Below are 57,671 nucleotides of genomic sequence, written 5' to 3'. Positions count from 1 at the left end.
TTATGGTACCAATCCACAACTGATTTCTATTATCCATTGCCAAGGAGTTTACATTGTCAGCTGGCATATTGCTTTCTTCATCAGCAATAAATTTAACCGTATTTCCTGAGCCTTTGATATTATATCCAATTAATCCTTTCTTAAAGCTTCCAACAAAAACATTGCCCTGTGAATCAAAAACGGGAGCAGTAAAACCGATATTACTTGTAGGTGGATCTATAATTGAAGTAAAATCATAGGATGTCCACTTTCCATTTTCAAATTTGTTGAGCGGCTTGGCAACTCTTCCATTCATAACCCACAGCGCCCCTGTCCGGTCATAATTTCCGCCCAGCGTCAAGTGGAGATCCTGAACAAAGGGTACAATGGTACTGTTTGTTTGATCATAAATAATTGAAGGTTGGCCTTGATTGAACTCAATTAAACCCGACCAATAAGAACTTATATAAACCTGCTCTAAATTAAATGGATTTACTGTAATATGCGATAAATAATCAGGTTTTGGGATGATAGCCGCAATAGTGTCATAAGGTGTATTCACCCAAGTTTCATCTATAAAATGACTTAATCCTGTTTTTGCAATTCCTCCACTAAAATTGTATTCAGATGAATAGCCACCAAAAACAGCCCATATTTCATTTGGAGGCGTTTGAATACTGAACACACGATTCATTAATGGCCCGGGAGGATGAATGGCTTCATAGACAGAACCATCATTCGATCCCGATTTTAAAATTCCGAAACCAGGCTTTCCAGTTGTGATGATAGAATTTGTCCCTATGAATAGTTCTTTTTGTAAATTGATGGTGGCGCAGGAAAAAACAGTTTCAAACTCCCGATTGGCATTTTTTAAATTCAATAGGTTAAAACCACCGTCATACACAAAAACTTGGTCTTTTGTGGTCACCATCAAATTATCATTGGTACTCTTTACACTTTTTGGCATCTCAGGGTATGTAAATAGCGCCGAAAGATTGTCGTTGTCAATCTTATAAATCGTTCGATTGGACTTCATGGCATACAAATTCTCATTTACATTTGAAACGGCCGTGAAATCTCCAGAATTTATGGTTTGCCATTGCGTATAATCAATCAGATTGGGGTTTGATTTAACCGCTTTTTTAAGGGCACCACCATTGCTACAGGCTGCGTAAATGAAATTCCCAAAAACAGTGGATTGATTAACTTTAATTTGACTTCCTCCAAAACCTATAAAATAAGTATCCCCAAACTCCAATCGCTCTAAACTGTACACAGAAACGCCATAATCTGTTGAGATATATATCTTGCCATCATCTTCATGAAAATGATTGATTTTCTTTTTAGTAGGTGGAATGGCCTCTTTGTTCAGAATATCAATAACAGAAAGCACATCTGGAGAACTGTCCGACACTATTTCTATCAATCCATTTGCAAAACCAATCAAAAGCAAGCCATAATTTTGACTGTAATAAATTGTAGAAATCGTCTCTCCAGACAAACCGTTAATTGTAGTTATAGTTTCAATTTCATTAGTTTCTGAATCAAATCTAAAGATCGAATTTTCACTGGCAGCGTAAATTTTATTGCCATCATTGGAAACATCCTTAATATCTAAATATGAAAAATGTCCTTCCCATAAATCTGAATAATCCTGAGCACCTAAAATAAATGAAAATAACAAAAAAAATAAATTGAAAAACTTCTTAATAGCACCCATTAAACGGAAATCTGGTATGAAATATATAAACCAAAAATAAGATAATTTATTGTAAATTAGCTTTTCATAATTGATTATCCTGAATGCTATTTAGTAGTCCCGTCTTTCTATTTTTATTTTTACCATTCACATTATTCATCTACTATTTATTACCTTCAAGATTTAAGAACTTATTTTTACTTCTTGTCAGTTTATTCTTTTACACTTGGGGAGAAAAAGAACTTGTTGCCTTAATTATTATTTCAACACTTGTCGATTATTCATGTGGTCTTATTATTAAAAACGGAAGACGAAAAACGGGCTTGGCCCTATCCATAATTTTTAACGTTGGACTCCTTGCCTATTTTAAATATTCAGATTTCGTCTTTACCAATATTGTTGATCTTTTAGGTCTTTTTAGCGTTAGTGTGGATAATGCTTATGCTTTTTCTAATATTGCCTTACCGCTGGGTATAAGCTTTTACACCTTCCAAACCATGTCCTATACTATTGACGTGTACCGAGGGGAAGTGGAGGCCAATAGTAATATTATTGATTTTGCCACCTACGTTACATTGTTCCCTCAGCTTATTGCAGGACCAATAGTGCGGTATAAATCTATTAAAGATCAACTTTCCAGTAGAAAAGTGACGACCTCCTTAATGTCTGAAGGTATCGAGCGTTTCGTAATTGGACTTACAAAAAAGATGCTCATTGCAAACAACTGTGCACTCTTGGCCGATAATATATTTAATCTGCATGGTGATGACCTATCGGCTGGATTGGCTTGGCTCGGCGTTATTGCTTATAGTTTCCAAATCTATTTTGACTTTTCCGGATATTCAGATATGGCTATTGGGCTCGGGAAGCTGTTTGGTTTCAATTTTCCAGAAAACTTCAATTACCCCTACACAGCAAGATCGATAAGAGAGTTTTGGAAACGATGGCACATGACCTTATCTAGTTGGTTTAGAGATTATCTCTATATTCCGTTAGGTGGAAATCAACACGGCCCCACCCGAACATATATCAACCTTTTTATCGTTTTTTTAATCACCGGACTATGGCATGGTGCTAATTGGACCTTTATTATCTGGGGACTCTTTCATGGCATTCTAATTAGTGTTGAGCGTCTTGGGTGGGGAAGAATTTTAAATAAATTACCTAAATTCATCGCCCATTTGTATTTACTATTCAGTATTTGTGTATCGTGGGTATTTTTCAGAAGTGATTCTTTACCAAAAGCTTTTCAGTACATTGAGGCTATGTTCAGTTTCCAAAACAAAACCAATGTCGCATTTTTTAATTTTTACTTTTCTACTGAGCTCCTTGTTGTTTTACTCCTTGCAACTGTTTTATCCGTTCCAATATATCACAAAATAAAATTGCTTATTAAACCTTTAAATACCTTCCATTGGTTTTTTGGTTCTTGCAGAGCGGTTGGTTTACTAAGCCTATTTGTCTTGTGTCTCTTTTATATTGCTACAGATTCATATAACCCTTTTATATATTTTAGATTTTGAAACCTCGAGATCAGTTTTCTAATAGATATCTTCTGATAGGCGGATTTTTACTCCTACTAATCCTGCCCAACCTTGTTATGCTATTGGGTTTAGAAAACACAAAGAATAACGAAAACAGAGAATTTACAGAACTGCCCGAATTTAACCTCTCCGATCCTAAGCGCTTATTCAACGACTACAAAAATTATTATGAGAAAAATTTTGGACTCAAAACAACCCTAGTCAATTCATACATTCATATTAAATCTGATGTTTTGAAAGATAACCCGCTGCCCAACCAAGTAATTAATGGAAAAGATGGCTGGTATTTTTTAGGAAATGCGCACAGTGATATTTTGAATGATACGTTTGGAAACGTCCCATTTACTTTAGCTGAACTCAATGAAATTACAACAAACTTAGTTAACATTGAAAGAGACCTCGGACTAAAAAATATCGCATTCTATTTAGTGGTAGCCCCCAATAAACAAACTATCTATCAAGAAAATTTACCCTTTAAACTCAAACAGAACATTACCCGTTTAGAACAGTTACAGAGCCATTTAAAATCTTATACTAACCTAAAAATAATTTCACTTAAAAAGCGCTTAATGTCTGAAAAGAAAAATAGGCCCTTATATCATAAAACGGATACACATTGGACTGATTACGGTGCTTTTTTAGGATATTCAGAAACCATTGGGGTTATTAGCCAGGATTTTGAAATAAAACCAATTCCATTATCTGATTATCATGATGTTCCAACTGCGATAAAAGGTGACATTACGCCAATGATTAATATAAATACTAAAGAGAACGTTGTGTCACTCAAAAAAAATAAGGTATCCAAAATAGATACCTTATCCGCCAAATATACGTTTCAACATTATAAAAATCAGTTTCAGGATTTGAAATTGATAATGCATTGTGATTCTTTTTCTAATGCTTGGATTTCCTATTTCAACGAGACATTTATGGAAACCTTATACGTAAGAACTTACGTGCTGGATCATGCTTTAATTGAAGAGATTCAGCCTGACATTGTAATGTTTGAAATTGTGGAAAGACATCTCTCAAACCTAACCAATCAGAAGTAAATTTGATACCTTAGACCACACCTTGTGCCAACATTGCATCTGCTACTTTAACAAAACCAGCAATGTTTGCGCCCTTAACATAATCAACAAAGCCATCCTCCTGTTTGCCGTATTTTACGCAAGATTTATGGATATCTTCCATAATATCAACCAATTTACCTTCTACCTTATTCCTAGACCATGACAGTTTTAATGAATTCTGGCTCATTTCCAATCCTGAAGTTGCTACACCACCAGCATTAGCTGCCTTTCCTGGTCCAAATAATACTTTTGCTTTTTGAAATGCCTCAATGGCTTCTGGTGTACATGGCATATTAGCACCTTCAGCTATAACCAGTACCTTATTTTTGATAAGCATTAATGCTTCTTCTTCATTCAATTCATTTTGAGTGGCACATGGCAAAGCAATATCTGCTTTAATTGCCCAAGGTCTTCCTTCATGAAAGGTTGCGGATTTATAACGATCAGCATATTCGCTTATCCGTCCTCTTTGTTCATTTTTTAGATCCATTATATACGCCAGCTTTTCAGCATCAATACCTTCAGAATCATAAATATAACCTGATGAATCAGACATACCCAACACTTTTGCACCGTATTCTGTAGCTTTTTCGCAGGCATATTGTGCGACATTTCCTGATCCTGAAATCACTACGGTTTTGCCTTCCAAAGTATCGTTTTTAAGTGCCAACATACTTTGTACAAAATATACAGTTCCGTAACCAGTTGATTCTGGCCTGATTAAAGATCCTCCATAAGACCGTCCTTTTCCGGTTAAAATTCCAGTAAACTCATTACGTATTTTCTTATACTGACCAAACATATATCCAATTTCTCGTGGACCAATACCAACATCCCCTGCAGGAATATCTGTACTTTCACCAATATGTCGGTATAACTCATTCATGAAGGATTGGCAAAAGCGCATCACTTCATTGTCACTCTTACCTTTTGGATCAAAATCAGAACCGCCCTTTCCACCTCCCAATGGAAGTGTAGTAAGCGAGTTTTTAAAGGTTTGTTCAAATCCTAAAAACTTCAGAATACTCAAATTTACTGTAGGATGAAAACGTAAGCCTCCCTTATACGGACCGAGGGCCGAATTAAATTCAACCCGAATCCCTCTATTGACTTGTATTTCTCCTTTATCATCAACCCATGGCACTCTAAAAATAATGGTTCTTTCAGGTTCAACCATCCTTTCTAGCAACATTTTTCCTTTATATTTTGGGTTTTCTTCTATAAAAGGCAAAATAGTTTCTGCTACTTCATGCACAGCTTGCAAAAATTCTGGTTCATGCTCATTCGTTTTTTTTACAAGTTTTAAAAAAGAGTCAATTTTATCTTTCATTTATTATTTTATTATCAGTCAATATTAAGTTTGGCGTTGCAAATATAGCTTATATTAAGCTTTTAATGAATTATTCACAATAAAATATTAATTTCTTTACAGAAAATTACATTATCAATAATAAATCTACCTTCTTTAACCTTTTTATTGTTTATCTGTTTAAAAAATCCGTCAAAAAAATCAATATCACAATATGCCGCGTTTAATTATATCATAACCTTCTCGCAGTAAATGTTTTGTTTGGTAGTTAATTGAGTTTTCATATATTTGTTTATACCAACTCCCTTAATTAAATAAACTTTATGATATCTAGTTTGAAATGGCTACCCCTCATCTCTATTTTTATCGTAGGTATTTCGACTGGATTTGCTCAAGGTGGATTCTCAAATGAAATAGGTATTATTGCAGGACCGGTTGCTTTTCAGTCTGATTTTGGTGAACGTCGCGATTTTGACACCAATAAGGGCAACACAGGGTTTGGGATTGGTTTGGTACATTTTATGAACTTTGAGTATCGATCTGGCTACACCCCTTATACCTACTTCAATGATCACTTTAAAGTACGAAGCGAACTCTCTTGGAACAAAACTAAATTAGAGCATTTCGGCAGATGGGTAGACCCTTCAAAAACCGGTGTAAACGCCAATAAATTAAGAGCACATTCCGGTGAAACCAACAACTATAATATCGGGATGCAATTAGAGTATTTTCCCTTCAGCATCAAGGAGTTTTCCTTACCAAGTCCCTCTTTCACGCCTTTTTTTAGTTTTGGCGTTCAATTTACAGCATATAACCCAAAAGTATACACCACCTATAATGATGGAAACCCAAATAATTTAGATAATTTTTATGGCCCCTGGTATCGCTATTCCGATGGAACGATTAGAGATACTGACTTCATAACCGCTAAAAATGGCACAACATTATCGCTTGTGGGCGGTATTGGTGGCCGTTACAAGTTGTCTTATTTATCAGATTTGCTGATTGACTTGAGATGGCAGCACTATTTTAGTGATAAGGTGGATGGCTTAAACCATTCATTGCCCTCTAACAAATCAAACGACTATTTACTTTGGTTGAACTTTGGATATGTATACTACCTCGATTAAGGCTTGACAATTCAATAAACAAAAAAGACCGAAACTAAATTTCGGTCTTTTTTATAGTATATTCTCGCAGTCTGCTTATCCTATTGCTTGTTTCAAATCGGCAATCAGATCTTCTTCATCCTCAATCCCAACACTCAATCGTATTAAGGAGTCTACGACCCCGGTTTTTTCGCGCTCGTCTTTTGGGATACTTGCATGCGTCATACTTGCCGGATGCCCTGCAAGAGATTCCACACCGCCCAGGGATTCTGCCAAGGTAAAGATTTTCAATTTTTCAATAATGCTAATGGCCTCTTCATAATTATTGCCTTTAGTAGTAAACGATACCATTCCTCCAAAATCCTTCATTTGCGATTTTGCAATATCATGGTTAGGATGATTTTCAAAGCCTGGCCAATAGACTTTTTCAATTTTTGGATGCTGATTCAAGTATTCGGCAACTGCTTTTCCATTTTCACAATGCCGTTGCATCCTAATGTGTAAGGTTTTGATGCCCCGCAGCACCAAAAAGCTATCTTGAGGACCACAAACAGCACCACTTGCATTCTGGATAAAATATAATTTATCTGCCAGGTCCTTAGCCTTAACGACCAACCCTCCCATCACGACATCACTATGGCCGCCCAGATATTTTGTGGCAGAATGCATCACTATATCAGCACCTAAATCTAAAGGTTGTTGCAAATACGGCGTAGCAAAGGTGTTATCAACAGCAAATAAAATGTTGTGTTTTTTAGCAATAACTGAAACGGCTTTAATATCAATAATATTCATCATTGGATTAGACGGTGTCTCTACCCAAATCAATTTCGTGCTTTTATTAAGATAAGATTCAATGTGGGCAGGATTCTCCATGCCAACAAAATGAAATTTAACTCCGAAGTCTTGAAAAATTTTGGTGAACAATCTATAAGAACCGCCATAAAGATCATTGGTTGAAATCACTTCGTCACCCGGCTTCAAAAGTTTCATTACCGCATCAATTGCAGCCATCCCCGATCCAAAAGCCAATCCGTAAGTTCCATTTTCAATACTGGCGAATGAATTCTCCAGAGCCGTCCGTGTTGGATTACCACTTCTTGAGTATTCATAACCTTTATGACCGCCAGGAGTAGTTTGCGCATAGGTTGTAGTCTGATATATGGGCGGCATTACAGATCCATAAGCTTTATCATGTTCTTGATTGCCATGAATGGTTTTGGTATTGAATTTCATAGACTCTAATTTTGTTCACAACAAATTTAACCTTTAATTGGTTGGTTACAAAAGGATGTAATACCTTTAATGATTGTTTAATAAATCTCAGAAAACTTGAAGAAAATAAGCTTGGCTTTAATAACCGCATTGGTCTTGTTAGCCTGTAACGAAGACGTCAAATTACAATTTGAAACACAACATATCGAAAAATCATCAGATGCAGTAATCGTTATAAACTATCCTAAAGCCATCGGTACGAAGGCAGTGGCAGAAAAAATAAACCAACAACTTGAGCACGTCATTGCCAATGAAATGAACATGGCCGAAACACCAGAAAACGAGGTCTCACTTTCTCAGGCTGTTTCACAATTTGATAAGGAGTACAAAACCTTCAAAAAGGATTTTCAAGATTCCGCTCAAAAATGGGAAGCAAAAGTAGATGGCAAGATTCTATTTGAATCTCCTGAAGTAATCACAATAAGTCTACAGTCCTATATTGATACTGGAGGAGCACATGGCAATAGCCGCGTTACCTATTTAAACTTCAATCCGAAAAACGGCGTACTTTTAGCCCAAAATGACATCATCAGCGACCTAGCGGAATTTAAAAAAGTAGCCGAAAAGGCTTTTAAGGAGCAAACAAAACCAAAAGATAATGATGAGAGTATGGAGGATTTTTTCTTTGGGGAAGATTTTCAATTACCATCTAATATCGGATTCACACAAAATGGCTTAGTAATGCTTTATAATAATTACGAAATTGCATCATACGCCCAAGGCAACACCAAGATTGTTTTACCTTATGATCAGATTAATAGTCAGTTGAAAGTGAAACCTTAGATTGGACTTTTATTAGAGAAAACATTCGTACTATTTATAATTATCAAGGAGGCGTTATTAACTGATACTTCTTGGTCTAAATAACATAACTCAATTATTTTGAAAAAAATTTATCATTTAAAAACGTGTAGCACCTGTGCAAAAATCATAAAGACCCTTGAGCTACCCTCTGACTTCATCTATCAAGACATTAAGAGTGAGGCAATCACCGAAGCGCAATTAGAACACCTTCGCCAATTGGCAGGCACTTATGAAGCCTTGTTCAGCAAACGTGCACAGCGTTACAAGCAATTGGGACTTAAGGACAAACAGCTCACAGAAAAGGATTATAAAAATTATATCCTTGAACATTATACATTTTTAAGCCGACCAGTTATAGTTTACAACGATCAAATTTTTATCGGCAACAGTCCCAAAACCGTAGAAGCCGCTAAAAAGGCAATTCATGAGAGCTAGAAATCTCGCATTCCTCGCCGCATTTGTTGTGTAATTAATGTATGGATTTAATTATACGTTAGCAAAAGATGTTATGGCGGGCGGTTTTGTTAAACCATTTGCATTTATCATTCTGAGAGTTGGCGGTGCGACCTTGCTATTTTGGCTATTTAGCTTTATGGGTCCAAAAGAAAAAATTGACAAGCGTGATTATATTCATTTTTTTATAGCCGCACTTTTTGGCATTGCCATTAATATGCTAATGTTTTTTAAAGGATTGGAGCATACCACACCCATTCATGCCTCAGTAATTTCTACCATCTCACCCATATTGGTGTTAATCATGTCTGCCATTTTTCTAAATGAAAAACTCACATCGATGAAGATTCTGGGTGTGCTTTTTGGCTTTGCGGGAGCAATTATTCTGACAATTTATGGTAAATCCTTACGCACTGAAGACAACGTTCTTTTAGGGAATACTCTAATATTTATTAACGCCACTTCTTTTGCGATTTACATTATTTTGGTGAAAAAATTGACCGCCAAATACCATCCGTTTACGTTTCTTAAATGGATGTTTCTATTCGCTTTCATTATGGTCATCCCCTTCGGTTATTCTGAACTTATGGAAATTGAATTATCAAGTTTTAACCCTTACGTATATTTTGCCATAGCCTTTATTGTTATTGGTGCCACGTATATAGCAAATTTGTTGAATCCAATAGCATTAGTGCACCTAAAAGCTTCTACGGTAAGCATCTTTATTTATATCCAGCCAGTAATTGCGGGGATATTTGCAATAATCATGGGAAGTGACAATTTAACTTCGGTAAAAGTCATTGCCGCCTCGTTGATATTTTTAGGTATTTATTTGGTCACCAAAAAACCGAAAATTCTAACTTAAGTTCACTGGTTTCTTTCCAAATTTACGGGTGTCCTCTTTGGTCAAAATTTTAAAATCCTTTGATTTTGGAAATGAATCCATTTCCTCTAAAAACTCTGATGGCAATCCCGTTAATTCCCGAGATTTTAAATTGATCCAAGCGCCCAACAGTTCACAATTTGCTAAATTTTCGCCCTTATGATTGTAGATATTATGTTCTATCCTAAAAAACATCCCATCTTCACTCAAACCAGTCACTTCAAGACCAACACGTAACGGCGTCCCCAGAAAGGCTTCTTTGAAATAAAAGATATGCTCATAAAAAACCACTGGACTGATTTGATATTTTACAAGATTGGACAAAGAAAACCCATGTTCTTCAAAAAATGCCACACGTGTATGGCTCATAAAATTAACATAGGCAGAATTTGCCAAATGCCTGTTGGCATCGACATCACTCCATCGTATTTCAAAATTTTTTAGATACATAATTTTAAGATTAGAGATATTAAACCGTAAACACTAGACCTTTCACTATAAATTTAAAATGTCAATAATTCAAAAAGCCGTAAATCTTTTGACTGGTAATATAAAGAATGCAAATTTAGAAATTTTTATATGCCTTAGGCACAATTACACGAACTTAATTAGCCGGTTAAAACTGATGATTTTCATTACCTTTGTGCAACTTTTAAATTAAGTACATGATACAATCCATGACTGGGTACGGAAAATCTGTCATACAGCTTCCTACCAAAAAAATATCCATAGAGATCAAGTCTCTTAACAGTAAAAACCTCGATCTAAATACAAGAATGCCTTCATTATACAGAGAAAAGGAGCTTGACATTCGTAAATTGATCGCTTCAAAGTTAGAACGTGGCAAAGTGGATTTTTCGTTATACATGGAAATTACTGGTGAGGAAACCTCAACACAAATCAATAAAACGGTCGTTAAACAATATATCAAGCAATTGAAGGATGTTGTGGACGGTGACGAAACAGAACTGCTCAAAATGGCCATTCGTTTACCGGATGCAGTAACTACTGAACGTGACGAAATGGATGAGGATGAATGGAGTGAAATTGCTGCAGAGATCAACACGGCCATAACTAAAATCCAAGAATATCGTTTGGACGAAGGTAAAGTCCTGGAAACGGAGTTTTTTGATCGGGTTAAAAATATTTCAGAGCTTTTAGATGCCGTTATTGCAATGGATCCTGAGCGTATTGATGGCGTCAGAGAACGTTTGAATAAGGGTGTGGCTGAGTTGAAAGAGAAAGTAGATGAGAACCGTTTTGAACAGGAACTGGTTTTTTATATCGAAAAATTTGACATCACTGAAGAAAAGGTTCGCCTAAGAAACCATTTGGACTATTTTATAAAAGCGCTTGAAAGCGATGATTCCAACGGAAAAAAATTAGGTTTTATTTCTCAGGAAATGGGCCGGGAGATCAATACCATAGGCTCAAAAAGCAATTACGCCCCGATGCAAAAATTGGTCGTTCAAATGAAGGATGAATTGGAAAAAATTAAAGAGCAGTTATTGAACGTTCTGTAGTGGGTATTAAGTAAAAAAACAGTAGACATCTCTGTCAACAGACAGGTTTGTAATAAAACATATAATTTGTGACAAAAATTGACGACATCACCAACAAGGGTAAACTTATCGTTTTCTCAGCGCCATCTGGCTCAGGAAAAACAACGCTTGTGAGACATTTATTGAAACAAGAAGAACTTAATTTAGAGTTTTCAATTTCAGCGACTTCAAGAGAGAAGAGAAGCAATGAAACCGATGGTAAAGATTATTATTTTCTAGATGCACAAGCTTTTAAAAACCGCATTAAAAATGACGAATTTTTAGAATGGGAAGAAGTTTACCGAGACAACTTTTACGGCACACTGAAAACCGAGGTGAAGCGTATCTGGGCCAAAGGAAAAAACGTCATCTTTGATATTGATGTTTCTGGAGGCTTACGTATCAAACGAAAATTCCCTGACCAAACCATCGCCATTTTTGTTAAACCGCCAAGTATTGACGAGCTTAAGATTCGTTTAAAAAAGCGTCAGACAGAAAGCAATGACAAAATTAATATGCGGATTGCAAAAGCTTCTGCTGAATTGGCAACTGCACCTTTATTTGATGTGATTGTCGTTAATGATGATCTCGAGAATGCGCTTGCGGAGTCCTACAAACTGGTCTCTGATTTTATAAAAATACCGGAAGAATTATGAGAAGTTATTTCTCAAACACCCATCCCAATTAATACGATAATTTAGGCATTGCATCTGAGCAATACAACACCTATATACAGATGAAAATCGGACTCTACTTTGGCACCTTCAATCCCATTCATGTGGGTCATTTAATCATTGCCAACCATATGGCAGAACATAGCGCTCTTGATCAAATATGGTTTGTCGTCACCCCCCAAAGTCCTTTTAAAGTAAAAGCATCCATGCTTGATAATCATGATCGTTTTGAGATGGTGTACCGGGCTACTGCCGATTATCCAAAATTGCGACCTAACGATATTGAATTTGGGATGTCACAACCCAATTACACCATCAACACACTTACCTATTTAAAAGAGAAATATCCCATGCATGAGTTTGCCTTGATTATGGGAGAGGACAATCTGAAAAGCCTCCACAAATGGAAGAACTACGAATTGATCTTGGCCAACCATCATATTTATGTGTATCCAAGGCTTTCAGAAGGTCAAGTTGAAACCCAATTTGAGCAGCATCCAAAAATTCATCAGGTCTCCGCTCCTATAATGGAATTGTCCTCTACATTTATTAGAAAATCAATCAAAGAAGGTAAAAACGTGAGACCCATGCTGCCTGAGCACGTTTGGGAATATGTGGACGAAATGAACTTTTATCGTTAACCAAGAAAAACTGTCATGTTTTTTTAAAATCTGAGAGGTTCTTCAATCTCAAAAACCACTTCGTCTTCTGCTTTTCTCCGAGAGCAGAATCCACTCCTCCTTAAAAAATAGGAGAAGTTAGTTTGACATCTATATTCGTTTCATCAAAAAAATAAAATTAATTCTCCTTTTTTGATTTATAAAACAGGAATTTCTATAGTATCTATTTCGTTTTTATACCGAATTATATCAGATTGAATCTGAGTATTGTTGAGATTAAACGTTTCTTCAAACAGATTTTGATAATAAGCGATACCTTCCAGTAAATTACTTTTAAAAGCGGTCCATTTTTTAATGTTTTTAGCAGATAATGCATCGGTAAAATTCGCAATGTCATTTTTTAGATAATCCACATACATCTTCAATTCCTTTACAAACATATTTGGTCGATTCGCTTCTGTAAGCACTGAGGTACCTCCATAAATATGTTGTATCATTTGAGACAATGAGACTTCTTTATTAAAGTACGCTAAATTTGGTCCTGGACAAATCACAACGCCCTGCTGTTGCCCTTTTAATGGCATATCGTTTTCTAGATAGGAGGCATTGGCCAGACCAACACATAAACAGGCTTTTTCAGTAATCTTGCTTTTAGCAAGTTCATAGTGTGAAGACCCCATAGCCTCCTTATTCACCTCAAGTTCTGACAATTTCACATCTTGATATTTTTTTGATGCCGTACAAATTCCTTCCGGGCCAAACTCCTTACTTAATGCCAAAAACTTTTTCGGACAAGAACTTCCCGCCTTATTATTAGCAATACGGCTTTGTTTATAAAACTCATTAGAGGTCCCTCTAAGCGTATTAAAAGGTACGCCTAAGGGCGAAATATCACTTAAATACAAATCACTTTCCTTAGCTGCTGCAAGAAGTTTTCTAGTTGCATTATCTACCGATGTCGCTTCCGGAACCAATAAAAAAGGACTGCCCCAACCTACAGAATCTACCTTATATCTATCAATTAAAAAATCATGTTCCGCGGCAGTTCCAACACCACCTTGAACGGTGATTTTAATGTCCAAGGAGTTTTTAGGAACAACCTGTTGCTTATCCGCTAAGGCTTTCATAAAAATGGCCTGTGTATCACGCAGCAACTCTCCTTTTTTGGTTTTGAACTCCTCTAAAATTGGACCTAACAAAAATCCTTCGGTTGCAAAGGCGTGGCCACCACAATTTAATCCAGATTCAACCCGGTATTCTGAAACCCAAAGTCCTTTCTTGGCCAAAAATTTTCCTTGAATAATAGCAGAACGAAAATCGCTCACTTTTAAAATTACTTTCTTTTTCAGATTTCCATGGGCATCTGGAAAAAAATCTTTGAAACTTTCAAAATAGCTATATAATCTTGGATTCATTCCTGCGGAAAGCACAACTGAAGATTCCAAATTGCTATTGGCAAATCCACGAAGCGACGCATGGGCATCGTTAAATTCTATTGGAAGCTGCTCCGATCCTTTAAAATTGTCTTTGTCAATCTTGGTCATGATATTGACATCAATTTCTCCAGCAGACATATGGGTATCCATATAATCTTTTATGGTTTCCTTAATGAGCATGCCCTCTTCCAACATTTTTGAAAGCCCTTCCTTGATGCTAGATTTATTGGGAAGCATACCGATAAAATTCTCTAATGCTGATTTACTTTCTGATAATTCCTCTTTAAATTTTCCAAACTTATCTTTAACAATAGTATCAACTAAATTCAAATATGAAGTTATACGTTTGGCGCGATAATCTTCGGCCTTTTTTGAAATTTCCTGGTAAGGCAGACTAAATTTTTGACTATAGAATGCATTCATTTTCTCCAAAAGGTCATCATCTATTATAGATATGACAGACGAAATACCATATTGGGCCACTCGAATGGGACTATCTACAGTGAAGGCTAAACCCATAACAGGAATATGAAAACTATGCGCTTGTTTAATGGCTATCATAATGGCTTATTCTTAAATAATTAAGCGCCAAATGTAAATAACGAGAAGTGTAAAAAAGATGACAATTGTCATATCCCAATCTGTTTTATTATAATAACTTACAAAATTAAAAGGCGTTCCATAACATTTCAGTTCATAAGCTTTATGCACTTTTCAGCTCATTAAAAATGATAAAACGCGTTTTCATAATGTGTAAGTTCCTCCTTGGTTTTGTTCTTTAACACTGCAACAATATCAAACCTAGACTCTAATTCAATATCATTTTCAATAATAAATGCATCCATTGCCTTGACCAATAATTTGATTTTACTAGGCGTCACAAAATCTTGTGGATCTCCAAAAAAGTCAGAATTTCGAGTTTTGACTTCTACGCAAATCATCATATTATTATGCTTCGCAATAATGTCGATTTCTGCTTTCTGATAAAAATAATTCTTGTACACAATCTCATACCCTTTTGAGAGTAGGTATTCAGCGGCTAATTTCTCGCCTAACTTACCAAGTTCATTATGGTGTGCCATTATTCCTGCGAAGACAGGAATCTCATCCTGCCATTTAAAATTATTTAATTAAGCCACAAATTCACCAATATATCTAAAAACGTTTTAAAATCATCTTCACCCTCTCTCAATAACAAGGCACTTCTAATGTCATAAAGGAAAGCGCAGTGAATAAAAAAATCTGATTATATGGCGTCTTCCTTTTATTATTTTATCGAAATTTGCAGGACCATTCAAAGTTGGAATATGCTTGTTTTCATCAAATTATCGATCTAATCAACCCTTTTAGTTTTCAATGTCTTTAAATAGATTCACCACTTCCAATGTACAAAATAAAGAAACTATATGTCGCTTTTTTGCATTTCAAAAGAGCATTTATAAATTACCCATATAAGAAATTCAATTTTGTGGAAATTCTTCTTTTATGGATCAACGAGCGCCTAACGCGTTCACAATTTCTCATTTTATCAGGAATTTTAGTAGGGCTAACCGCTGGTCTGGCTGGGGTTCTTCTTAAAGTCATTGTGCACCATATTCAATTGTTCATCAATACTGAAGTGCCCTTTGAAGAGCGCTTATATGTTTATGCCATCTTTCCATTGCTCGGTATCACTCTAACTGCTATGGTGGTAAAGTACTTTTTTAAAGGCGATGAAGACAAGGAACTTTCCTTCATTTTAAAGGATATTTCACAAAACCAGAGTAAAATCAAATCCAACAAGATGTATTCTCAAATTGTACAAAGCGGACTAACGGTTGGTTTTGGAGGTTCTGTAGGACTGGAAACGCCTATAGCCGTAACAGGTTCGGCCATTGGATCAAACTATGCACAACGCTACCGATTAGATTTTAAAGAACGTACGTTGTTGCTTGCCTCAGGTGCTGCTGCTGGGATTGCTGCTGCATTTAACGCACCAATCGCGGGGACCATGTTCGCTTTTGAAATATTGCTCACAGGATTGGTTTTCACCGATTTTATCCCCTTGGTCATTGCTGCTATTTGTGGAAGCCTACTCTCTACGGTGATTTTAAACGAAGATGTGTTATTCAATCTTCGTGCACGAGAAGCTTTCAATTATGTCAACATTTTCTATTATATCATTTTAGGGATTTTTACTGGTTTCTATGCGCGTTATTTTTTATTGGTCGGACAAAAAGTTCATCAGTTTTTTGAACGTTTTAAGAAACGAGTCATTTTAAAAGCGCTTGTTGGAGGCGCCTTATTATCGTTGTTATGTGTTGCATTTCCACCACTTTTTGGGGAAGGTTATCTCAATATTAAAACTTTACATCAAGGCAACGCTGAACAATTAATTAATGAAAGTTTATTTCGCTATTTCGGAAACTCACAACTCATTATTCTCGTTTTTCTTGCTTTAGCTACGCTTTTAAAAGCCTTTGCGACAAGTATTACTTTAGGTTCTGGTGGAAATGGCGGTAATTTTGCGCCATCATTGGTTGCAGGTGGATTTTTGGGATATGTCTTTGGTCTTTCTTTGGAAATGTTAGGCGTTCAAGACGTACCAACCACAAATTTAATGTTAGTTGGTATGGCAGGAGTCATGTCTGGAGCCTTATACGCGCCATTAACCGCCATTTTTCTGATTGCCGAAACCAGTGGGGGTTATGATCTCTTCATTCCATTGATGACGGTTTCCGTCATTGCTTATGTGATCAATCGATTTTTTTCGCCAGTCAACCCAGCGTTCACTAAACTGGCCGATGAAGGAAAGATTTTTACGACCCGCCAAGATCAAAATATTCTTTCGCAAATATCCCTACAAGATTGCATCAACCCTGCTTCTCTGGTGCTGAGTACAAAAGAAAGTATGGATGAGGTGATGCAGAAGTTTAGAAATAGTGACCAAAATAGTATGGCGGTTATTGATAGTAACAATCAATTTTTGGGAATTTTAAATAGAGAACATTTACGTCCTTATCTTTTAGGAAAAAAATCAACTTCTGAAACTAGCGTGGGCAAACTCGCCATTAAACCTTCATTTATTGTCACACCATCAGATTCTGTCATGCAGGTCACCAAAATGTTTGATGAAGCCGATGTCTGGCAACTCCCATTATTGGACGAAAATAAAGGATTTCGAGGATTTATTAGTCGCTCAAAAATATTGACTAATTACCGCGCTTTGTTGAGAGATTATTCGGAGTGATGTTAGTCAGTTATCAAAAACAACAGTGGATTCGTTTTTAGTCACCTTCAACTCTATGTTCCTACCAAAAATCATCGCTCTGTTGTCATCTTCATGTCCTGCTGGCATTTTAAAAGCAATTGGAAAATCATAATCGGACAATACATCCAAAACCAATTGCTCAACAGAGCTTCCCCAAGGGGTCGTATTCACCCTAACTTTCGAAAAATCGCCTACAATCACACCTTTGCAATTGTCAAAATAGCCTGCACGTTTTAAACTTTGCAACATCCGATCAATATGATAAGCATACTCGCCCGTTTCTTCAATAAAAAGGATTTTCCCTGAAAGGTCAATACTGGTATTAGAGCCCAACATGGTATGTAGTAAAGTCAAATTTCCGCCAACCAATTCACCAGACGCTGTGCCTACTTTATTATATTTTGATCCTTCTAAGGTATAGCCCAATGGTTTTCCAAATATTGCCGCTTTAAAGCTTGCTACCGTTTCTTTGATATCGCCTAAATCTTCGGTTACTCCTGCAGCCATCATGGCATGCATAGACTCAAATCCTTTAGTGTGCAATTGGTTGTGTAATGCTGTAATGTCAGAATAGCCAATAACCCATTTCGGTTTTTTTCTAAATTTGGTATAGTCCAATTTATCCAAAATCCTGACTGTTCCATATCCGCCACGTCCTGCCCAAATAGCACTAATTGTAGGATCGTCCATTGCTCTTTGAAAATCGGCACAACGTTCTTCATCGGTTCCTGCAAAATGATTGGACACCGAAAACAAGTGTTCTCCCAAAACAGTGTGCAAGCCCCAACTTTTCATTAATTCCTGAGCCCGCTGAATATCAGCATTTCTATTTTTAAGAATTCCGGCTGGAGCAACAATTGCAACGGTGTCTCCCGCTTTTAAATACGCAGGACGCACAAGTGTTTGCTGTTTCATAAGTGACGATTTTTCTTGTGCCAATAAGCCTTGCGGAACTAGCCACAAAACGAAGCAACTTAAGACGAGGGTAAGAGTGATTTTTGACATAATGTAAAAATACATTTTTTTTCTAAATCGAGGTCAAAATGCGTACTTTTGTGGCTTCTAAAAACATCGCGATATTGCGAGTGAAGTGAAGCAAACTGTCAGTTCAAAGCTGAAGTTTATGATGTCACCTTACTCTTTTCAATGAAGCACCATTAAATTATTAATTGATGAATCAACCTAAAAGATATACTATTACAGCAGCATTACCTTATACCAACGGCGCGATCCATATTGGCCATTTGGCTGGGGTTTATGTGCCTGCTGATATTTACGCACGTTATTTACGATTAATTGGCAAGGATGTGGCCTTTATCTGCGGAAGCGATGAACATGGCGTTCCAATTACTATTAAAGCAAAAAAAGAAGGGGTGACGCCTCAAGATATCGTGGACAAATACCACGCGATTATCAAAACCTCGTTTGCCGATTTTGGGATCAGTTTTGACAACTATTCGCGCACGTCTGCAGAAATCCATCATGAAACAGCTCAGGAATTCTTTAAGACCTTGTATGATAAAGGTGAGTTTATTGAAGAAATCACAGAGCAACTTTACGATGAAGAAGCGGATCAGTTTTTAGCGGACCGTTTTGTGACGGGCACTTGCCCTAAATGTGGTAATGAAGAAGCCTATGGCGACCAATGTGAAAAATGTGGTACTAGTTTAAATGCAACCGATTTAATCAATCCAAAATCGGCCATCACTGGAAATGTACCTACCTTAAAACAAACCAAGCATTGGTTTTTACCGTTGCACAAACACGAGGCATTTTTAAAAGAATGGATCTTGGAAGGGCATAAAAAAGATTGGAAGCCTAATGTTTACGGACAAGTCAAATCTTGGATTGACGACGGTCTACGCCCAAGAGCAGTTACCAGAGATTTGGACTGGGGCATTCCGGTGCCGTTAGAAGGAGCTGAGGGAAAAGTATTATATGTATGGTTTGATGCACCTATTGGTTACATCTCGTCTACCAAAGAATGGGCAGAGCGCGTTGGGAAAGATTGGGAACCTTATTGGAAGGACAAAGAAACCAAATTGGTACATTTTATCGGGAAGGACAATATTGTATTCCACTGTATTATTTTCCCATCCATGTTGAAGGCCGAAGGTTCCTACATTTTACCTGATAATGTACCTGCAAATGAGTTTTTAAATTTAGAAGGGAATAAATTATCCACTTCAAAAAACTGGGCCGTTTGGTTACCGGAATACTTGGAAGATTTTCCAAACCAACAAGATGTCCTGCGTTATGCATTGACCGCAAATGCACCCGAAACGAAGGACAATGATTTTACCTGGAAAGATTTTCAGGCAAGAAATAATAATGAATTGGTAGCCATCTTCGGGAATTTCATTAATCGCGTGGTGGTATTGACCGATAAATATTACAAAGGGATCGTACCAGAAGCATCAGAATTTAGCGCCGTGGACCAAGACGTCTTGGCAGCCATAAAAGCATATCCTGATGTGATTGCGAGTTCTATTGAACGTTACAGGTTTAGGGAAGCGAGCCAAGAACTCCTCAATTTAGCACGGTTGGGCAATAAATACTTGGCAGATGAAGAACCCTGGAAACTCGTCAGAACAGATGAAGCACGTACTAAAACCATTATGTTTGTAGCACTTCAAATGGCATCGGCTTTAGCCTCGTTGAGTGAACCTTTTTTACCTTTTACTTCTGAAAAATTGAAAACCATTCTTAATATCAACTCTAACGATACCACCAATTCATGGAACGCTGTTTCATCTAAAAAAGTGTTGCTCCCTGCAGGACATCACATTGGGAAAGCTGAATTGCTATTTTCGAAGATCGAAGATGAGACTATACAACATCAATTGGACAAACTTATTGCGAGCAAAAAATCAAATGAGGCCGCTAATAAAAAATTAGAGCCTCAAAAAGAAACCATCACTTTTGAAGATTTTTCAAAGTTGGATATGCGTGTGGGTACCATTTTGGAAGCTGAAAAAATGCCAAAAGCCAATAAATTATTGATTTTAAAAGTGGATACCGGCATCGATGTTCGCACTATAGTTTCAGGGATTGCGGAGAGTTTTACTGCAGAAGAAGTTGTTGGGAAACGTGTTACCGTTTTGGTCAATTTAGCACCACGCACGCTGAGAGGGGTTGAAAGTCAGGGTATGATATTGATGACAGAATCTGAAGACGGGACATTGGTTTTTGTAAATCCGGATGCTTCTACTGACGCAAAAGTTCCTAACGGATTGCACATTAGCTAGGTAAAACGCTTAAAAAAACGTACTTTATATTTGAATATTACAAAAAACCATTCGCTATCTTTGAAAAACAGAATTACTAATTATAGATATTATGAAATATTTTTTAAGTTTAACTTTCTTGGTTTGTTTGTTCCTTTTCAATTGCAAATCTCAAGATCCCGTACAAAAATCCACCAGTAAAACGGAAACACAACTTGTTGGTACAAAATGGGTTTTAAGCAAACTTAACGGTGATCCTTTAAATCTTTCTAAAAGTGAGTTGGAGCAACCTTATATTAAACTCACAAAAAAAGACAACGGTGTAGGTGGAAATGGCGGTTGTAATGGATTTGGAGGTACGTTTTCATTAAAAGAGAATCAGCACATAGCCTTTTCTCAAATGATGGCCACCATGAAATATTGTGATGAAAACGAGCTGGAAAGCGTATTTATGGCAAATTTACAAAAAGCCTATAGTTACACGCTTATCAACGACGAATTGACTTTCAATGACCAAAACGGTTATGTTTTGCTGACTTTTAAAGTTGCCGAAGATAAAAAATAACAGGTCTAATCTTTTGAGATTTTACCAATTTACTAAATTCAAATTTTTAAATAAGAAATGAAAACCAAAATAATAAATGTATTAGCTATTACTGTTGTGTTCATCATGACGAGTTGTAATTCTGAGAAGAAAAAAGAGACCCAAATATCAGAAGAACCTCAACTAGAAGCTGTAGAAATGGAGGCTACTGGGGACAACAGTAGGACCTCCTTAGATTGGGACGGCACCTATGAAGGAGAGGTACCTTGCGCCGATTGTGAAGGCATTAAAACCATAGTTATAATTAACAGTGATAAAACCTATACCATCCAAGAAACCTATTTAGGCAAAGAAACTACACCAATCGAGACCAAAGGCACCTTTGAATGGGATGACCAAGGCCAAAGAATTCTATTGTCCAATGATAGGAACCCTTATTTTGTTGGTGAAAACACACTGACCTTATTGGACAGTGAAGGCAACAAGAACAATGGAGACTTACAAGAGTTCTACGTTTTGAAGAAAGTGATGGATTAAGACAAAACCTCATTTATAAAATTAAGAACTGTTTGAAATCTCAAGCAGTTTTTTTTATCTTCTTATCTTTACAACTCATTCTTTTAAAGTCTACACATGTCCTTGATTCCATATATTATTGCCCACACAAAACTCTCAGAACATTCTGTAAAAAACACGGTCGAATTATTAAATGAGGATGCTACCATCCCGTTTATTTCCCGATATAGAAAAGAGCGTACCGGAAACCTTGATGAAGTTCAAATTGGGTACATTGTAAAATTCAAAGAGCAATTTGAAGCTTTGGAAAAGCGAAAAATCGCCATCTCAAAAGCCATTGAAGAACAAAATGCCTTAACATCAGAATTAAAACAAAAGATTGCAGGGATTCAAGATTTGACGGCACTTGAAGATTTATATCTGCCTTTCAAAAAAGGCAGAAAGACAAAGGCAGAAACGGCACGACAAAACGGACTGGAGCCCTTGGCTAAAATTATTATGAGCCAAAACGCTTCAGATTTAGAAGCGATTGCTTATAAATATGTAAAAGGAGAAATCGCTTCCGCAGAAGACGCCTTGGAAGGTGCACGGCATATTATTGCCGAATGGATCAACGAACGCACTGATATCAGAAACAACATTCGTCATCAGTTGGAACGTTTTGCGATGATTTCAACAAAAGAAGTAAAGATGAAAGCAGGGGATGCTGCGACTGCGCTCAGCACGAATGAAAATGCCCAAAAATTTAGAGACTATTTTGATTGGGAAGAATCGTTGTCCCGCATTCCATCGCATCGGTTATTGGCTATTTTAAGAGCCGAAGCTGAAGGCTTTATAAAATTCAAAATTACTATTGATGATGACAAAGCATTGGCTAAAATTGAAGATAAAATTATTCGTTCTCATAATGATTGCGCTGCGCACATCCAAATAGCAATTCGAGATGCATATAAACGGTTATTACTACCGTCACTTTCAAATGAAGCACTTCAAAACGCTAAATCAAAAGCCGATGAAGCGGCCATTTCAGTATTTGCGAAAAATTTAAAACAATTGCTCTTAGGCTCACCCTTAGGAGAAAAGCGCATCCTTGCCATCGATCCTGGGTTTAGATCAGGCTGTAAAGTGGTGTGTCTAGACGCTCAAGGTGGATTGTTATACAATGAAACCATCTATCCGCATCCCCCAAAAAATGATACCATTGGTGCCATGAAAAAAATCAGCTCTCTAACTGAAGCGTATCAAATTGATGCCATTGCCATCGGAAACGGAACAGCCTCTCGAGAAACCGAGGCGTTCATTCGAAAAATCCGATTTAAAAATGACATTCAGGTATTTGTGGTCAGTGAAGCGGGTGCCAGTATTTATTCAGCATCAAAGATTGCGCGTGATGAATTTCCTAATTACGATGTGACCGTTCGTGGTTCAGTTTCTATTGGCAGACGCCTGCAGGATCCGTTGGCTGAATTGGTTAAAATTGACGCCAAATCTATTGGTGTTGGACAATATCAGCATGATGTGGATCAAAGCAAACTTAAAAAAGAGTTGGATGTTGTTGTTGAAAGTTGTGTAAACGCTGTGGGAGTGAACCTCAATACCGCAAGTACGAGCCTATTAAGCTATGTCTCTGGAATTGGACCTAAACTGGCTGAAAACATCGTCAACTATCGTGATGAAATGGGTCCGTTTACATCTATAAACGCGATTAAAAAAGTTCCTCGCTTAGGCGCAAAAGCTTTTGAACAAGGTGCAGGATTTTTAAGGGTCAAATCAGCTATGAATCCATTGGATGATTCAGCAGTACATCCTGAAAGTTATGCCATTGTTGAAAAAATGGCAAAAGATTTGGGAAAGAACGTTTCTGATTTAATTGGCAACAAAACCGAACTTCAAAAATTGGATTTAAAGAAATACTGTACTGATTCTGTGGGATTGCCAACGCTTCAGGACATTATCAAAGAATTGGAAAAACCAGGATTGGACATTCGCGAGCAAGCGAAAGTCTTCACTTTTAACCAAAACATCAAAACCATCAATGATGTGGAGGAAGGCCAATTGCTACCCGGAATTGTTAATAACGTTACCAATTTTGGTGCTTTTGTAGATATTGGAATCAAAGAAAGTGGATTGATCCATGTGTCTAATTTATCGGATTCCTTTGTGAGCGATGTGAATGCCCATGTGGCGCTGCACCAGCAAGTGATTGTCAAAGTTCTGGATGTTGATATTCCGCGGAAACGTATCCAACTTAAACTACACAAATAGTAATTTACTGAATCTCTTGGCTCACCAAGTAAGTAGTATACCCTATAAAAACCACCAATAATAAGGCGGACTCCCAACGATCTAAGGTTTTTTTCTTACCTGTAAACATGGCGACGAACAAAAACAGGGTGCCACCAAGTAAAAGGTAGATATCGGTATTAAAAACGGAACTGAATGAAATTGGGCGTACCAAAGAACTCACAGATAGAATGAGGAAAATGTTAAAAATGTTGGAGCCAATAATGTTCCCGATGGCAATATCACTGTTCTTTTTCATGGCTGCCACCACAGAGGTCATTAACTCTGGAAGAGATGTTCCTGCCGCAATAATGGTAAGTCCGATAATTTTTTCACTCACCCCCAATTCGCTCGCAATGGTCACCGCATTATCAACAATTAATTTTCCACCAATTATCAAACCGATCAAACCCAGAACAATAAATCCCCATATTTTATAATTTGAAGTGGTGATGCTTACCTGCTCAGCGGTCGAGACATCTGTCTTCATTTGCTTATAGATATAATACAAGAAAAGAAAAAATAGTAAGAGCAAGATTATCCCATCAAATCGAGACAATCCCATGTCAGTAAAAAAGTAGCCGTTGGCAAGAATCAAAAACACTAGTGCCGCCACAAATGAAATAGGAATTTCCTTCCATACGGTTGAGGATTGCACTGCAATAGGAAAAATAAGACCCACAATTCCCAAAATCATGAAGAGATTGAAATTATTACTGCCTATCACATTGCCCAAAACAATATCAGAATGATTTTCATAGGATGCGACTGTATTGACCACTAACTCTGGGGCTGACGTTCCAAACGCCACAATGGTCAATCCAATTGCCAAATCTGGAATTTTGTTCTTTTTAGCCAATAGTGTAGAGCCATTTACCATCCAGTCCGCGCCCTTTATTAAGAGAACAAAACCTAAAACAACAAGAAAACCAGAGAGTAACATAAAGCTATTTTTTTCAGCAAATGTAGATGAATATTTGACACAAAAACAGGGTATTAATATAATCATATAAAAAAACCATCTCTATTTTTCTTCTATTTTGAATGTCTTCAAAAAAAGGATAAGAGATGGTTTTTTATCAATTAAAAAGGTTTAAGCCGCATTAACTCTATTCTTGTTGTATTTATGTTTATCGATAAATGCCAACCATTTTTCAGCACGTTCCAATTCTCGGTTTTGAGAAAAATTGTCATCAACGGCGTATAAAGTAATGACCACTGGTTGAGTATTGGAAATAAAAGTAAATTCCAAATCAAGCTGAGACATTTCAGAATAGTGCTTATCACCATTTTTATAGTCTTTACTAATTTTATTGATGGCACATTTTCTCACATCATCCAGCTCAATTCTTTGAATTTTTTTATCCGATTTGCTTGAATTGATATAGATCAATGTATTCTCATGGTCATCATAGCCTAAACAGGAATTGTTCCAATATTCGACAACTGATAAGTTTACATTGTGCTCTTTTGAAATTTTTTGAAATACTTTCTTCTGTTTGGCTTCAGCACTTTTTTGTGCAAAAATGAACCACGCAAACGGGACTACAACGATTAATATGACGACTAGCATCACGATATTTAATGATAGATTCATTGTTTTTTATTTTAATTTATAAATAGACTGAAAGAGGCATAGTTTGATGCCTTCTAAATGTTAACTGAAAAGTGATTCAGTCTACGTAAAACAATGAAATGGAAAAATAATTTCTTTCGTAGAAAGATTGACCACAATTTGTTGGCCAATAATATAATAAGAAAGTTGATAATAGATTGGTGCCACTAGATTTTTGGCTTCCTTATATGGCTGAGGAAAGGTTTTTACTGCTGGAGACTCATACGTTGAGGCATGATTAACATCAAAAACAGCATCAAAAAATAAAGGATTAGTATCGTGATCATCTGCAGCAATCACACTATCTACAGGCACATAATCAGGTATTGGTGTTGTGGCAAGATCTGTAGATCCTAGCAATACCAACCATCCGAAAAAACTAAATATGACCCCTTTTAATGCGAACATCACAATCCTTTAAACCACAAAGATAATCGAATACCATGTTAAAAAAATCGCAAGGCCTTAAATTTGTTTAGACAAAAAAATAGACAATAATTTTAAAAATCATATTTTGCATCAGTATAGTTTTTAATTCAATTTCCAAAATAGATTTTATACTTTGCGGTAATTACTAAATCCGAATTTAAGAATTCTCTCCCAAGTTATTACTTATGCTAAAAATAGCGTTCCACCCTATTTACAAACATCCTTTGCCAGAAGGCCATAGATTTCCGATGCTGAAATATGAATTGCTACCGGAACAATTACTCTACGAAGGCACCTGTACAAAAGCTAACTTTTTTGAACCCACTCTTACTGAGGAGAAGGATATATTAAAAGTACACACTTCTAAGTATTATAATCATTTAAAAAACCTCACCTTAGACCCAAAAGCTGTTCGAAAAATCGGATTTCCATTAAGTGACACCCTCGTTAAACGTGAAATCATCATTGCTGATGGCACCATTAAAGCGAGTGAGTTTGCTTTAAAATACGGCATCGCGATGAACATTGCAGGTGGCACACACCACGCCTATTCCAATAGAGGCGGAGGGTTTTGTATGCTCAATGATCAAGCCATTGGCGCACGGTATCTTCAAGGTAAAAAATTAGCAGACAAAATTTTAATTGTAGATCTTGATGTCCACCAAGGCAATGGTACTGCCGAAATATTCCAGAATGATCCTTCTGTATTTACCTTTTCCATGCACGGAAAAAGCAACTATCCGTTTAAAAAAGAGCAAAGTGATTTGGATATTGCGCTTGAAGATCATTGTGATGATGCCACGTATCTGTCTATTTTGAAAGATATTTTACCAAAACTGATTCAATCCGAAAAACCCGATTTTATGTATTATTTGTGTGGCGTGGATGTGATTGCTTCTGATAAATTAGGCAAATTGGGATTGACTGTTGAAGGCTGCAAGGAACGTGACAGATTTGTCCTGCAAACCTGCAAAGACCAAAACATTCCTGTTATGTGCAGTATGGGTGGTGGCTATTCACCTGATATTAAAATCATAATTGAAGCCCATGCCAATACGTTTAGATTGGCTCAAGACTTGTTTTTCTAAAATTCCAATAAAAAAATTCCAAATTCCAATAGTCTTGGAATTTGGAATTTCAGAATTGGAATTTGATCGCTTACTTACCCCCCAACATCAGTAATTCATTACAGAATATTTCTGTCATATAATGTTTCTTACCATCCTTATCGTCCCAAGAACGGTTAGTCAATTTACCTTCTATGGCGATTTCCTTTCCTTTGGCAACGTATTTCTCAACAATGTCTACCAAACCACCTCTTACCACAATATTATGCCAATAGGTGCGCTCCACCTTAGTGCCGTTTTTATCTTTATAGCTATCGTCTGTAGCCATAGAGAATTTAGCCATTTTGTTTCCGTCAGGAAAACTTACGATTTCTGGATCTTGTCCTAATCTTCCAATCAACTGTACTGTGTTTCTTAATGCGTTCATGATTTCTAAATTTTAAAGGTTAAACAGTTAATACTATTGAATCTCGTTCGGTCAATTCAACGGTACAAAGATGCAAGGGCTTCTTAGTGTTATTCGGTTGTTAACTATTTAAACTCGTTTGTAAACGTTTGTAGTCGTTTATGAACGAATAATCGTCGCTTTAAAAAACCAGTATCTTGAAGGAAACCCATGGTTGATAACCAAATACTTATCTCTAACTTTACAAATAATCTAAAACTCAAATATTATGGCAGTAATCATGCAGGTAGATTTTCCACATAAAGATGTTTGGGGAAAAGAAATGGCAAATCAAATGAAAGAACTTGCGCACAGCATTACCAAGGAACCTGGATTTATTTGGAAATTCTGGACCGAAAGTAAAACTGATGAGATGGCAGGAGGTATCTATATGTTCGATTCTCGGGAAAACGCAGAGAACTACTTAAAAATGCATTCCGAAAGATTAAAAGAATTTGGGTATTCGGATATTAGAGGCAAGGTTTTTGAAATAAATGAAGAACTTTCCAAAATCTGTAAGGCTCCGTTTTAATTATTTGTTTTTATCTCAAAAAAGAAAATTGGACGTCTATGATAGTATCTATTCCACACGCTTAATGGCCTCAAAAAGTGCCCTTGCTTTTTTACCTTCAATAGTACCGCGTTCTGAAAACACGATGGTGCCTTTACTATCAATGACAAAATAAGAAGGGAAGGAACGCAAATCGTAATTTTGGTCAAATATGGCATCACCTTGAAGCACCGTATAATTGATGTCTTCAGTTACAACGGTTTTCTTGGTTTCTTCTAAATCATAGTCAAAATTAACAGTAATGACCTTGATTTTGTCCTTAAATTCCGTTTCTATTTCCTTTACTTTTGGTAGAGACGCCATACAATGACTGCACCCGGAAGTCCAAGCTTCCAAAAATAGTGGCGTGCCTCGAAAATCATTTAAAGAAACTTTTTTGCCATTTAAATCCAACAAGCTCCACTCCGGTACTTTTATATTGAGCATCGGCTCCTTTTTAATGCCAAAGACGGTGGTTACATAACCTTCCTTCTCTTCATGACTAAAAGTAGCGTCATCCATTGGCTCATTAAATACAAGCGCTTCATAAACTATTTCCTTCTTTCCAGATGCGCCATTGGCAATCTCAAGTTTTAAAGGCGTCGCCAGTTCGGTATCTAACCAAATTTTGTATTTATCAAATGCATAAACGTAAGCTTGAGTATCATTAAAATTCTCCTGATCGCAGTAGACGATGTTATCTTTAAATTGATTCAATAGTGTCGTGGTCACCAATAAATTATCATCATCACTCATAGAAGCATTTAAATATTTTGGGATGGAGCGATCTTTGCCATAATCAAAGGTGGTAATTTTTTTCTTATGGTCTTCAACTACTGCCAAAGAAGCCAATTGGTAATAAATGGTCGTTTCTTTGTTCATTTCCTTGAAAAAGAACAGTTTTAAATGCGGTTCATAGTTGACTCTCTTTTGCTTATAAACGGTTGAGGCAGACGGTTTGGAGCTGCCCACATGAGTTGTTACTGCAGTAAAACTTAAGGTTTCCCAATTATCAAGTTGCGCAGTTGCTTTATTTAGAACTGTTTCTGGAGATTGTAGTTTATCTTTATTCCCACACGAAAAAAAGATTAAAAGAACACATAAAAGACTTATATACAATTTCATGAATTTCAAATTTTTACCAAATTGAAATTTACAGCCTTATTTACAATTAAAAAAACCTCCCGCCATTCCTTTTTGCCTAAAGCTAAATTACTACTGAAAGTACCGTAGAACATTTGAAATAGGTAGCAGAACTCATTTATTGGAACACCAGAGAAATTCCAAATTCCAAAGAGAACCCATTGATGCTTGGAATTTAAAACATCGGAATATGACTGCCTGATGGCGGATAATACCGACAACTAAAAAGCTTATATTTGAACTATGTCAAAACTTCTAAGCTACCTCTATCCCATTACCAAGAAAATTCAATCTGAATTTAGCGGTATCTTGGAAATTACGTGGTACAATGGAAAAAAGCATCTCAACACCAAAAACGCCAACTATTCTTATGGTTCCTTGCAACGGATCTTGAAGTTTGGTCTGGAAAAAATCGATTTGAAAAAAGTCAATTCTATTTTGCTCCTAGGTCTTGGTGGCGGCAGTGTTATTGAAACACTTCGTCACGACTTTTCATATGCTAACCACATCACTGCCGTAGATATTGATCCCACGGTCATCGAAATTGCCAAGAATGAATTCAACCTTAAAGAAGATGAGCACCTAAAAATCATTTGTGAAGATGCCTTACTTTTTATGCAATTAAATAATCAACAATTTGATTTAATAATTATCGACCTCTTCATAGATGTTGATGTGCCAAAGCAATTTTTAGCGATCCCATTTTGGAACGACATTCTCGGAGCATCAGCCACCAACGGCACCATTTTGTTCAACGCCTCTTTGGATAAAACAAAAAGCAATGCTTTAAACGATGTGATTGAATTTTTAAAATCACACATGTATCATACTGAAGTTTTTGAAAAAGTAAATACTACAAATACCCTCGTTCTATCAAAAGGGCTCTAAATTTTCAAAAGGAATAATTTGTATCTTGTTCCTTTGATAACGTCTTAATTATGAGTAAAAACTGTTTAGAATGTGGTGAAAGAATTGTAGGGAGGGCCGATAAGAAATTCTGTAGTGATGCCTGTAGAAACTCCTATAACAACACCATCAATAAGGATAGTAAAAATTTGATCAGAAACACCAACAACAGGTTGCGTAAAAACTATCGGATTTTGGAAAGTTTAAATCCAGAACAAAAAACAAAAGTCTCCCGTGGGAAACTTATTGAAAAAGGATTTGACTTTAATTATTTCACAAGTATTTACACTACCAAAGTAGGCACTGTATACTACTTTGTATATGATCAAGGCTATTTACCATTAGAGGGCGATTTTTATGCTTTGGTGAAACGTGAGAGTTGATCCATCTAGAATCACGCTACTTGATGGTTGAATTCCAGTTTTCACCTTTCATTTCCAGGGCGGCTTTTAAAACATCCTTTTGACTGATCTGGCCCACCAATTTTCCGTTTTCAAGGATTGGAAATCTACGGTGTTTGGATTCTAAAAAAATCCTGGCGGCGTCAAAAACATTCATATTGCCGTCCAAGGTATCCACATTGGTCATCATGCGCTCCCCTACCGTATCTTTTTCAACGGGCATATTATAATACCTGTTGTCACTGATCTGTTTTAAACAATCACCCTCAGATATAATGCCGACCAACTCATTGTGTTCATTAACAACAGGGCCTCCAGAAATTTTATGTTTTATTAAAATTTCAACCACTTCAAATATCTTTTGATCCGTTCTAAACGTAATTAAATCTCTCGTCATATAATCACATACTCTACACGACAACTGCTCAGTAACTTTTTGCTGTTGCTTTCGCGATCCTTGAAAACTCTTGATAGCCATAACTTTATATTTTTTGGTGAACTTTAAATTTAACAAAAATTAGTCATTTAACCTAACCTCCGTTTACACCAAATTAATTTTGTAGTTTTATCCTACCAACCAAACCATTCTCTATGCTCAAAAAAGCTATTGCAGTCGCCTTAATCATATTAGCTATTTATTGGAGCTTTTTCGCATTAATGCCGTCTCAGATTTCCGATTTAAGTACTGAATCCACCGCTTTTTCTTCAGAACGCGCGTTGGTCCATCTCAAAAACATCACCAGAAAACCGCACTATGTGGGTTCTGATGAGCATGAAGTGGTGATAAATTATCTGGTCAAAGCTCTGAATGACCTTGGTTTGGAAACGCAAATACAAGAAGCTTATAGCCAGAACAAAAAATGGGGAAGTATTGTCAGGCCAAAAAATATTTTGACACGAATTAAAGGCAGCGACAATTCCAAAGCACTACTCTTACTCACGCATTATGACAGTAAATCGCACGCATCTTATGGTGCAAGTGATGCGGGATCAGGTGTCGTTACAATTTTAGAAGGTATTCGTGCTTTTTTAAGCGAAGGCAAAACCCCTAAAAACGATATTATTATTCTTTTTTCTGATGCCGAAGAATTAGGGCTCAATGGTGCCGATATTTTCGTCAATCAGCATCCGTGGGCAAAAGACGTTGGTCTCGCACTAAATTTTGAAGCGCGTGGAAGCGGCGGCCCAAGTTATATGTTAATTGAAACCAACGGCGGCAATCAAAATTTAATCAATGGCTTTAAAGCGGCAAATCCTGATTATCCTGTGGCCAATTCTTTGGCTTATAGTATCTATAAAATGTTGCCCAATGATACCGACTTGACTTATTTCAGAGAGGATGGTGATATTGACGGCCTGAATTTCGCTTTTATTGATGACCATTTTGATTACCATACGGCATTAGATAATTACGACCGTTTGGACAGAAAAACCCTGGAACATCAAGACAGTTATTTGATGCCGCTGCTCAGCTACTTTTCCAATGCCAACCTCAGCAACTTAAAAAGTGAGAAGGATTCCGTTTACTTTAATGTGCCCCTCTTTAAAATGGTCAGTTATCCAAATTCGTGGATCTTACCAATGCTTATCTTGGCCATACTTATATTTCTTGCATTAGTGTTTTATGGCATTAAAAAAAGAAGTTTAAATTCTAAATACATGGCCTTAGCTTTCCTTCCGGGGATTGGTGCCTTGCTCATTAACGGTGTAATAGGCTATTTTGGATGGAAGTTACTATTGGTCATTTATCCACAATATGCCGAGATTCTTCAGGGTTTCCCCTATAACGGACACCTCTACATTTGGGCATTTGCATTATTATCAACGGCGGTGTGCATGTGGCTTTATAATAAAGTCTATAAACCGGAAAATACTGCGAGCTTAGCAGTTCCACCGTTATTTTTATGGCTGATTATTTGTGCAATTGTGGCTTTTAAGCTCGAAGGCGCCAGCTTTTTTATCATTCCGGTGTATTTTGGATTGATCAGCCTGTTTGTGTTGGTACGACAAAAACGTCCAGATATAATTTTAATGACGGTGTTGCTGATTCCAATGCTCGTCATCCTATCACCATTTATTAAAATGTTTCCTGTGGGCCTCGGCATGAAAACCATTATAGCCACTACGCTTTTAGTATCGCTGATGTTTTCATTAGCTATTTCAGTCTTCGGATTTTCACGCTATAAAAACCGATGGGCCTACCTTCTATTCGTTGCCGCTTTTGGATTTTTTATAGCCGCTCATTTCAATTCTGACTTCAATGAAGACCAGCCAAAACCGAACAGCTTAGTTTATTTATATGATGCTGATGCGGATAAGGCGCTATGGGCAACTTATGATAATACCTTAGATGATTGGACTCAAAACTACCTTACTAATTCTCCAGAGATCTTTGACGCGACTTCAATCAACTTTGAAAGCAAGTACGCCACAAAATTGTCTTACAGCAAGAAAGCGCCAATCAAACCGTTGAAAATGCCTTATATCGATAAGCAGAAAGACACCATTATCAAAGGCGTGCGGCATTTTCAAGTCTTTATTTCACCCCAACGTGCCGTTAATACCTTAGAGTTTTATGCGGATGGCACCAATCAGTTTTTGTCATTTAACATCAACGGATTGGAAATTGAAAAAAATAAGGGTGAAGCTTATGTCTTTAACCATCGCGTCAAAAACCGATTGTTCAGTTATATGGTGACGGAACAAAAAGCCATCGAACTGAATTTTACCGTTCCTGCATCGCAAAAGACAAGTTTTGATATCTTCGAGGTCTCTTTTGATTTATTAGAAAACGATTTATTTAAAATTCCAAAACGTCCGAAAACGATGATTCCGAAACCTTTCGTTCTAAACGACGCCATCATCATAAAAAAAACCATCTCTTTTGAATAAACAGATCAGTGTTATTGGTTGTGGCTGGTTAGGATTACCGCTTGCCGCTGAATTCGTCAAAAATGGGCATCTCGTAAAAGGTTCTACAACATCTGATGACAAGTTAGCTCTTTTGAGAAAAGAGGGTATTCTTCCGTATGTAGTGTCCATTTCAGAAAATGCCGTTGAAGGCGCTATTACTGCTTGTTTGAAAGATTCTGAGATTCTCATCATCAATATTCCTCCAGGACTTCGAAAAAACCCACAATCCAACTTTATAAAAAAGATGGAATTACTTTGCGAATCCATTGAGAAATCAACCGTTAGTAAGGTACTTTTTATCAGTTCTACATCAATCTATAAAGATGGTGTTGAAATGCCCGTTATTACTGAAGAAAACTCTATAAATGACGAATCTTATTCCGCTAAGCAACTAATTGGCGCTGAAACTGTTTTCAAAACCAATCCCAATTTCGAAACGACCATTCTAAGGTTTAGTGGCTTGATTGGTGCCAATCGTGATCCCGCAAAATTTCTCTCGGGCAAGAAAAATCTTAAAGACCCCGATGGACCCATTAATTTAATCCATCAAGAAGATTGCATCAACATTATAAAACGCATCATCAAAAACAATTTTTGGAATACGGATTTCAACGCTGCTGCACCTCAGCATCCCACAAGAGAAGTCTATTATAGTGCCGTTTGCACCATGAAGGACATTCCACTTCCGCATTTTGATCATACAAGGCCTAGCCAAGGAAAAGTCATCTCCAATAAAAAAGTAGAACAGATGCTGAATTATAGGTTTCTTCACGATCTGTAACAATTAGCAGGTTTTTAAGAGTTTGTTTTATTAATTTTTATAGATTTGGCGGAATTAATTTAATAATGCCCTGATTTAAAGGCACCGAATACCAAATTTTAAAATGAAAAAACTAATACTAGTTATTGTTGTAATGAGTTCTTTAAGCATGACTGCCCAAACAAAATCAGAACTCCAAAAACACTTTGAAAAATATTATCAGCAAATGAAAAAGCAAGGTGATGTACAAGGTGTTATCAATGCCATGACACATCTGGATGTGCTGGCGCCTACCCAAGCAAGAAAAGACACCTTGGCCTATATTTACGTTTCTGAAGGCAGAAACATGGAAGCTTTAAACACCATTGGAATTGAAAAAAGTGGAACAGATTCTGATTTAAATACCGAAATTAAGGCGATTGCACTAAACGCTTTAGGCGAACGTCCGCGTGCTTTAGAATTTTACACGGTTCTTTATAATAAAAAAGCGACCCCAACCTTGGCTTATGAAGTAGCTGATTTAAAGTTACAAACAGGTGATATTGCAGGAGCAAAAGAAAAGGTAGAATACGGTTTGGCCAATGTGACCGACGAAATGAGACGCACCTATTATGAAACCCAACAACCTTACCAAACCTCTTTAAGGGCAGGGTTCTTATACCTTAAAGCCATTCTTATCTATAGCGAAGAAAAAGACGCCAATCAAGAAGTTGCCTTGGCAACTTTAAATCGTGCACTTGCCATCGACCCTAATTTCAACTTGGCCAAGATTAGTAAGGAAGCCTTGTTGAGTCGTAAAAAAGGAGAAAATTAAAGACTTCAATATCGCATCGGTAGAACAAATTGAAAAGCTGTTGCACATCTAAAATAATATAGCAGCCCTGTTTTCACAGGGCTGCTTTTCTTTATTTAAATACCTATTCAGAATTTTACCAAATTCTAACACGGTCTTCAGGAGCCAAATACATTGGATCTCCTTCTTTAATATCAAAAGCATCATAGAAAGCATCAACGTTTTTCAAAGGTTGGGTTGCTCTATAAATTCCAGGAGAATGTGGATCCGTTTTAATTTGGGTTCTCAAAGCATCATCTCTGGTTAAGGTTCTCCAAACGGTTGCCCAGCTCATAAAGAAACGTTGTTCTGGCGTAAATCCGTCAATGTTCTCAGGACGGCCATGTTTTTCAAAATGTAATTGCAAGCCATCATAAGCACCAAGCACACCACCAAGATCTCCAATGTTTTCACCCAAAGTAAATTTACCGTTGATATAAACACTGTCCATCACTTCAATTCCGCTATATTGTTCAGCCAAAGCATCGCCACGCTTTGTAAATTCTTCCAAATCTTTTTCTGTCCACCAGTTTTTCAAGTTGCCATCCCCATCAAAACGTGCACCAGAATCATCAAAAGCATGAGAGATCTCATGACCAATCACAGCGCCAATTCCACCATAATTTACGGCAGCGTCAGCAGTGTAATTGTAAAAAGGTGGTTGCAAAATAGCTGCAGGAAACACAATCTCATTGTTACGAGGGTTAAAATAAGCGTTTACCGTTTGTGGCGCCATTCCCCATTTCGTTTTGTCTACTGGCTCATTGATTTCAGAGAAATTTTTCTCTCTTGCCCAAGTACCAACTGCCATCATGTTTTCAGCATAGGTATTGCCTTCTTTTATCTCAAGGTTTGAATAATCTTCCCACTCATCAGGATAGGCAATCTTTACCGTAAATTTATCCAATTTTTCGATGGCCTTTTTCTTGGTGTCTTCCGTCATCCAATCCAATTTGTTGATTCTGTTCTGGAAGGCCTCAATAACATCAGCAATCATTTCTTCAGCCTTAGCCTTAGCTTCTGGTGGAAATTTTGCTTCCACATATAATTTCCCAATGGCTTCGCCAACAGCACCGTCTACCGTACCTAAGGCACGTTCTTCAGCTGGACGTTGTTTTTGAGCACCATTAAGCGTTTTTGCATAAAAATCCCAATTTGCTTTTTCGATTGCAGTAGTTAAATAATTTGCTGAACCGTTCAATGTGTTCCAAACCATCAAGGTTTTGACATCCTCAATAGGCGTTTGCTTTAAGAAATTTTGTAACGACGCCATATATTTAGGCTGCATCACATTGATGGTCTCAATTTTTTTATCAATGCCTAAATCGTCTACCATTTTTTGCCAATCAATGGCAGGTGTCATTTTTTGTACGTCTGCAAAAGGCATTGGATTGTTATAGTTACGAGCATCTCTCATAGCCACTTTATCCAATCTTGGTTCTGCCAACTTAGTTTCCATTGCTAAAATCTTTTTTGCAGCAGTTTGGGCTTTGGCCTCATCATAATTAATAAACTGAAGCATTCTCGCAATATGATCAACGTATTGTTGTCTGATTTCCTTCGATTTTGAATCTTGGTCTAAATAATAATCTCTTTGCAATCCAAGACTTCCAGGATAGATCCAGGTCATGTTCATGCTACTATCATTGAGGTTTGGCGAAGCACCAATGCCAGCAAAAGGCGCGCCTACACCATCAACTGTGGCATATACAGTTTGCATATCATTAAGGTTTTTAATGCCATCAATGGCACTTAACAACGGCTTGAGTGGTTCAATTCCCGCAGTATTTCTTGCGACAGTATCCAATTCACTTTCAAAAAGCAACAACGCTTTCTTTTGATCAGAACCATCGGCATAAGTACCTAATTCTTTAGACGTTTTTACAATGTTCAAAACGTCTTGGCGGGTGTTTTTTCTCAAAACTCCAAAGCCTCCCCAACGGGTTTCATCATCAGGAATAGTGTTGTTCTTTACCCAGTTACCATTAACATAGTTGTAAAAATCATCCTTGGGACTCACAGCAGTGTCCATGTTTTCAAGGACAATTCCAGGAATTTTTTCTTCCGTCATTGCAGTGTCCTTTTTTGGTTCCTCTTTACAACCAACCATGGTTACAAATACTAAACCTGTGGTTGCCAATGCATACTTAAGATTGGTTTTCATAGTGTTTAAAAGTTTTATTTAAATAAAATTAGTTATTAATAGGTAGTTCTAATGGTGAATTTGTTACATATTAACAAAAGATTAGGAGAAAAGAATGAATTCTTTAAAGAGAAGCTCGAAATTTGATGGTTGTACAAATTAAATTAGACGTGGATGATTTACACTCCACCCTAATTCCTATTACTTAAACTATTACTCTGTTCTTACGGGAAGTTGGATTTGTTGTGCTTCTTTTTCAAACTTTTTATTTATTTGAAGTTTAAGGTTCGCATCTGCTATCAACAGTTCCTTTATGGCATTGAGAAGAATTTCTTTGGTAATATTATCGAGATTCGATAGGTCTTGTAATCTCAAGAGATCGGTTTCTAAAACCGTCATTCTCGATCGAATTGCAGCTGACAGCAGGATTGGTGGCTGTTGCATTTTTAATTCTGAAATAAATTGCTCCATGATCTTTTTTTCAACTCTAAAAAATGAAAGATTGCCATTCTTTAAGAGCTCCATATTGGATTGCAATTCCTGAAATCTTTGCCAATCTAAAATGGCCTCTGCACTATCTGGACTCAGCGCATAATCTATATAATCTATTTTCGCAATGTCTTCAACAGAAATAGCAAAGGAGTCTTCCTGATTATCAGATGTTGGATCTGCAGCCTCAGGTTCTGATTTACATCCAATAAAAATTATGGTAAAAATTAAAAAGAGTTGTTTCATACAACAAAAATCATTTGAAAATAGAAGATTAAAATCCAAAGATAATTAAACTAAACTTATGTGCATTTATTGCCAATTCAATTATTAATTACAAATTAATAAGAATTAGAGTTCAAAAAAAGATTCAATAACGCAACAATCCTTCGTATTTTTTATCTTGCTTTGCCATTACAACTATTTTTATGAGAGCTTCCAACAGAAAAATCACGTTTAAAGTCCTTTTTGGCTATATCGTCCTTGGTATATTGGCTACTATTTCCGGCTGGCTGGTGCTCTCTGAATTGAGGAATTTTACTGCTACGCAAACAGATGATTTAAAAGAACGCCAAAAATTAATCAAGATAAGTGGCTTGGTAACGGACATTTATGAGAATGAAAGTTTAGCAAGAGCGGCACTTCAGTTCAATACCAAAGAGAAATTTGATGCCTATATTTCTCAAAATGACAGTCTCATCAATACGATTGACACCTTGACAGCTTTAGTCAATAATGACTATCAAAAAGCCCTTCTGGATAGTGTTAAAGTGATTTTCAATAAAAAACAACAAGATTTAGACGATTTACTTCTCCTTAAAGACAATAGCTCCTCAGAAAAATCTATTGAGGAGACCATCAACAAACTGAAAACGATAGATCCTATTTTAGGAAAAATGAGCTTGGACTATTATGTAGAGAATCCTAAAACAGCCGATCCTAAAACTAAAGAAATTCTGGAACGCGTTGTGAATAGTCTTAATGATTTGAGAGCGAAGGACACGGTAAGTAAAGTGGATCAAAGACGAATTGATTCCATTGTCACCACGTCTCGGAACATGCTTAAAAAAATTCAAAAGGAAGTTGCTTCCCAAAAGCAATCGTTGATGCTCAAAGAACGTGAGTTGGTTGAAAATGATTTGACAACCTCTAGACAGTTACGAAACTTATTACGGACTTTGGAACGTGAAATGGTGACATCTTCCCAATCCATCATTGCTCAACGTCAAAAAGCGCTGGATAGGAGTACCACAATTATTTCTTTGGCAGCAATTGTCAGTTTTATCTTGATTATCATTTTCACCTTTGTCATTTTAAATGATTTTTGGAAAAGTCAGCAATATCGGGATGAACTTGAAAAATCAAATGCCTACACCAATTCGTTATTAAAAAGTAGGGAGCAACTGATTAATATGGTAAGCCATGATTTAAGATCGCCATTGAGTACCATTTCAGGCTATAGCGCACTGCTTCAAAAAACTGTTCAAAACACAAAAGAAGGCAATTACCTGGACCATATTAAAAATGCCTCCACCTATATGAGCCAATTGGTAGATGATCTTTTAGAGTTTTCAAAATTGGAAGACGGCCATATTGCTATAGAACGCATCCCCTTTAATTTACAATCCATTTTAGAAGAAACCAGTACAAACATTAAAACCATATATGCTGATAAACCAATAAAGTTACTTATCAAAAATGACCCAGCTCTTGACATAACCATTGTTTCCGATCCTTTCAGGATTAAGCAAGTGCTCTATAACCTGATTGGAAATGCTTATAAATTTACTGAAGAAGGGAGTATTAGCATTACCACAAAACTCCATTCGAACAACACCAATTATAGGGTCTCCGTTACCGTTACAGATACTGGAATTGGTATCAGTAAAGAAAAACAAAAGGATATTTTCAATGCCTTTACCCAAGTTAACCAAACGAGTAATCCCAAGCATTCCGGTTTTGGTTTAGGATTGGCCATCACAAAAAAGTTAGTGAATCTTTTGAATGGACAGCTGACATTGACTAGCAGCCCAGGAGAAGGAAGCACTTTTGAAATTTCGTTTCCAGTAAAGCTTTCTTACCAAGATTTAGAGCTCAAACCAGCTGTTCCTGAAAATTCCCATTTCAAGCTAAAGGCCATTGTAGTTGATGATGATGCGTCATTGCGCCAACTGATCGCAGATATTTTAGAACAGCATCAAGTTATTACCTATACTTTTGAAGATGCCACCGCCGCACTCGATGCCGTAGAAGATTTATCTTATGATGTCATCATTACCGATATTCAATTGCCAAAAATGAATGGCTTCCATTTTATGGAAACCGTAAAACAATTGCCATTTTACAAACAACAGCCAATTATTGCCATGACCGGGAGAATGGATATCAATACTAAAGATTATATAGAAAGTGGTTTTTCTAAAGTGGTTCACAAACCTTTTGAAGCCCATATCTGGTTTGATATTTTAAGTGAATTATTTCCAGAAAGTATTGTAAGACCAAAAGAAGACAGCAATAAATACTCCTACCGTTCTGCATATTTTGACACGCAATCTATTTCAGGATTTTTGAATCATGATGAAGAGGCACTGAAATCATTATTGGAAATATTTTTAAAGGATACTAAAAAACACATGGCGGAGTTAAAATCTGCGCAACAAAAAAATGATCTTAAAACCATTAGCGATTTGAGCCACAGAATGTTGACCATGTTCAAACAGCTAAAAGCGACTACTATTGTGCCCCATTTAGAAGCCATAGAAAATTCAACCGTAGTTGATCAAAAACATTTTGAACTATTAGAAACTGAGCTCCAGGCTTTTTGTGAAGATATGGAAGCTTATATCACTCCAAGTCATACTCCTTAAGCTTGTTGTAGAGTGTTTTTCTTGAAAAATTAAGAAGTTTAGCTGCTTTTGTTTTATTATTATTGGCTTCTTGAAGGACTTTTACAATCAAATCCTTTTCATTGGATTTAGCAGAAAATGAATGCGCGGAACCCTCTTTTGACGGTGCCACCGATAATTCAGGAGGAAGTACTTCTTTTTGAATCACATCTCCAGTGGTCAATAAGGTTGCACGTTTGATAACGTTGGAAAGTTCTCGCAAATTCCCAGGCCAAGTATAGTTTTGAAATATTTTCAACACTTCAGGAGAAAAGCCGATGATGGTTTTATGAAGTTGCTGATTGGCATTCTCCAGAAAAAAATCGGCGTAAAGTATCAAATCATCTCTCCGTTCTTGCAAATTCGGGACTTTTATAAAAAACTCATTCAACCTATGGTAGAGATCTTCTCTAAAATCGCCTTGCTCCACAGCATTTACTAAATCTTCATTGGTGGCCGTTAACAATCGAATGTCCACTTCAATTTCATCATTACTCCCAATAGGTTTTACACGTCTTTCTTGAAGTGCTCTTAAGAGTTGTATCTGATTTTCATAAGAGAGGTTTCCTACTTCATCCAAAAACAGAGTGCCGCCGTTAGCAGCTTCAAAATGGCCAATTTTATCATTAATGGCACCCGTAAAGGAACCCTTTTTATGTCCAAAAAACTCACTAGAAGCAATTTCCTTTGGAATAGCGCCACAATCAACTGCAATAAACGGTTTGTTTTTTCTTGAACTTCTTAAATGAATGGCCTTGGCTACAACTTCCTTACCTGTACCACTTTCTCCAGAAATCAAAACTGACATATTTGTAGGCGCTACCAGATCGATATGATCATATAATACTTTGGAAGCGGCGCTTATGCCCGACACAAAACCTGCTGCCAAACCAGGTTTCACCTGGGGAGCTGGAGCCTCGGGTGTTCTTGGTTTTTTGGTTTCCTGTTTTTCCTTTAGTGCATTTTTGACTACTTGTATTACTTCTTCGGGATTAAATGGTTTTGAGATATAATCAAAAGCACCCTCCTTCATTGCTTTAACGGCAGAAGAAACTTCAGCGTAGCCCGTCATCAGTACAACGGGAACGGAAGCATCCTTGGCTTTGATATGATTCAACAAAGCAATACCATCGCCATCAGGAAGTCTGAGGTCTGTAAAGACTAAATCAAAAGTGGCATTTTTAACCTTTGTTTTGGCATCTTCAAGCGTATAAGATAAAGTAACTGCATGATTGTGCCGCTCTAAAAAACGTCGTAACATTTCAGAAAAACTCACATCATCTTCAACCAAAAGAATGGCACTCATAGATTATTCATTTTTACAAAAATATCAAGTTAAACTCAGTAAACCCTTTAAAAAAAACATAAAAAAAGGACGCTTATCTAAAAACGTCCTTTTTCTGCTTAAATAAGTGGTGAAACCTTATTCTTTTTCAATCCAGTTTCCATCCTTATCAGCGTACACTGTTGATGCCGCTCCATCAACCGTAATATCCAATTTATATTCAAGCTTCGCATTGACGTAAGCTTTATCTAAAGTGGCGGTCTGAAAATCTTTTGCTAAGGCATCTTTTACTGCTTTTGGAAGCATTTCAGCTTTAATTTCTTTATACTCTTCCTGTACGGTAAGCTCAATGCCTTTTGTTGGGTTAGGAGTAAATGCTGATGTTGCATATGTTGATAATCCTCCTAATATAATGGCTACTGTTAAAACTACTTTTTTCATAATTTCTAATTTTTTAAATTTTAGTGTATTCTTAAATGCTATGGTTTTCTATAAAAGGAACCCTTATTCTTTTTTGATCCAGTTTCCGTCTTTATCAGCATATACCGTCGCTGCTGCACCATCAACTGTTATTTCCAGTTTGTATTCTACTTGCTTAACCTCTTTAACATAGGCTTTATCCAAAGTTGCACTCGGAAAATCTTTCGCTAAGGCATCTTTCACTGCTTTAGGAAGCGTTTCAGCTTTAATTTCCTTATATTCTTCCTGAACTGTGATATCTATGCCTTCTGTTTGGTTTGGAGAAAATTCTGTCGTTGCATATGTTGATAATCCTCCTAATATAATGGCTGCTGTTAAAACTACTTTTTTCATGATTTCTAATTTCTAGATTTAATATTTATGTTGCGTTGTGATACTGTTCTAATAAGAAATAAACATGCCATGACCATTAATTCAGGATTTTCAATTTATATTTAATTGATATTCAATTGGTTAATTTATTTCGAATGTTTTAAACGCATTATAAAAGTGTGTAATTGGGTGAGATTGAGGATACGGTCCGTGTAAAGTTTATACAATTAATAAATAATTGGTCTCTTTATTTGTGATGACTGCTTTAGAAAACCCCAAATTCATTCCAGAAAACATCCCATTCTTCCTAAAAAAACTTTGTACTTTTGCATTTAAATTCAACAACAATGTCTCAAAAAATTCTAATTATAGGCGCCTGCGGTCAAATTGGATCTGAATTAACCTTCAAATTACGTAGTATTCATGGCGATGAAAATGTTATTGCTTCAGATATCAGTTATAATAATCTCGATGTAGTCAATTCAGGACTTTTCGAAATTGTAGATGCCCAAGATTATGGTTCCATCCTACTTTGTGTCGAAAAACACAATATAGATACCATTTATTTAATGGCCGCCATGTTAAGCGCTACTGGAGAAAAGTATCCAATGAAGGCATGGGATTTAAATATGGACTCTTTATTCCACGTATTGAATCTTGCAAAGGCCAAATTTATTAATAAAATATTTTGGCCATCAAGTATTGCCGTATTTGGTCCTACTACGCCAAAACATGATACACCTCAGCATACTGTTATGGCCCCAACAACAGTTTATGGAATTACCAAACAAGTTGGTGAACGTTGGTGCGAGTATTATTTTGACAAATATGGCGTGGACGTACGTAGTATCCGTTACCCTGGAATTATAAGTTGGAAAACGATGCCTGGAGGAGGCACCACGGATTATGCTGTAGAAATCTACCATAAGGCTATTACCGATGGACACTATGAATGTTTCCTTTCTGAAGATACCGAAATACCTATGATGTTTATGGATGATGCTATTGACGCCACCATTCAAATTATGGACGCTCCGGCAAATCAATTGTCCATAAGATCTTCTTATAATTTGGCGGCCATGAGTTTTACGCCAAAAGAAATTGCAGCTGAAATCCAAAAACATGTTAAGGACTTTATCATTACCTACAATCCTGATTTCAGACAACAAATTGCTGATACTTGGCCAAAATCTATTGATGATAGCGTTGCGAGATCTGATTGGAATTGGAAACATCAATTTGATCTAAAAACCATGAGCGATGAGATGCTCTTACAACTAGGTAAAAAATATGCAGCTTCTGAGAAGTGATTTCACTGTTTAGGTAAAAACATGGTCATTTGGTCATATTAGGCTTAAGAGTCGACCTGTTCTATACAGACTTTAGCATTCTTACAACTATGAATATGTCATCATTTTTTAAAAAAGTGATGACATATTCATTAAAATACGATGGTGTAGAAAAGAGCCATCATGAAAGCATTATTTCCATTTATCTTTAGCTTATTTACATTATCCTCCTGCATGGAGTCACAATCTCAGGACGTAAGGAACGCCTCGAATTCGGAATTAGGGGTGTTGAATCAGGCCACAAAACAACATTATTTTGTGGACGGCAAAACAGGATTGGTCGTATTCCAAAAAGAATATCCTTCGGATTGGGACATCTTAAGCCGACCAACCTACAATCTCGATAATGATTTTCCCACATTTTTGTACCTCATGCAAAATAATAATGGCATGAAGGCCTTTAACACGCCCATCTTCCAATTTGTGGCATTTCAAAATCCACAATATGCACAAATGATGAGAAGCTACGGTGTGACTAATGAACGGCCCTTGATTTCTCCAACAGCATTTATTGAAAGTGAAGTTAAACCTCTGATGGAACGTGAAGGTTTTAAGTTTCTTTCTCAAAGAGAATTTCCTGAAATCACCACATACATCGAAAAACAGAAGCAATTATTGGGACTGCAAAACGTGGATTTCATAACCTATTCTACTGAATGGGTCAATGATGACCATGTTAAGGCATTGGTAACTTTTAATCAAATGATATTGCACTATGATCCGGCACTAACAGGTGGAGAAGCTATGAAAATTTGGAACTATCAGATAGGTTATTTCTTTGCGCCGGCGGGTAATTATGAAACCGATATGAGAATAGCCATAAACGCCGATTTCAATAAAATTGAGAGTCCCAATTGGCAAAAATATCAGATCCAAGTCAATAATTTTAGACAGCAGGAAAAAAACATACAGCACCAAAATCGTATGCGTACTCAGCAAGCGCAATTTGACCAACACCAACAGATAATGAACGACCGTTATGCGGCCAATGACGCCAACCATGCGCGTTTTATGGACAACCTTAGAGGCACCAATACAGCAAATGCCTCTTCTTCAAACTCCAATCATAACAATTTTATTGATATGATCAGAGAAGAACAGAATGTTGACCTAAACGGAAAAACCTTTAAGGTAAATGCAGGGGCGGATAATTATTGGATGACTAGTGATGGAAAGTATATTGCAAGCAATAATCAATTTTACGATCCAAATAGAGATCCCCTATATGATAATCAACAATGGGACTTGGCTACTAAGTTTGTAGTTATATATTTTGTATTAGAAGTGATCATATTCAATTTGGTCATATTTGTTAATATGCCTCCACCCTCTAAAAAACCATCAACCCAATTGATGCCAGCTGACCCTGTAAATTGAAACACAGCCGTCTTTGCCACCAAAATTTTACTATTCCAATTTAGATTTCCATTGACTAAACCTGTCATGGTCTTGCTCAAATTGATCTCTGTACTCATGTCCAAGGTATTGCCTGCGGTAACATTATATATACCTCCATCAAATGTTTTAGCCTCACCACTAAATTTTAAGGTGCCCATTTAAACAGAAATTGTACCCGTATTTATCAAAGCCATGGAAATTGTTGCAACGCCAGTATTGGTCGTTTTTTTTATTAGTCCAGCATTAACAATGCTATGTGCCTCACCAGTATTTAGAGCCAAATGTGGTAGTGCTTGGATATCTATAATTCCTGTACTCAGATTTCTCAAAGTTCCCGCATTGATGTACAACGTAAAAGAATCAGAAAGATTTAGCAATCCAGTATTATTCAAAATTGTAAATCCTCTAATATATTTCGTATTTCTAGTGATCAAGTTCATCCTGCTTATATTGTTCAAGACCCCTCCACCATCTAGAAATCCATCAACCCAATTAATTCCTGATGTTCCTGTAAAATTAAATGTCGCCTCATCTGCCACCGTAAGAACGCTGTTCCAATTTAAATCTCCATTCACAAGTCCCGTCATTGTACCGCTCAAGCTGATTGCTGTAGACAAATTCAACGTAGCGTCCGTAGTCACATTGTATTCACCACCGTCAAATGTTTTAGCCTCTGAAGTTAAATTTAAGATGCCACTGTCTACGTTGATAGCACCAGTATTGATCATTGCGACCGAAATTGTTGCAGCTCCAGTATCTCCAGTCTTTTTAATTATACCAGAATTAGTGATTTGATGTGATTGACCAGTGTTTGGTGCAAGATTAGGCCGGGCTTGAATATCAATAATCCCTGAATTTTGATTATTAATGCTTCCAGAGTTGATATACAAGGTAAAACTACCATTCATGTTAATTAGGCTATTATTATTCACAATAGTACCATCAGCAATGTATTTAGTAGCAGAAGTTGTCATATTGAGGGTTCCATTATTTGTAAGCACACCACCACCATAAAAACCTCCACCGGACCACACTATCGTAGTACCTTTAGCAAACGAGGAAGCGTTCGTGAAAGTCAAAGCATTTAAGATGTTAAGCGTAGAATTGCCCTGAACAGAAATTGACTTCATGGTTCCAGCAACATTCATAGTAACCGTGTGTCCCGTCGGAATTATCACATCGTTAGTTGCTGTAGGTACAGCATTCAAACTCCAATTGGCAACAGTATTCCAATTGGTGTTGGCACCAGCCCCTGTCCAGGTGTTGGTTTGCGCATTAATTGTCAGGCACGAAGCACAGAACAGTGAAAAAATTAGTAAAATTGGTCTCATGATTAATAGCTTTTAAAAAGGTTTATAATTCTACATAGAAACCAATTCAAAATGTGAGCATCATTTTAAGAAATAAAATCAATGGTGCTCATCAAAACAAAAAAGGTTGCCGTTTCTGACAACCTTCCATTCTATACACCCTAAATATACCCTAGCTGATCAATAGCATTATCAAGTTTACTTTTTAAGCCTCGTCGAACTGTAAAAATTTCATCCCTATTTAAAAAGAAATTGAGCTGCATCAAAAAAAATAAAATCAGTCAAAAATGATGAGATTACATTCCGAGGAAAAAAAAGAGGAATTCTATAATGGAAAACTTCTTTGACTTTTAGGAACAGTAACCCAAATAAAGGAAACGATGTACTATAAATAACTTATTTAAATGCCATGGGATCTCAAATTGAAATACTCTTTTAGTAGAATACTGAATGATTATAAAAAAGATTTTAACCGTTTCCGATGGTAATTAATTTTTAAAAGGCTCTGATCATCATCTATAATTATCTCACTCTCAGTTCATAATTAACATATCTTAAGAAAACCGATGCTCAATGTTAATCCTATCCTAAATAAGATTTCTTTAAGAGTTTATGCTCTTTGATCTTTGTAACTTAGTGATGAACTTAAAAATTACAACATTATGAAAACCTCATTAGAAGAAGCAAAAGAACAAACACATAAAGATACAGTCAACGTTTTACAAAACATTCTTGAAAAAAATTACGATGCTGAAAAAGGCTATTCAAAAGCAATGCAAGATGCCAAAACTCCTGCACTCAAAAGCTTTTTAAAACAACAGGCCGTACAGCGCAGTGGGTTTGCAAACGCCATTGATAACGAATTAAGACAACTTAACGAAAAACCAAAAGAAAGTGGCAGTATAACTGGCTCTTTACACCGCGCATGGATTGATATTAAAAGTTCTGTCGCCGGTAATGATGATGAAGCTGTTTTAGAAGAAGTCATTCGTGGAGAAAAAGCTAGTGTTGAAGAATATGAAGATGTGATGAAAAAACACACTTTGGCACCACAGGTCAACAGTATATTGCAATCGCAGTTAAGAGATATTCAAAGCACACTCAATCGTGTGAAAACGCTTGAAGACATCGCATAAGCCGATTGAAAATCAGAACAAAACCTCCTTTTAAGGGGGTTTTTTATATTCTGGTAAACTCTGAATCCTAATTTTATCAATACTTGGCTGTCATGGAAACTTCTTTAAATGCCAAAATCGAATGGTCTTCAATTTAAAATATACAAAATCTTCTATCTCTAGTCAAGATTGGACTTTTGAAGCTTTCAAAAACTAATCGCGCCACTTACAATATCAAATTTATTGCTAAATTAGCGCTCCATTAAAGCACTTTAAAATTGGTTATATTTGCTTGGCGTCAGGAGATTTAGAAAGTCCTTTGAAGCATTATTTAAAATTAATAGTCCTGTATGGCGTCGTACTGGATTCAAGTTGACCAACAAATTGAAATAGTTTTTAACCATGGCACGTTAACTTATAAAAACATCAGACGGTTACAACAGCACCTTATTCTGTCTTTTTTATTTGGATCGATAAGCATTATTGCAAAACATAAAAGAAAATACCATTCTTAACTGAATAATAAAATGGAAAAAACAAAGCTTCACCTTCTCCTCGCAGATGACGATATAGATGATTGTGATTTTTTTAAAGATGCCATGGATGAGATAGCAAGTGCTTGTCAGCTCACCACATTAAATAATGGCGTGGAGCTCATGACATTTTTATCAACTGCTGCTTCTAAATATCCTAACCTAATTTTTCTAGACCTCAATATGCCTAAAAAATCAGGTATGGAATGTATTGCTGAAATTAAGGCTTCAAAAACCTTTTCACATATTCCCATTATCATTTATTCTACTTCCTTGGATCATACGGTGGTCAATGATTTGTACGATATGGGGGCGCACCATTACATTCAAAAACCAGCTGAGTTTGCAAGCATAAAAAGCGTTATTAAACAAGTAATTGCGCTCTTTGGAAATGCATTAGTACAACCCCGCTCAAGAGACAATTTTATTATTCAACCTGAAGGTTAAGCATGATTAATAACAATAAAGAATACAATTTTTTGGATGGCGGCGGCGAAATGGGCAAACTCATCAGAGCCAAAGACTGGAGCAAAACACCACTAGGGAATCCAGAAACTTGGCCACAAAGTTTAAAAACTATGGTAAGTGTCATGCTCAATAATCCTTTTGGAATGTACATTGCATGGGGAAAAGACTATATCCAAATTTATAATGATGCCTATCGCACTATTTTGGCCGACAACAAACATCCCAAAGCTTTAGGGACCAGCACCAAGGAAACCTTCTCTGAAAATTGGGCTACTGTAGGCCCAATGTTCGATGGCGTTATGAACGGAAAACCAATAGGTTTTCTAGATTTTATGCTGCCCTTAGACCGAAATGGGCAAATTGAAAATTGTTATTTTGATTTTGCATATAGCCCTATTCGAACAGCATCTGGAGAAGTTGGTGGCGTTTTAGTGACCATTATAGAAACAACCAACAAAAAGAAAACTGAAAACGCTTTATTAGAAAACAAAGACGAACTGGAGTTTGTGATTGATACCGCTCAATTGGGCACTTTTGACTATAACCCTATAACCAATAAATTCTCAGCCAATACCAGATTAAAAAAATGGTTTGGATTGCCATCTGATGAACAAATTGATTTTTATAAAGCATTTGATGCCATAGCAAAAGAAGATAAGAAACGTGTTTTTGAGGCCATTTCTGTGGCTTTAAAATATTCCTCTTCAGGAAGTTATGACATAGAATATAGCATTCTAAGTCCTGATTCAAATAAACCCATCATCGTTCATGCTAAGGGCAGAGCGTGGTTTAATGAAGAGAAAATTGCCTATCGAATGACTGGGACATTTGAAGACGTTACCAATAGAGTAATGGAAAGAAAGAAAATCGAAGAAAGCGAAAGGTTGCTTCGACTCTTGATTCTTCAAGCTCCTGTTGCCATAGCCATTATGAGGGGTACTGACTACCGCGTGGAAATAGCCAATGAACTGGCGCTCGAAATATGGGGAAGAACAGAAGAGCAGATTTTAAATAAACCCATTTTTGAAGCGATGCCAGAACTTTTATCACAAGGCATTAAAGACTTTATTGATGATGTGGTCGAAACTGGAAATACATTTTCAACTCCTGAAATGGCAGTAGAATTTTCAATAAAAGGAGAAGTAGAAATTGTCTACATTAATTTTTCATTTGAGGCACTGTATGATGGCGAAGGACAAGTTAATGGGGTAATGGCTATTGGCGTTGATGTAACGCCGCAGGTAGAAGCGCGAAAAAAAGTAGAAGAGAGTGAGCAAAATATTCGGGCGTTGCTAGATAGCGCGCCCTTCCCAATTGGAGTTTTTTCAGGAGAAGAGATGCGGATATCGCTTGCCAATCAATCCATCATGGATGCTTGGGGAAAAGGGTACGATGTGATAGGTAAATTATATTCCGACATTTTACCAGAATTTGGAAGTCAACACATATTTGATCAAATTCGCAAGGTGATACATACTGGCATCCCATTTCAAGCCAAAAATCAGAAAATCGAAATACATACCAACGGAGTATTGGATGCTTTTTATTACAATTACAATTTTACTCCGGTAATTGATGCCTCCGGGCATGTACATTCTGTTATGAATACAGCTGCAGATGTGACAGAACTTCATGAGGCCAAACAGAAAGTAGAGGATAGTGAAAAGAGGTTCCGCGATACAGTTAAGCAGGCACCTTTGGGTATTGTTATTTTCCGAGGGTCGGACAATGTTATTGAAATGGCGAATGAAAGTTATTTGCAATTAATAGACCAAACGGAAGATGAATTTGTAGGGAAACCTCTTTTTGAAACTTTACCTGAAGTTGAAGAGGTCATGTGGCCAATAATTAAAGATCTTTATAAGACTGGAGAGCCCTACTATGGCTACGAATTTCCAGTCATTCTCAGCCGTCATGGCACATCAGAAATAGGCTATTACAATTTCGTATACCATCCGCTAAAGGAAAACAATACCATTAGCGGCATTATGGTTGTGGCTACGGAGGTTACTGAAACTGTAAAGGCCAAACATTTGATAGAGGAAAATGAAGAGAAACTACAGCTTATTATTGAAGCCAGCGAATTAGGGGTTTATGATGTCAATTTGAAATCAGGCGACATTAGTGCTTCTGAACGTTGTTATGAAGTCTTAGGATTTCCTGGAAAAACCCATCTATCACATAAAGATATTATTACCACCATCCATCCCGAGGATTTGATCATCAGAAAAAAAGCTTTTGAAAAAGCTTTTGCCGATGGGACGCTTCATTATCAATCCAGAGTCATTTGGAAAGATCAAACCTTACATTGGATTGATGCCAAAGGTAAAGTGTTTTATGACGAAAATAATCAACCAAATCGCCTGCTCGGAACCGTAAGGGATATTACTGAAGAACGAAATCTTCAGCAACAACTATTGGAGCGTGAAGAAAAATTCCGTCTATTGGCCGACTCCATGCCACAACATGTTTGGACCTCAGATCCGGAAGGGAATCTAAATTATTTTAATCAGTCGGTTTATGATTATTCAGGACTGACTCCCGAACAAATCATTAAAGACGGATGGATTCAGATCGTTCATCCTGACGATTGGGAAGAAAATATTAAACAATGGACCGCAGCGGTAAAAACAGGGAATGATTTCTTGATAGAGCATCGCTTTAAAGATCACAAGGGTGACTATCGCTGGCAACTAAGCCGTGCTATTCCTCACAAGAATGCTGATGGAACCATAAAAATGTGGGTAGGAAGCAGTACGGATATTCAAGAACAAAAAATGTTTACCACGGAATTGGAGAATATGGTACAGTTGCGAACCAATGAGTTGGAAGAAAAGAATTTAGACCTCGAAAAAATAAACAAGGAGTTGCAATCCTTCGTGTATATCTCCAGTCATGATTTGCAAGAACCGTTGCGAAAAATTCAAACCTTTTCATCCCGAATTTTAGAGACGGAATATGCGACGCTTTCGGATACTGCCAAGAGACATTTCAGCAGGATGCAGAAGTCGGCGTATAGGATGCAAAATCTCATTCAAGATTTAATCGCTTATTCCAGAACGAATGTTCAAGAATCAACATTTGAGGTTGTTGATCTTGCTGAAGCGATCGACGATGTAAAAGAAACTTTAAGCGAGGAATTGGATGAAAACCACGTCACTTTTAAACTTCATGATATATGCGAGATCGAAGTGATTTCTGTACAGTTTAAACAGATATTACATAATTTGATCAGCAATTCGATAAAATTTGCAAAAATTAATGAACCTGTAGTCATTGAGATCAATTGCGAAAAAGTTGATGCCAACATCTTGGACATCCCTTCATTATCAGATTACGAAGAATTTTATCATATCAGATATTCAGATAATGGGATTGGTTTTGAACCAGAATACAATGAGAAAATATTTGAGGTGTTTCAGCGCTTACACAGTAAAGATGAATATACAGGAACAGGTATCGGTCTTGCCATTGTCAAAAGAATTATTGAAAATCACGAAGGAAGTATTATCGCCAATGGAAAATTAAACGAAGGTGCACGGTTCGACATTTATTTACCGGCATAATCAGACTAAAAAATATCTTTTAAGACAACAAAACTATTTATAAGCACAAAAAATGTTTAAATTCAATGGCATCTTTACCCTACGTTAACCGGTTTACTTTAAGCTGTTTTTAGCGATTAGAATCTTAAAATATTGTTTACATTTGTAATCCATTTCGTACGTCATGAAAATTTTTATTAAATTCGATTTTACCCAATTTTGTTCCAAAGTAATTGATGAAAAGCTGACAGAACTTGGCATCAAATATAGAATGATGAATTTTGGAGAGATTGAATTTCTAGAGATAGTCCCGGAGGACAAGATGCAAGCGTTCGATTCAATTTTAACAGATTATGGTATCGAAAAAATAGAGAATCAAAAAGTGATTTTAGTGCAAAAAATGAAAGACACCATTATTGATATGGTTATGAATGCCAATGAAAATATTAATGTAAAGAGTTCTGTCTATCTCTCTGAAAAACTAGGACATAGTTATGGATATCTTTCAAATTTGTTTTCTGAAGTCACCTATACCTCTGTAGAGAATTTCATCATACTTCAGCGGATTGAATATGCGAAATCGCTGATGATCAATACCGAATTATCATTAACTGAAATTGCCTTTAAATTGCAGTATTCCAGTGTAGCACACTTGAGTACCCAATTTAAGAATAACACAGGTATTACGCCTACCACATTTCAAAGAATCATTGCCAAAAGAAGAGAATTGAACGCTAACAAAAATTAATACATAAAGATAATGAAAGAAGACTACACCTATGTAGTATTGGCGGATGACGACGAAGATGATCGTTTATTCTTTTCCGAGGCATTCGACGAATTAAAGATGCAGACCAAGGTTGACATCTATAAAGATGGTGTAGCCTTGATGCTCGCTTTAAATAAATCTGATTCAATTTTGCCAAATATTCTCTTCTTAGATTTGAATATGCCTATGAAATCAGGTTTGGAATGTTTAAAAGAAATTAAGACGAACCAGCGGTTTAAAGACATCGCCATAGCCATATATTCTACCTCAGCGTCTGAAGAGGATATTGAAGACACCTTTGTGAATGGTGCCAATATCTACATCAAAAAACCAAACAATTTCAATACCCTCAAGAAGATTCTATCAGATGTGGTCACCATGAATTGGCAATATCACACCAATGGGTTGAACAAAGACAATTTTTTATTACGTTTATAAATATGCAACTCAGGTCTCTTTATCATTCTGAACGTTTCCTAAAAATCATTTTCGGCTTAAGTTTATTCATTGTTTTAGTCATGGGTGGCTTGGCTTATAAATATATTAAGGAACTGTCAGAATCTTTTGAAGAAGTTCAAGAGGCCTATCAATTGCATATTGAATTAGAAAAATTATTATCTGCTTTAAAAGATGCCGAAAGTGGAAAAAGAGCTTTTATTATTTCTAAGGATTCTACGTTTTTAGAGCCTTTGCTATTAGGTGGTATAGAAGTAGAAAACAGTTTGAAAGAGTTGAAATCACTCACTATAGACAGTCCGGAGCAGCAAAAAAATATAGCGGAACTAGAAATCAAGATAGAGAACAGTCTCAATATCTTTGAAAAAACCCTTCAACTTGCTCAAAGTAATGAAATAGAATCCACAGAATTTATTACAGCGTTCCGGGAAGGCCGGCAAACCATGAATAGTGTGCGTTTCAAAATAATGGAAATGACCACACATGAGAACCAAGTGCTTGGCACCAAAAAAGAAAAAAGTTCAAAAAGCCTCTCCAATGCCCCAATGTTAGTTTACTACGTTTTAATCATTTCTTTATTGATACTCTTACTGACTTATTTACAAATCAGTAAGAATCTAAAAAATCTAAAGGAAAAGAATGAGCTTCTTGAGACTTTTAAGGAATCGACCACACAATCTGAAATTATTAGTAAGCACGGCAATTGGATTTGGCATATAGAGGATAACAGCTTTGAGTATTCTGACAATCTTTACCGTTTACTTGGAGAGGCACCACAATCTTTTGAACCTACTCTTGAAAACTTTATAGCCTTTACCCATCCTGATGATTTGGATAAACTTACGGAACAAGTCAACAAAATGATGGAAAATGAAGATTTACCTTTTATACATTATCGAATCATTCAAAAAAATGGCACCGTAAAACACTTTAAAGCCTACGGCAAAGTGTTGATGGATTCAGAAGGAGACCGAAAATTATTGGGCACTACCGCCGACATTACTGATGAAATTGAAAATTATCGTTTAATTGAAGAAAGAAATCTCGAATTAGAGCGAAATAATAAAGAATTGGCTTCATTTAACTATGTTGCCAGCCATGATTTGCAAGAACCTCTAAGGAAAATCCAAACCTTCATTTCACGGTTGGAAGATAAAGAGCAAGACAACTTATCCAGTAACGGAAAAGTATATATAGGCCGTATAAAATCATCTTCTGCAAGAATGCGTTCTTTAATTGATGACTTGCTGCAATTCTCAAGAACGAATAAGTCAGAGGAAGCTTTTGAAGATTCCAACATCAACATTCTATTGGAAACTGCCAAACATGATTTGGCCGAAATCATATCCGATAAGCGGGCACGGATTTCATCTGATTCCATTCCTTCCATGAAAATCATCCCGTTTCAGATCAAACAACTGTTTCTTAATCTGATCAGCAATTCGCTAAAATATAGTCGTGAAAATATCGCTCCAGTCATTACCATACGTTATTCTCAAGTAAAAGCGAGCGATTTAACGAATGTAAAATACTCCAAACACAATTTATACCATGCCATTTGTGTAAAGGATAACGGAATTGGATTTGACCAAGAATATGCGGAAAAGATTTTCATTTTGTTTAATCGACTTCACAATAAAAACGAATACTCCGGAACTGGCATTGGCCTTTCTATATGTAAGAAAATTGTCGAAAACCATAATGGCTATATTACCGCAGAAGGCAAGCCTGATTACGGCTCAACTTTTACCTTTTACCTTCCAGTTACTTCTTAAAACCTTCGAAAATTTTTATGATCTCACCCCATATTGCCTATATGGGGGGTTTTTTATGCATTTATGGGAATTCTATAATCAATTCTGAAAATGCTGTAAAGAAAATTGTGGTGTCTGTACGCATCTTTGTAACTGACAAATGAAATGATGATGTTATGCCAAGAAAAATGTATCAGGAAGTCAATATGAAAACGCTCTTTTATACTGCATCTGTTCTCATGATTGTTGTTTGGGCTGTAAGTTACTTTGTATATGGAATCAATACTTCAATTCATTTTTTATTACTAGTAGCGGTCCTCTTAGGTTTAGCAGGATTTATAGAGAAAAAAGAATAAGACAATTGGCATTAGCCTTAAACTTTATAAGAAAGCAAAAAACAAAAAGCAACCATTAAATAAAACCTATGAAAAACAATACACTACATCAAGAAAAACAGTATGCTAAAGTAGCGCGAGTTTTTCCTAAAACTGTTTTCAATACAACTTATGCAAAAATTAAGGTATTAGATACAAATAAAAGTCTAAAGTAGATTTTAGACACCTATAATTAACCATAAAAATAACACGCCATGATAACAATTGAATCTAAAGTAAATGATCTTTATTCCTTTTTCGAAACGCTTAAAAGTGAAATTGGTGGTACGTTAGTAAAAAGCACCACAGAAATTAAATTAGAAATTAACAACCAATTAGCAACGGGAACTATTCGTTCAATCGCCTTAGAAGATGGCATAGCCGTTCTTGAGTTTAATATCAACGCCACAGAGCATATCCAAATTAATATAGAATCGCTCTTGGCAACACATGTTAATTTCATGTACTGTTCAAAAGGAAAACTCTCTCATACGTTTAATGAGAACACTGACACGACGGTTACAAATAGCATTGATGCATTTCAAACCAGCATTGTCGCAAATATTATATCCGGTCAAAATATTATTCTCATCGAGAAAAATATTGAAACCGTGGCCACTTTAATTTCTGTCAATACAGAGGGAAGCAACAATTCTGAATGGAGCGCTAGTTTGAAAGATGCCTTTATTTCTGATAAAACAGAAGACTATTTATACGTGGGTTCGTACAACCTTAAAATAGCCGAAAGTATCAAGCAATTACAAAGCATTCGACAAGAAGGCCTGGTAAGACAGTTATTGACCAAAGGCATCGTGAACGTTATTTTGGCTCTTGAAATTGAACATCACAATAGTGACATCCAAAACTCAGACTTAGATGGCACATCCTTGACGCTCTCAGAATTAAAGACTATTGGAAAACTCACTGAATATATCAATGAATTTCCAGACCTAGATCATAAAGTAGAAAACTTGAGTGACAAAGTAGGCCTATCTGCTGCAAAATTGCAGGAAGGTTTCAAGTTTCAGCATGATCTTACTGTTTGTGAATACATTCGTTCAGTAAGATTAACCAAATCAGAAGATCTTATCATCAATACCGATTTAAACATTTCAGAAATTGTATATAGCGTTGGATTTACCAGTCGAAGCTATTTCTCAAAAATATTTAAAGAACGTTTTGATTGTACACCAAGTGATTACAAGAAAAATAAGTTAGCTGTTTCAGCATAATATATAATTTGTATTTTAAGGGATTTAATTTACAAACTAAAGAAAGCTCTAATTTAATTATTAGGGCTTTCTTGATTTTATATTAAAGGTTCTTGAGTGAGTTGAGCTGAGAGATTTTTTGGCAATGAATTTTATTAACTATTTTTTTGTTTAGAGGTCAGTAGTTAGTTGCTTATTAATTCTGTCTGATATATTTTGTCTCTTTGCACCATTTTCACAATAAGATTGTTGAATATTGTGGCTTTGCTCTGTGAGCGGTTTATTCTAAAACAAAACTCATTAAAATACCTGTTTAGATTGTCAGGACTTACCCAGGAATAGGTTGTTCTTATCCAAGATTTGACCTGGTGTATCATTGTATGGAGCGCTTTAAAATTTAATCCCTTGTTACTTTCTATTTGTTTGATGTTGTAGGCTTTTGCAATGGGCCTGTAACCTCTCCATTTATCCGTTGTAACATTGGCTTCCCGGCTTATATGGTCGACAAAGAT

At 36.4% G+C, this 57,671-nt stretch carries 51 protein-coding genes (1 of these 51 running past the window's edge); 31 read left to right on the top strand and 20 right to left on the bottom strand.

Going from position 1 to position 57,671, the window contains the following annotated elements; translation table 11 throughout:
• Positions 1-1,699, bottom strand: the 5' portion of a protein-coding gene (gene porZ / locus G525_RS0107455; RefSeq protein ID WP_035479285.1) for a type IX secretion system anionic LPS delivery protein PorZ. The gene continues 701 nt to the left of window position 1, outside the view; the window shows 1,699 of its 2,400 coding nt (coding positions 1-1,699); the start codon lies at positions 1,697-1,699; the stop codon falls past the left edge of the window.
• A gap of 83 nt (positions 1,700-1,782) precedes the next feature.
• On the opposite strand from porZ, the gene G525_RS0107450 reads away from it, so the two are divergent.
• Together G525_RS0107450 and G525_RS0107445 are read left to right on the top strand one after the other, a co-directional pair.
• A complete protein-coding gene (locus tag G525_RS0107450; RefSeq protein ID WP_027125600.1) occupies positions 1,783-3,201 on the top strand; it encodes an MBOAT family O-acyltransferase in 1,419 nt (472 codons plus the stop codon).
• A gap of 77 nt (positions 3,202-3,278) precedes the next feature.
• Positions 3,279-4,277 carry an alginate O-acetyltransferase AlgX-related protein gene (locus G525_RS0107445; RefSeq protein WP_027125599.1) on the top strand — a complete coding sequence of 333 codons (999 nt, stop codon included), beginning with the start codon at positions 3,279-3,281 and terminating at the stop codon, positions 4,275-4,277.
• 10 nt (positions 4,278-4,287) lie between these two features.
• Here the strand turns inward: G525_RS0107445 and gdhA are convergent, their stop codons facing one another.
• Complete coding sequence (gene gdhA, locus G525_RS0107440; RefSeq protein WP_027125598.1) at positions 4,288-5,628, bottom strand: NADP-specific glutamate dehydrogenase; 1,341 nt, start codon at positions 5,626-5,628, stop codon at positions 4,288-4,290.
• Between the two features lie 302 nt (positions 5,629-5,930).
• Between gdhA and G525_RS0107435 the strand changes: the two genes are divergently transcribed.
• Positions 5,931-6,737 (top strand): THC0290_0291 family protein, encoded by an 807-nt coding sequence (locus tag G525_RS0107435; RefSeq protein ID WP_035479282.1) that lies wholly within the window; start codon positions 5,931-5,933, stop codon positions 6,735-6,737.
• 75 nt (positions 6,738-6,812) lie between these two features.
• On the opposite strand, the gene G525_RS0107430 is transcribed toward G525_RS0107435, so the two are convergent.
• Entirely contained in the window at positions 6,813-7,952 is a 1,140-nt protein-coding gene (locus tag G525_RS0107430) for a cystathionine gamma-synthase (protein WP_027125596.1), read from the bottom strand.
• A 96-nt stretch (positions 7,953-8,048) separates the two neighbouring features.
• Here G525_RS0107430 and G525_RS21695 point away from each other — a divergent pair, with 96 nt between their 5' ends.
• From G525_RS21695 to G525_RS20520, 3 genes are all read left to right on the top strand, one after another.
• The gene (locus G525_RS21695; protein WP_084647728.1) at positions 8,049-8,774 is read left to right on the top strand and encodes a DUF3298 and DUF4163 domain-containing protein; all 726 of its coding nucleotides are present in this window, start codon (positions 8,049-8,051) and stop codon (positions 8,772-8,774) included.
• 99 nt (positions 8,775-8,873) lie between these two features.
• A complete protein-coding gene (locus G525_RS0107420; protein WP_027125595.1) occupies positions 8,874-9,230 on the top strand; it encodes an arsenate reductase family protein in 357 nt (118 codons plus the stop codon).
• Positions 9,231-9,267: 37 nt separating this feature from the next.
• On the top strand, positions 9,268-10,113 hold the full coding sequence (locus G525_RS20520) for a DMT family transporter (protein ID WP_245577748.1): 846 nt from the start codon (positions 9,268-9,270) through the stop codon (positions 10,111-10,113).
• On the opposite strand, the gene G525_RS0107410 is transcribed toward G525_RS20520, so the two are convergent.
• Positions 10,105-10,581: an acyl-CoA thioesterase gene (locus G525_RS0107410; RefSeq protein WP_027125594.1), complete on the bottom strand. Its 477-nt coding sequence runs from the start codon at positions 10,579-10,581 to the stop codon at positions 10,105-10,107. The genes G525_RS20520 and G525_RS0107410 overlap by 9 nt on opposite strands.
• A 215-nt stretch (positions 10,582-10,796) precedes the next feature.
• On the opposite strand from G525_RS0107410, the gene G525_RS0107405 reads away from it, so the two are divergent.
• The 3 genes from G525_RS0107405 (at position 10,797) to nadD (ending at position 12,987) form a co-directional block, all read left to right on the top strand.
• Positions 10,797-11,654 carry a YicC/YloC family endoribonuclease gene (locus G525_RS0107405; protein ID WP_027125593.1) on the top strand — a complete coding sequence of 286 codons (858 nt, stop codon included), beginning with the start codon at positions 10,797-10,799 and terminating at the stop codon, positions 11,652-11,654.
• A 68-nt stretch (positions 11,655-11,722) separates the two neighbouring features.
• Entirely contained in the window at positions 11,723-12,328 is a 606-nt protein-coding gene (gmk, locus tag G525_RS0107400) for a guanylate kinase (protein WP_245577747.1), read from the top strand.
• An 80-nt stretch (positions 12,329-12,408) separates the two neighbouring features.
• Positions 12,409-12,987 carry a nicotinate (nicotinamide) nucleotide adenylyltransferase gene (nadD, locus tag G525_RS0107395; RefSeq protein ID WP_027125591.1) on the top strand — a complete coding sequence of 193 codons (579 nt, stop codon included), beginning with the start codon at positions 12,409-12,411 and terminating at the stop codon, positions 12,985-12,987.
• Positions 12,988-13,163: 176 nt separating this feature from the next.
• On the opposite strand, the gene G525_RS0107390 is transcribed toward nadD, so the two are convergent.
• Positions 13,164-14,963 (bottom strand): hypothetical protein, encoded by a 1,800-nt coding sequence (locus G525_RS0107390; RefSeq protein WP_027125590.1) that lies wholly within the window; start codon positions 14,961-14,963, stop codon positions 13,164-13,166.
• Positions 14,964-15,124: 161 nt separating this feature from the next.
• Complete coding sequence (locus G525_RS0107385) at positions 15,125-15,484, bottom strand: YraN family protein (protein WP_027125589.1); 360 nt, start codon at positions 15,482-15,484, stop codon at positions 15,125-15,127.
• A 302-nt stretch (positions 15,485-15,786) separates the two neighbouring features.
• Here G525_RS0107385 and G525_RS0107380 point away from each other — a divergent pair, with 302 nt between their 5' ends.
• Entirely contained in the window at positions 15,787-17,631 is a 1,845-nt protein-coding gene (locus G525_RS0107380) for a chloride channel protein (protein ID WP_027125588.1), read from the top strand.
• 6 nt (positions 17,632-17,637) lie between these two features.
• On the opposite strand, the gene G525_RS0107375 is transcribed toward G525_RS0107380, so the two are convergent.
• Complete coding sequence (locus G525_RS0107375) at positions 17,638-18,567, bottom strand: S66 peptidase family protein (protein ID WP_035479326.1); 930 nt, start codon at positions 18,565-18,567, stop codon at positions 17,638-17,640.
• A gap of 257 nt (positions 18,568-18,824) precedes the next feature.
• Between G525_RS0107375 and metG the strand changes: the two genes are divergently transcribed.
• From metG to G525_RS0107355, 4 genes are all read left to right on the top strand, one after another.
• Positions 18,825-20,900, top strand: a complete 2,076-nt coding sequence (gene metG / locus G525_RS0107370) for a methionine--tRNA ligase (protein ID WP_027125586.1) — start codon at positions 18,825-18,827, stop codon at positions 20,898-20,900.
• 91 nt (positions 20,901-20,991) lie between these two features.
• Complete coding sequence (locus G525_RS0107365; RefSeq protein WP_027125585.1) at positions 20,992-21,444, top strand: META domain-containing protein; 453 nt, start codon at positions 20,992-20,994, stop codon at positions 21,442-21,444.
• A 57-nt stretch (positions 21,445-21,501) separates the two neighbouring features.
• Positions 21,502-21,960, top strand: coding sequence for a copper resistance protein NlpE (locus G525_RS0107360; protein WP_027125584.1), 459 nt, complete (start codon positions 21,502-21,504; stop codon positions 21,958-21,960).
• A 96-nt stretch (positions 21,961-22,056) separates the two neighbouring features.
• Complete coding sequence (locus tag G525_RS0107355) at positions 22,057-24,204, top strand: Tex family protein (RefSeq protein WP_027125583.1); 2,148 nt, start codon at positions 22,057-22,059, stop codon at positions 24,202-24,204.
• 4 nt (positions 24,205-24,208) lie between these two features.
• Here the strand turns inward: G525_RS0107355 and G525_RS0107350 are convergent, their stop codons facing one another.
• The 3 genes from G525_RS0107350 to G525_RS0107340 all read right to left on the bottom strand — a co-directional run bounded on the left by G525_RS0107350 (position 24,209) and on the right by G525_RS0107340 (position 26,245).
• A complete protein-coding gene (locus G525_RS0107350) occupies positions 24,209-25,165 on the bottom strand; it encodes a calcium/sodium antiporter (protein WP_027125582.1) in 957 nt (318 codons plus the stop codon).
• 150 nt (positions 25,166-25,315) lie between these two features.
• On the bottom strand, positions 25,316-25,819 hold the full coding sequence (locus G525_RS0107345; protein ID WP_027125581.1) for a hypothetical protein: 504 nt from the start codon (positions 25,817-25,819) through the stop codon (positions 25,316-25,318).
• Between the two features lie 81 nt (positions 25,820-25,900).
• Complete coding sequence (locus G525_RS0107340; RefSeq protein WP_027125580.1) at positions 25,901-26,245, bottom strand: hypothetical protein; 345 nt, start codon at positions 26,243-26,245, stop codon at positions 25,901-25,903.
• A gap of 206 nt (positions 26,246-26,451) precedes the next feature.
• Between G525_RS0107340 and G525_RS0107335 the strand changes: the two genes are divergently transcribed.
• On the top strand, positions 26,452-27,354 hold the full coding sequence (locus G525_RS0107335; RefSeq protein ID WP_027125579.1) for a histone deacetylase family protein: 903 nt from the start codon (positions 26,452-26,454) through the stop codon (positions 27,352-27,354).
• A 70-nt stretch (positions 27,355-27,424) separates the two neighbouring features.
• Here G525_RS0107335 and G525_RS0107330 read toward each other — a convergent pair whose 3' ends face one another.
• The gene (locus G525_RS0107330; protein ID WP_027125578.1) at positions 27,425-27,760 is read right to left on the bottom strand and encodes a single-stranded DNA-binding protein; all 336 of its coding nucleotides are present in this window, start codon (positions 27,758-27,760) and stop codon (positions 27,425-27,427) included.
• A 247-nt stretch (positions 27,761-28,007) separates the two neighbouring features.
• Here G525_RS0107330 and G525_RS0107325 point away from each other — a divergent pair, with 247 nt between their 5' ends.
• Positions 28,008-28,310 (top strand): monooxygenase, encoded by a 303-nt coding sequence (locus G525_RS0107325; protein WP_027125577.1) that lies wholly within the window; start codon positions 28,008-28,010, stop codon positions 28,308-28,310.
• 48 nt (positions 28,311-28,358) lie between these two features.
• On the opposite strand, the gene G525_RS0107320 is transcribed toward G525_RS0107325, so the two are convergent.
• Complete coding sequence (locus G525_RS0107320) at positions 28,359-29,453, bottom strand: TlpA family protein disulfide reductase (protein WP_027125576.1); 1,095 nt, start codon at positions 29,451-29,453, stop codon at positions 28,359-28,361.
• Between the two features lie 261 nt (positions 29,454-29,714).
• Here G525_RS0107320 and G525_RS0107315 point away from each other — a divergent pair, with 261 nt between their 5' ends.
• Positions 29,715-30,359 (top strand): spermidine synthase, encoded by a 645-nt coding sequence (locus tag G525_RS0107315; RefSeq protein WP_027125575.1) that lies wholly within the window; start codon positions 29,715-29,717, stop codon positions 30,357-30,359.
• 50 nt (positions 30,360-30,409) lie between these two features.
• The gene (locus G525_RS0107310) at positions 30,410-30,760 is read left to right on the top strand and encodes a hypothetical protein (RefSeq protein ID WP_027125574.1); all 351 of its coding nucleotides are present in this window, start codon (positions 30,410-30,412) and stop codon (positions 30,758-30,760) included.
• 16 nt (positions 30,761-30,776) lie between these two features.
• On the opposite strand, the gene G525_RS0107305 is transcribed toward G525_RS0107310, so the two are convergent.
• Positions 30,777-31,256: a CBS domain-containing protein gene (locus tag G525_RS0107305; RefSeq protein WP_027125573.1), complete on the bottom strand. Its 480-nt coding sequence runs from the start codon at positions 31,254-31,256 to the stop codon at positions 30,777-30,779.
• A 113-nt stretch (positions 31,257-31,369) separates the two neighbouring features.
• Between G525_RS0107305 and G525_RS0107300 the strand changes: the two genes are divergently transcribed.
• The 3 genes from G525_RS0107300 (at position 31,370) to G525_RS0107290 (ending at position 35,265) form a co-directional block, all read left to right on the top strand.
• Positions 31,370-33,670, top strand: a complete 2,301-nt coding sequence (locus G525_RS0107300) for a M28 family peptidase (protein WP_027125572.1) — start codon at positions 31,370-31,372, stop codon at positions 33,668-33,670.
• Positions 33,663-34,472, top strand: a complete 810-nt coding sequence (locus G525_RS0107295; RefSeq protein ID WP_027125571.1) for an NAD-dependent epimerase/dehydratase family protein — start codon at positions 33,663-33,665, stop codon at positions 34,470-34,472. The genes G525_RS0107300 and G525_RS0107295 overlap by 8 nt, the downstream gene beginning before the upstream one ends.
• A gap of 103 nt (positions 34,473-34,575) precedes the next feature.
• Positions 34,576-35,265, top strand: a complete 690-nt coding sequence (locus G525_RS0107290) for a hypothetical protein (protein ID WP_027125570.1) — start codon at positions 34,576-34,578, stop codon at positions 35,263-35,265.
• Positions 35,266-35,380: 115 nt separating this feature from the next.
• Here the strand turns inward: G525_RS0107290 and G525_RS0107285 are convergent, their stop codons facing one another.
• Together G525_RS0107285 and G525_RS0107280 are read right to left on the bottom strand one after the other, a co-directional pair.
• Complete coding sequence (locus G525_RS0107285; protein ID WP_027125569.1) at positions 35,381-37,447, bottom strand: M13 family metallopeptidase; 2,067 nt, start codon at positions 37,445-37,447, stop codon at positions 35,381-35,383.
• A 192-nt stretch (positions 37,448-37,639) separates the two neighbouring features.
• The gene (locus G525_RS0107280) at positions 37,640-38,161 is read right to left on the bottom strand and encodes a hypothetical protein (RefSeq protein ID WP_027125568.1); all 522 of its coding nucleotides are present in this window, start codon (positions 38,159-38,161) and stop codon (positions 37,640-37,642) included.
• A 182-nt stretch (positions 38,162-38,343) separates the two neighbouring features.
• On the opposite strand from G525_RS0107280, the gene G525_RS0107275 reads away from it, so the two are divergent.
• Entirely contained in the window at positions 38,344-40,782 is a 2,439-nt protein-coding gene (locus tag G525_RS0107275; RefSeq protein WP_027125567.1) for a hybrid sensor histidine kinase/response regulator, read from the top strand.
• On the opposite strand, the gene G525_RS0107270 is transcribed toward G525_RS0107275, so the two are convergent.
• The 3 genes from G525_RS0107270 to G525_RS0107260 all read right to left on the bottom strand — a co-directional run bounded on the left by G525_RS0107270 (position 40,760) and on the right by G525_RS0107260 (position 42,898).
• A complete protein-coding gene (locus tag G525_RS0107270; RefSeq protein ID WP_027125566.1) occupies positions 40,760-42,106 on the bottom strand; it encodes a sigma-54-dependent transcriptional regulator in 1,347 nt (448 codons plus the stop codon). The genes G525_RS0107275 and G525_RS0107270 overlap by 23 nt on opposite strands.
• A gap of 117 nt (positions 42,107-42,223) precedes the next feature.
• Complete coding sequence (locus tag G525_RS0107265) at positions 42,224-42,526, bottom strand: hypothetical protein (protein WP_027125565.1); 303 nt, start codon at positions 42,524-42,526, stop codon at positions 42,224-42,226.
• 63 nt (positions 42,527-42,589) lie between these two features.
• Positions 42,590-42,898, bottom strand: a complete 309-nt coding sequence (locus tag G525_RS0107260) for a hypothetical protein (protein WP_027125564.1) — start codon at positions 42,896-42,898, stop codon at positions 42,590-42,592.
• 326 nt (positions 42,899-43,224) lie between these two features.
• On the opposite strand from G525_RS0107260, the gene G525_RS0107250 reads away from it, so the two are divergent.
• The gene (locus tag G525_RS0107250; protein WP_027125563.1) at positions 43,225-44,187 is read left to right on the top strand and encodes an NAD-dependent epimerase/dehydratase family protein; all 963 of its coding nucleotides are present in this window, start codon (positions 43,225-43,227) and stop codon (positions 44,185-44,187) included.
• A 162-nt stretch (positions 44,188-44,349) separates the two neighbouring features.
• The gene (locus tag G525_RS0107245) at positions 44,350-45,603 is read left to right on the top strand and encodes a hypothetical protein (protein WP_157491901.1); all 1,254 of its coding nucleotides are present in this window, start codon (positions 44,350-44,352) and stop codon (positions 45,601-45,603) included.
• A 179-nt stretch (positions 45,604-45,782) separates the two neighbouring features.
• On the opposite strand, the gene G525_RS0107240 is transcribed toward G525_RS0107245, so the two are convergent.
• Complete coding sequence (locus tag G525_RS0107240) at positions 45,783-46,955, bottom strand: hypothetical protein (protein WP_027125561.1); 1,173 nt, start codon at positions 46,953-46,955, stop codon at positions 45,783-45,785.
• Between the two features lie 641 nt (positions 46,956-47,596).
• Here G525_RS0107240 and G525_RS0107235 point away from each other — a divergent pair.
• The 7 genes from G525_RS0107235 to G525_RS0107195 all read left to right on the top strand — a co-directional run bounded on the left by G525_RS0107235 (position 47,597) and on the right by G525_RS0107195 (position 57,180).
• A complete protein-coding gene (locus G525_RS0107235; protein ID WP_027125560.1) occupies positions 47,597-48,070 on the top strand; it encodes a ferritin-like domain-containing protein in 474 nt (157 codons plus the stop codon).
• A gap of 506 nt (positions 48,071-48,576) precedes the next feature.
• Entirely contained in the window at positions 48,577-49,029 is a 453-nt protein-coding gene (locus G525_RS0107230) for a response regulator (RefSeq protein ID WP_027125559.1), read from the top strand.
• 2 nt (positions 49,030-49,031) lie between these two features.
• Positions 49,032-52,616 (top strand): PAS domain S-box protein, encoded by a 3,585-nt coding sequence (locus G525_RS21690; protein WP_051209847.1) that lies wholly within the window; start codon positions 49,032-49,034, stop codon positions 52,614-52,616.
• Between the two features lie 163 nt (positions 52,617-52,779).
• Positions 52,780-53,343 (top strand): helix-turn-helix domain-containing protein, encoded by a 564-nt coding sequence (locus G525_RS0107220; RefSeq protein WP_027125558.1) that lies wholly within the window; start codon positions 52,780-52,782, stop codon positions 53,341-53,343.
• Between the two features lie 12 nt (positions 53,344-53,355).
• Entirely contained in the window at positions 53,356-53,802 is a 447-nt protein-coding gene (locus tag G525_RS0107215; RefSeq protein ID WP_027125557.1) for a response regulator, read from the top strand.
• Positions 53,803-53,804: 2 nt separating this feature from the next.
• Positions 53,805-55,595, top strand: coding sequence for a CHASE3 domain-containing protein (locus G525_RS0107210; protein ID WP_027125556.1), 1,791 nt, complete (start codon positions 53,805-53,807; stop codon positions 55,593-55,595).
• 568 nt (positions 55,596-56,163) lie between these two features.
• Positions 56,164-57,180 (top strand): helix-turn-helix domain-containing protein, encoded by a 1,017-nt coding sequence (locus G525_RS0107195; RefSeq protein ID WP_027125554.1) that lies wholly within the window; start codon positions 56,164-56,166, stop codon positions 57,178-57,180.
• A gap of 164 nt (positions 57,181-57,344) precedes the next feature.
• On the opposite strand, the gene G525_RS0107190 is transcribed toward G525_RS0107195, so the two are convergent.
• Positions 57,345-57,671: transposase (locus tag G525_RS0107190; protein WP_027125236.1), on the bottom strand; the 327-nt coding region annotated here is incomplete at its 5' end.

This window comes from Gelidibacter mesophilus DSM 14095, from assembly GCF_000423005.1.
Lineage (GTDB): Bacteria > Bacteroidota > Bacteroidia > Flavobacteriales > Flavobacteriaceae > Gelidibacter > Gelidibacter mesophilus.
Note: the sequence above shows the minus strand (reverse complement) of the source record. Positions and strands in the feature narration are given on the sequence as shown.

Excerpts from the sequence above, each read along its gene's own strand:
- G525_RS0107450 (WP_027125600.1), top strand. The coding sequence starts at position 1,783 with ATGCTATTTAGTAGTCCCGTCTTTCTATTTTTATTTTTACCATTCACA.
- G525_RS0107445 (WP_027125599.1), top strand. The coding sequence starts at position 3,279 with ATGCTATTGGGTTTAGAAAACACAAAGAATAACGAAAACAGAGAATTT.
- gdhA (WP_027125598.1), bottom strand. The coding sequence starts at position 5,628 with ATGAAAGATAAAATTGACTCTTTTTTAAAACTTGTAAAAAAAACGAAT.
- G525_RS0107435 (WP_035479282.1), top strand. The coding sequence starts at position 5,931 with ATGATATCTAGTTTGAAATGGCTACCCCTCATCTCTATTTTTATCGTA.
- G525_RS0107430 (WP_027125596.1), bottom strand. The coding sequence starts at position 7,952 with ATGAAATTCAATACCAAAACCATTCATGGCAATCAAGAACATGATAAA.
- G525_RS20520 (WP_245577748.1), top strand. The coding sequence starts at position 9,268 with ATGTATGGATTTAATTATACGTTAGCAAAAGATGTTATGGCGGGCGGT.
- G525_RS0107410 (WP_027125594.1), bottom strand. The coding sequence starts at position 10,581 with ATGTATCTAAAAAATTTTGAAATACGATGGAGTGATGTCGATGCCAAC.
- G525_RS0107405 (WP_027125593.1), top strand. The coding sequence starts at position 10,797 with ATGATACAATCCATGACTGGGTACGGAAAATCTGTCATACAGCTTCCT.
- nadD (WP_027125591.1), top strand. The coding sequence starts at position 12,409 with ATGAAAATCGGACTCTACTTTGGCACCTTCAATCCCATTCATGTGGGT.
- G525_RS0107390 (WP_027125590.1), bottom strand. The coding sequence starts at position 14,963 with ATGATAGCCATTAAACAAGCGCATAGTTTTCATATTCCTGTTATGGGT.
- G525_RS0107385 (WP_027125589.1), bottom strand. The coding sequence starts at position 15,484 with ATGGCACACCATAATGAACTTGGTAAGTTAGGCGAGAAATTAGCCGCT.
- G525_RS0107380 (WP_027125588.1), top strand. The coding sequence starts at position 15,787 with ATGTACAAAATAAAGAAACTATATGTCGCTTTTTTGCATTTCAAAAGA.
- G525_RS0107375 (WP_035479326.1), bottom strand. The coding sequence starts at position 18,567 with ATGAAACAGCAAACACTTGTGCGTCCTGCGTATTTAAAAGCGGGAGAC.
- metG (WP_027125586.1), top strand. The coding sequence starts at position 18,825 with ATGAATCAACCTAAAAGATATACTATTACAGCAGCATTACCTTATACC.
- G525_RS0107365 (WP_027125585.1), top strand. The coding sequence starts at position 20,992 with ATGAAATATTTTTTAAGTTTAACTTTCTTGGTTTGTTTGTTCCTTTTC.
- G525_RS0107360 (WP_027125584.1), top strand. The coding sequence starts at position 21,502 with ATGAAAACCAAAATAATAAATGTATTAGCTATTACTGTTGTGTTCATC.
- G525_RS0107355 (WP_027125583.1), top strand. The coding sequence starts at position 22,057 with ATGTCCTTGATTCCATATATTATTGCCCACACAAAACTCTCAGAACAT.
- G525_RS0107350 (WP_027125582.1), bottom strand. The coding sequence starts at position 25,165 with ATGTTACTCTCTGGTTTTCTTGTTGTTTTAGGTTTTGTTCTCTTAATA.
- G525_RS0107345 (WP_027125581.1), bottom strand. The coding sequence starts at position 25,819 with ATGAATCTATCATTAAATATCGTGATGCTAGTCGTCATATTAATCGTT.
- G525_RS0107340 (WP_027125580.1), bottom strand. The coding sequence starts at position 26,245 with ATGTTCGCATTAAAAGGGGTCATATTTAGTTTTTTCGGATGGTTGGTA.
- G525_RS0107335 (WP_027125579.1), top strand. The coding sequence starts at position 26,452 with ATGCTAAAAATAGCGTTCCACCCTATTTACAAACATCCTTTGCCAGAA.
- G525_RS0107330 (WP_027125578.1), bottom strand. The coding sequence starts at position 27,760 with ATGAACGCATTAAGAAACACAGTACAGTTGATTGGAAGATTAGGACAA.
- G525_RS0107325 (WP_027125577.1), top strand. The coding sequence starts at position 28,008 with ATGGCAGTAATCATGCAGGTAGATTTTCCACATAAAGATGTTTGGGGA.
- G525_RS0107320 (WP_027125576.1), bottom strand. The coding sequence starts at position 29,453 with ATGAAATTGTATATAAGTCTTTTATGTGTTCTTTTAATCTTTTTTTCG.
- G525_RS0107315 (WP_027125575.1), top strand. The coding sequence starts at position 29,715 with ATGTCAAAACTTCTAAGCTACCTCTATCCCATTACCAAGAAAATTCAA.
- G525_RS0107310 (WP_027125574.1), top strand. The coding sequence starts at position 30,410 with ATGAGTAAAAACTGTTTAGAATGTGGTGAAAGAATTGTAGGGAGGGCC.
- G525_RS0107305 (WP_027125573.1), bottom strand. The coding sequence starts at position 31,256 with ATGGCTATCAAGAGTTTTCAAGGATCGCGAAAGCAACAGCAAAAAGTT.
- G525_RS0107300 (WP_027125572.1), top strand. The coding sequence starts at position 31,370 with ATGCTCAAAAAAGCTATTGCAGTCGCCTTAATCATATTAGCTATTTAT.
- G525_RS0107290 (WP_027125570.1), top strand. The coding sequence starts at position 34,576 with ATGAAAAAACTAATACTAGTTATTGTTGTAATGAGTTCTTTAAGCATG.
- G525_RS0107285 (WP_027125569.1), bottom strand. The coding sequence starts at position 37,447 with ATGAAAACCAATCTTAAGTATGCATTGGCAACCACAGGTTTAGTATTT.
- G525_RS0107280 (WP_027125568.1), bottom strand. The coding sequence starts at position 38,161 with ATGAAACAACTCTTTTTAATTTTTACCATAATTTTTATTGGATGTAAA.
- G525_RS0107275 (WP_027125567.1), top strand. The coding sequence starts at position 38,344 with ATGAGAGCTTCCAACAGAAAAATCACGTTTAAAGTCCTTTTTGGCTAT.
- G525_RS0107270 (WP_027125566.1), bottom strand. The coding sequence starts at position 42,106 with ATGAGTGCCATTCTTTTGGTTGAAGATGATGTGAGTTTTTCTGAAATG.
- G525_RS0107265 (WP_027125565.1), bottom strand. The coding sequence starts at position 42,526 with ATGAAAAAAGTAGTTTTAACAGTAGCCATTATATTAGGAGGATTATCA.
- G525_RS0107260 (WP_027125564.1), bottom strand. The coding sequence starts at position 42,898 with ATGAAAAAAGTAGTTTTAACAGCAGCCATTATATTAGGAGGATTATCA.
- G525_RS0107250 (WP_027125563.1), top strand. The coding sequence starts at position 43,225 with ATGTCTCAAAAAATTCTAATTATAGGCGCCTGCGGTCAAATTGGATCT.
- G525_RS0107245 (WP_157491901.1), top strand. The coding sequence starts at position 44,350 with ATGAAAGCATTATTTCCATTTATCTTTAGCTTATTTACATTATCCTCC.
- G525_RS0107240 (WP_027125561.1), bottom strand. The coding sequence starts at position 46,955 with ATGAGACCAATTTTACTAATTTTTTCACTGTTCTGTGCTTCGTGCCTG.
- G525_RS0107235 (WP_027125560.1), top strand. The coding sequence starts at position 47,597 with ATGAAAACCTCATTAGAAGAAGCAAAAGAACAAACACATAAAGATACA.
- G525_RS0107230 (WP_027125559.1), top strand. The coding sequence starts at position 48,577 with ATGGAAAAAACAAAGCTTCACCTTCTCCTCGCAGATGACGATATAGAT.
- G525_RS21690 (WP_051209847.1), top strand. The coding sequence starts at position 49,032 with ATGATTAATAACAATAAAGAATACAATTTTTTGGATGGCGGCGGCGAA.
- G525_RS0107220 (WP_027125558.1), top strand. The coding sequence starts at position 52,780 with ATGAAAATTTTTATTAAATTCGATTTTACCCAATTTTGTTCCAAAGTA.
- G525_RS0107215 (WP_027125557.1), top strand. The coding sequence starts at position 53,356 with ATGAAAGAAGACTACACCTATGTAGTATTGGCGGATGACGACGAAGAT.
- G525_RS0107210 (WP_027125556.1), top strand. The coding sequence starts at position 53,805 with ATGCAACTCAGGTCTCTTTATCATTCTGAACGTTTCCTAAAAATCATT.
- G525_RS0107195 (WP_027125554.1), top strand. The coding sequence starts at position 56,164 with ATGATAACAATTGAATCTAAAGTAAATGATCTTTATTCCTTTTTCGAA.